The organism is Psychrobacter coccoides, assembly GCF_017498085.1.
GTDB lineage: Bacteria > Pseudomonadota > Gammaproteobacteria > Pseudomonadales > Moraxellaceae > Psychrobacter > Psychrobacter coccoides.
In genome coordinates, this window is record NZ_JAGBKM010000003.1 from 139375 (window position 1) to 197045 (window position 57671).

A 57671-nucleotide genomic window follows, 5' to 3' on the forward strand; every position below is an offset into this window, starting at 1 on the left:
TTATAGCATTTATCTATTTATTCTAATTTTATCCAACCAACCACATGCTAGTGAGCCGCATTATAACTGCTGGTTTTTATAGCATGTTTTTTTATTGTTAAATGTAAATTTTCATAAAGGGTCATATTATGCAAATTAAAGCGTCTACACCTTCGTCAGTACTGTTGGTTTGTCTGGGCAATATTTGTAGATCACCCACAGCAGAAGAGATATTTCGTCAGCAAGCGGCTGTCGCAGGGCTGTCAATAAAGATAGACTCAGCCGGTACCAGCGATTGGCATATCGGTAAAGCTCCTGACCCTCGCTCGCAGCGCCATGCCAAAAGTCAGGGCTATAACCTGAGCAAGCTAGTGGCGCGGCAAGTCAGTGCAGAAGATTTTTATAATTTTGATCTCATCTTAGCCATGGATGCGCAAAACCTAGCTGATTTGCAAGCGATCAAAGACAGCCTACCAAATACGGACAATAAGCTGGCTAGACTGGCATTGTTTAGCGAAGAAGATCCTAATTATAGTGGCGATGATGTTCCTGATCCCTATCAAGGCGATAATGACGACTTTGAAGAAGTGATCGAACGTATCGAATCGAGTGTCCAAGGTTGGATTGAGAGCTGGAATGCCATGTAGTCGTGTCAATCGCTGCCTCTTATACTCAGGCTTTACTTTATTATGCACATAAGCCTAGCGGTTTTATCTGATTTTATGTTGTGTATAGCCTATAATAATGAGCGTGTTAGAACTTAATCTCCCATCATGGCTCTAACCACGCTCAACTATTTGCCACATAGACCTTCTTTATGACTACAAATCTGTGCTTTGACAACGATACTCGCTATCAATCTTTGGCTGACCTTTCTCACGCAAATACTATGGCGCTCTCTTGTGTCGCTGATACGGTAGTGACGCTCACCGATGAGTCTCAGCTAGACGACTTTATGGCCAATACTGCTGACAGTCAGCCGCTGTTTGTATTATCTGGTGGTAGTAATGTTTTACTTCCCGAGCAGCTACAGGCCACAGTACTACGGCCACAGATGCGTGGTATCACTATAACCGCTCAAACTGAAGACTATGTAGACATCGAAGTCATGGCAGGTGAAAACTGGCATGACTTAGTCACACATACTGTCAATAAAGGCTGGTATGGGCTCGAGAATTTGGCGCTAATTCCAGGTCTGACAGGGGCAGCTCCGGTACAAAATATCGGAGCCTATGGTGTCCAACTAGAGGACTCTATGCGCTATGTGCGTGCGTATCATCTCCCGAGCAAAACCTGGCACCAACTAACGACCATAGACTGTCAGTTTGGCTATCGAGACAGCCTCTTTAAACGGACGCCTAATACTTGGCTCATCAGCCGTGTTGGTTTTAGATTGCATACCAATCAAACACACATATCTGCTGATTATGGTGATGTACAGGCCGTCGCTCAATCCTATGCAGAGCAGCATGGACATACCCAGCCAACACCAATCGATGTAATGAACGCCATCATTGATATCCGTAAACAAAAACTACCAGACCCAAAGCAACTGCCAAACTGTGGCAGTTTTTTTCAAAACCCCATCATTACTCACGATCAGTTTTCATTATTACAAGCGACTTATCCTCATATTGTTGGCTATCCGATGCCTGATTCAATGGTCAAAGTCGCTGCGGGTTGGCTGATAGAACACGCTGGATTAAAGGGTGGCGGCATAGAGCCGATTATTACCCACAAAAAGCAAGCGTTGGTACTAACCAACCACGCCCCTTATCAAGCGACTCAAACCGATGTCATCACGGCCCAAAACCATATCGCCAAGTGCATTTATGATACCTTCGCCATTACCCTGTACCGTGAGCCTGTTTGGGTAAATACTGACGGTACGGTTGGATACGAGTATGCGGCCTAAACGACCGTGGGCCAAACGGCTGTGGCGTCATTACTTACGCTCAGCTGAGCGCTTGATCAAATTGGTTCGTATTATCAATCTGACCTTTTTATTGGGCTCAACGATGGTCATTTTAACCATCGTCAGTTTGTTTACACCACTGTTTTCTCAGGTGGTGGTTTATATGTTTCAGCACCTACCGCTACCTCAGACATCACAGACAGCGACAAGCTCTCCGCCGACTGCCTATGTGGTCCTAGGCGGTGGCCTTACCAACGACAACAACAACCAAATCATTCTTAATGGCTATAGTCTAAACCGTGTGCGTACTGCTGCGACAGCCTATCACGACCAGCCACTGCCTATCGTACTCAGTGGCGCTGAAGCGCCTTGGATGGATCAGTGGCTGATTGAGCATGGTATCGAAGAGTCAATCAGTGAAAACGCCAGTATGAACACCTGTGAAAACGCACGCTTTATTACCAAGCGCATCGCCTTACAGCATGTCTACTTGATAACGGACAGTTACCATATGGCACGATCACGCAGACAACTGGCCTTAAACGGTATCAACACCACCCCACTGGCGGCCCCCTTACCAGTCAAACGTGACTGGATGGAACCGGCGCAAAACCTGAGCCACTCTAGGCGTGCTGTTTATGAAATAGCCGCTTATCTGCGTGATGTTTTACGTCCACAATCAGATTGTCGCCGTGCTGAAGATGTCACCATTGAACAACTATCGACACCCAGAGGTCAGGCAGTAAAAACGTTTGATTAAATGAAAACAGCCACTCAAAGTAACCATTTACTTGCAAAACCTATGACATCAAACGATGTATAATATAGGTAATTGCTATTTAAGAGGTGTATCATGCTCAGTATTTTTTTATTAATTCCTTTGAGTCTGATGCTGTTTGTGGTGGCTATTTGGGCGGTGCGTTATGCCGTAAAATCCAACCAGTTTGAAGACTTAGACAATGCGTCACAGCGCATCATATTGGATGATCGTCAGGAGCGGCGCCAAGTATTACAGGCTCATGAGTCACGCAAGGCTCCTGAACCCTCTGAGACTTTAGCCACTACCGACCATGAAGAGGTCAGCCCAGACACTAGCGTCAACGCCTCGGACGCTGACAATCACAAAACCTGACGATCACAACACATCATCACATCATAAGTTTGTATGTCGTATATATTTTAGGAGACACTCTCTATGACCACAGCGCTATTGGTTGCGGCATTTTTAATGGGATTTTTGGGTTCGCCGCATTGCTTAGGCATGTGCGGTGGCTTAGTTGCGGCATTTAGCTTATCTATGCAAGATGTCAGTCCTGCCAAACGCAGGCGTTTAATCGCTACTTATCACTTTGGCCGCTTAGTCAGCTATTCTGTCTTAGGTTTAATTGCCGGGGTGATTGGCACCACTGTTTTAGAGCCATTGATGAAAGGAAACAGCACACCACGTATCTTGCTTGGTCTGGTGCTGGTCTTTGTCGGCGTGACCATGCTAGGTATGCCGTTTTTAAATAAACTTGAACGTGTGGGCATGCGGTTTTGGCAGTATCTTAGCCCCATTCGCCAAAAAGTATTCCCGCTCAATACTTATCCACGCGCATTGGCTGCCGGACTGTTATGGGGCTACTTACCATGTGGACTGGTGTATGGTGCGCTACTGATTGCGGTGGTAGCACACAACCCTCTAGGCGGTGCTGCCTTGATGTTTGTTTTTGGCTTAGGAACGGTACCCATGCTGGTGGCTACGCATGAGACAGTAGGCTGGCTACGTGAAAAAATTGGACGTTTTCGCTTACGTCAGTTAAATGGCGTGCTGATGGTACTCTCAGGCATGGCAGTGATTTTTGTGCCTATGATTATGATGGCCATGCATGGCGGTCACGGTGATCATGATGCACATGGCGATCATACACAGATGAGTCACAGCAGTCCTTCTGTTATGGTATCTGACGCAGGCAACTTAAGTCATCACGGCACAAGCCCAATGACTGATGCTCCACACGACAGCCTGCATAGTACCGACGAGCACTCAGAAACTATGGCGCATGCTCAATAATGTGCTCTGTGCTACTGGCATGAGTTTTACGCTGTCTTTGTCAGTGAAGTACAGCGCACAAAAAATTAGTACCAGTAGCAGCACGACCATATAAAGATATTGATTTTAGTGCTCGCTGCCTGAACACAGTCAATGACAATTGATGTCTTGAAGGCTTTGTTATACTTGCTCTTGTTTATTCTTGCCACTGCTGAAGAGCAAACTTAGTATCTAAATGCTTTTCCAGCGCTGGCAGATTAAAGGCATCATCTTCACTAACGAAGCTGATACTGACCCCAGTTTGCCCTGCTCGCCCAGTACGACCGATACGATGCACATAGTCATCAGGTTGATCCGGCAAGGTATAATTGACCACATGACTGATATCATCAACATGGATCCCGCGTCCTGCCACATCGGTCGCTACTAAAATAGAAGCGTGACCGTCTTTGAATTTTTGTAAGTACTTCTCACGCTTTTGCTGAATTACATCACCTGATAGCATGACAACTTTGTGCTGTTGACGCAGCTTGTGATATAGGCGCTTGACTTGATCCTTACGGTTGGCAAATACAATGACTTTATCCACCTCTGCATCGGCCAAAATACCTTGTAGCGCCTCTAGTTTTTGCTCCTCTGTCAACAAGTAAAAATGCTGATCCACCAGCTCACTGGTCTTGTGCTCAGGTTCAATCTCGACAAACTGCGGCTCGTGTAACCAGCGGTAGGCAAGGTTCATCACATCTTGATTGAAGGTCGCTGAGAACAACAGACTTTGACGATCAGTGTTTGGCGGCATACGACCCACCAATCGTTTGATATCAGGGATAAACCCCATATCAAGCATACGGTCTGCTTCATCCAGCACCAATACCTCTACACGATCTAGATAGACCATACCTTTGTGCATCAGGTCAATCAATCGACCAGGCGTGGCAATCAAAATATCGACATAATCACGCTCAAGCTCATGCTGCTGCGTTTCGTAGTTGGTACCACCCATGATACAAACACTATGCAATGACGTGTATTTGGTCAATGCGACACAATCATCAAATATCTGCTGTGCAAGCTCACGTGTTGGCGCCATGACGACTGCTCGTGGCTCCCCCAAAAAACGTAACTCATCAGCGGCAAAAGGACGCTTTAACAGGGCTTCCATGATAGTAAGCAAAAACGTGGCTGTTTTACCCGTCCCTGTTTGTGCCTGTCCAATGGCATCTTGGTTGGCTAGTGTGTGGGGTAGTATTTGTGCTTGAATAGCGGTCAGTTCCGTAAACCCCAAATCACTGACTGCTTTTAGGGTTGGTTCTGAAAGTGGTAAATCAGTAAATGTATTAAAATTACTCAAAAAGTCATCCTTTTATTTTTAAATCAAATTAGCCATAACGTGCCAATTAAACAGCCTGTGTCCGATGCTGCAGTACAGACTCGTACACACGAAAAAGCCAAGCCTTATGCCTGATCTGTACCAACATATTGCAACACGCTCAATAGTGGTAAGCTCTGACTGGCTTGACTCAGTAGTATATCAGTAGTGGTCATGACGTTGTCGTTAAACAACGTCATGATCATGCTGGTTATTCGTCTATTTTTCTAACTTCTTCAGCCTGTAGGCCTTTTTGACCTTCAACCACACTAAACTCCACTTTCTCACCATCTTTTAAAGAACGATAGCCATCGCCTTGAATAGCGCGAAAATGGACAAAAATATCTTCGCCGCTATCACGTTGAATAAAGCCAAAGCCTTTTGAGTCATTAAACCACTTAACGATACCTTGTTCACGAGCTGACATAATTGTGTTTCCTAAAAAGTGCGATTAGACCCAAATTCCTTTGCAACATTGCATATAAACGGGTGCTAAAATCATAATATAAACGGGATGTTAAAATACCAAAAAAAGTATTTGTAACAAGCTTGCAATATTTATTGCATAAAAAATATCATACCACGGGTTTTTAGTAACACAAAGCCTTTTAACATGCTTAAGGCCGCTTAGGTGGTGTTTTTATGTAATTTTTTTATAACTTGGTGGTCAAGCTGCTATTATAAACTCGATTGTATCTTACTCTGGCTTTAACACATCTTTTTTACCAAATTTTTGTTTTTATCTACCAAAAGAGAAATTTATGAGTGTACTCTCTCCCCCATCAAACACCACAACATCAGATTTGGCTCACACAACAGCAACACCATCACTGACTCGCAAAGTCCTATTGGTCAATGGTGTCAACTTAAACCTACTCGGCAAGCGTGAGCCTGAAATTTATGGTCACACAACACTTGCAGATATCGAAGCCAAGCTCTCAGCTCATGCGGCCAAGCATGATGTCACGCTGATTTGTATTCAGTCAAATCACGAAGGGCAGCTGATTGACGACATTCAACATTATGGGCTATTGGCTGATGCTGCCATGCAGGTCGATGCGATTATTATCAACCCTGCTGCTTTTACTCACACCTCAGTGGCGCTACGTGACGCCTTATTGGCCACTCAAAAACCGTTTATCGAGGTACATTTATCCAATGTTCATAGTCGTGAACCGTTTCGTCATCACTCCTACTTAAGTGACATCGCTGTCGGTGTCATTTGTGGCTTAGGTCACCTAGGGTATCAAATGGCACTTGATTATTGGTTAACCAATACATATAACACTCCTATAGAGTCCTGCAAATAGTTGGACCTCTCACAATCTATATCTACTGGCTAAGTGAACGATACTTAGCTGGAATAAAGATCAATGAAAACAACCTTAATATACGGTGATATGAATGGCAAAATCGTCCGGAAAACGCTTTATGAAACTTGCTGGCATGACTGCAAGCATTGCAGGAAAAGCGGCTAAAAACTCATTTAAGCACCTGTCTAGTGACGAAGAAAAACGTCTGCAAGCTCGTTCTGAGATGATGCAAGATGTGGGCATTCAGATTGCTGAAACATTAGGTGAGATGAAAGGCGCAGTCATGAAAGTGGGGCAAATTGCGTCACAGTACAAAGATGTCTTTCCGCCGGAGGTCGCAGCTGCTCTAGAGAGGCTACAAAAAGACGCCCCGCCCATGCCGTATAGTCAAATCAAAGCGCAAGTTGAGCGTGAGCTAAAAGCGCCTATTTATGAGCTGTTTGCAGAGTTTGAGGAAGTGCCGTTTGCTGCCGCCTCTATAGGTCAAGTTCATAGAGCCACTCTACTTTCTGGACAAAAAGTCGTGGTCAAGGTGCAGTATCCTGGCGTTGATGAAAACTGCGACAGTGACCTGAAGCAAGTACGCATGGCCTTAAAGATTGCTGGCGTGCTCAATATGAGTCGTGAATTGCAAGATCAGCTATTTAATGAGATACGCCAAAGCTTATATGATGAGCTTGACTACGTTAAAGAAGCGCATAACCTACTGGTATTTGGTGCCTTCCACGCCGATGATGAAGGTATTATTATCCCTAAAGTCATCGGCAGCCACTCCTCCAAGCGCATTTTAACTCTGACTGAAGAAATCGGAGAAACGCTAGCGACGGCCGCCACATGGGACAATGAGATCAAGCAAAAAATAGCCAAGCGCCTGTTTCATTTTAGTGCCGGTCAACTGTTTGGCCTGTACCGTATGCACTGTGACCCGCATCCTGGCAACTTTGCTTTTCGTGCTGATGGCAGTGTCGTTGCCTATGATTTTGGCGGTATTCGAAGTTACAGCGACAATGAAGTGCAGCTGTTTCGCAGATTTGCCAAACATGCGGTAAAAGGCGATACCACAGCGCTTGAACAGGATTTAATCGCCTTGGGTATCCGCCGTGACGACGACAAGGACATTCCAGGTGAGTTTTATGAGCAGTGGCTGGCGATTGGTCTCAAGCCCTTATCTATACCGCCCTACCATGAAGGCGTTTTTGACTTTGGCAATAGCCAAGTCCATCACGAAGCCATCACCCAGATGCGCACGTCATTAAAATACTTTGGTCAATTTCAACCTTCTGCAACCACCATGATGCTGGATCGTACGGTATCAGGACAATACTGGAACTTGGTCAATTTGGGCGTTGAGATAGACTTTTTGCCCTTAGTACAAGAGTATTTAGAACTCTAAAATAACTGTAAAGCCCAGTGAGCTATGTAGGGCGTGCCTTATCTGAATTATACGTGCAAAGCATGGCCACAGCGGTCACAAAACGTCGCTCCAACCGCATGGCCAAACTTGCCGCAGTTCGGACAAGTAATTGGATTGAGCTGTGGACGCATGTTACGTGCCAGCTCGGAGGTAAAAATCCCTGTCGGTACAGCAATGATCGAATAACCGGTAATCATGACCATGGTTGCAATCGCCTGACCTAGCGGTGTCTTCGGTGACATATCACCATAACCAACCGTCGTCATCGTCACAACTGCCCAATAGATAGACAGCGGAATACTGGTAAAGCCATTTTCTGGCCCTTCCACCACATAAACAACAGAACCAAATATCGTCACCAACAATACCAATGATAAGAAAAACACGGTGATTTTTTGTTGGCTGGTTCTTAGGGCCGATGCCAAAAATCCTGCTTGCTGCATATACGCCTTGAGCTTGAGCACTCGGAAGACACGCAAAATACGCAAAATACGTATCACCAGCAGATACTGCACGCCCACAAACATCAAGCTCAGGTAACTTGGCAACACTGAGAGCAAATCAACAATACCAAAAAAGCTAAACACGTAACGCAAACGATTGGGCGCTGAAAACAACCGCAAAAGATATTCGATGGTAAATAAAATGGTAAAAAACCATTCTGCATAAAAAAATATCGTACCGTACTGCAGACGCATGTATAACACACTATCAAGCATTACGACGGCCACGCTGGTCAAAATAGCGATGAGCAGTACGATATCAAACAGCTTACCCAATCGAGTGTCTGTGCCTTCAATAATAATATGAATGCGGTTACGTAAATGAGTAATGGCTTCAGCGGTTGGTTGCTTCATAGATGCAGTAGGCTCATAAAATCAATGGTTGCATAGCGTCGAATGGCTTGACGTGATATGGATAAGCGCAGGTTAGTAATCATACGCAGAAGTGGTTTATAATATCTGTCACTTGAGAGGCTCATCATGACACATAATTTGTCACAGTGTAGCAAAAAACGGCTCCTAGCGACATACTATTCATCAGCTTGGGCGGGTGGTTATGCTATCTAAGGGCCGTAGCTGATGAGACTTCCACTGATGATTAATACTTATCTGATGAGTGTTCGCTGCATTTATTTAGAGACGCAGGATAGCACTTGGTTATTCTGATAATATACGATTCTGACAACATATAATCACTATCAAGATGTGCGACTGATATTCAGTCTATATTTATTAATAGATAAAATTTAAGGACATAACAACATGGCAGGTCATTCAAAATGGTCAAATATCAAACATCGTAAAGCCCGTCAAGATGCGGTACGCGGCAAAATATTTACCAAAGTGATTCGTGAGATTGTCTCAGCGGCCAAGCAAGGCGATCCTGATCCTGATAAAAACCCTCGCTTGCGTGCTGCTATCGAAAAGGGCTTGTCTGTTAACATGACGAAAGACACCATCAACCGGGCTGTCGAACGTGGTGCAGGTGGTGGCGACAACGATAACATGGACGAGATTAACTACGAAGGCTACGGCGTCGGCGGCGTGGCCGTCTTGGTCGAGACCATGACAGACAATGTCAATCGGACGGTCAGTGAGGTGCGCCATGCCTTTACCAAGCATGATGGCAATCTTGGCACATCAGGGTCAGTCGCTTATCTGTTTACCAAACGTGGAGAGATCGTCTTTGATGACATCAGCCTAGAAGATGAGGTCATGCTTGCTGCCTTAGATGCAGGCGCTACCGATATCGAAAATGATGGCGAGAGCTTGATTGTGGTTACTGAGGTCGATAACTTTGGACAAGTTAAAGATGCGTTAAACGCCGCAGGACTAGAGTCTGACAATGCTGAGGTGACGATGTCACCCTCGACACAGGCTGAAATCGATAATGTTGATGACGCCGAAAAGGTCATGAAAATGATTGATATGTTAGAGGATTTAGACGATGTACAAAACGTCTATAGCAACGTCAGCTTTACCGATGAGGTGATGGCAGCGCTTGAAGCCTAGCTCAGATGCAGTACAGCCTAATAACAAATAATAAAAAAGCCAAACGTCTTGTATAGCGTTTGGCTTTTATTATGGCTGTCCATCTAATTATTCAACAAGAGTATGCATACTCATTGCCGTTAAAGCCGGCACGTCTCCTTTTCTAATGCTAATAAATACTGCTTTTTATCTATCCCGCCTGTATAACCACCAAGTCTGCCATCACTAGCGATGACACGGTGACACGGAATAACAATACTAAAAGGGTTTTTTCCATTGGCATTGGCCACGGCTCGATAGGCCGTTGGCTGACCGATATTAGCCGCCAGCTGCGCATAACTTATGGTTTCCCCATAGGGTATTTCTTGCAAAGCTGCCCATACTCTTTGTTGAAACTCAGTACCTAGTGACAACTCTAGCGGCAGAACAAAAGATTTTCGCTGACCCTCCGCATACTCTTTAAATTGTTGAATCGTATTTAAAAGCAGCGCTTGCGTTGGATCATTTATACTTAGGCTATTTTTATCCATGAACTCAAAGTCTTCGTCACTGACTGCATAATGTCTTTTGAGCAGATTTAGAGACTTTGACTCTTGCCATGTCTGTGCAGCCGCTAGCCAGTCAATACTAACCAGTCTTGGGCTGGCCTCTATCATATGACTCACCATTAATAAACTTGCCTTAGGCGCTGCTGAATCTGTGATATCAGACAGGGCCATCTTGGTAATCATCATAGTAGAGGCTCCTTAGCTTGCAACTGTCTCAAGCTTGGTCATTCTTTTTCTTCAGTCTCAAACAACGCTGCGACAAACTGCTTGGGACTAAAGGCACGTAAATCATCAATCGACTCACCAACCCCAATATAACGAATCGGCACATCAGTGGTCTCAGCAATATTAAACACCACCCCGCCTTTGGCAGTACCGTCAAGCTTGGTGATCGTAATCCCAGTGAGTGGCACTGCTTGGTTGAATATCTCGACTTGGTTAATGGCGTTTTGTCCTGTACCGGCATCTAGGACAATCATACCTTCGTGCGGCGCAGTAGGGTCTGATTTACGCATCACTCGTACCACTTTTTCAAGCTCAGCCATCAGATAGGTTTTGTTTTGTAGCCGTCCTGCGGTGTCTGCTATAAGCACATCAATGTTTTTTGCCTTTGCAGATTGCATCGCATCAAAGATGACCGAAGCACTATCTGAGCCATGACCTTGTGCTACAACAGGAATATCGTTGCGCTCGCCCCAGATTTGCAGCTGCTCAGTTGCCGCTGCTCGGAACGTATCACCGGCCGCCAGCATGACCGACTTACCCTCACCTTGTAGGCGTTTCGCAAGTTTACCAATAGTGGTGGTCTTACCGACACCATTCACACCCACCACTAAAATGACAAAAGGCTTCTTGCTGGTATCAATAATAAGTGGTGCAACTTTAGGCGTCAAAATATCCACCAGCTCACCTTGTAGTGCTTTATAAAGCGCATGAGCATAAATCAAGTCGCCACGAGCGGTTTGCTCAGTCAAGCTTTTGATGATGCGATTGGTCGCATTGACACCGATATCAGCGACCAACAGTTGGTCTTCAACCTCCTCTAGCAGCTCATCATCGATCTCTTTACCACCGATAAGAATGTTTACCATACCTTCAGCTAGGTTTTTACGTGACTTGCTCAGCCCCGACTTCATGCGATTAAACCAACTGCCACGCTCTCGCCCTTTAGCATCATCTACATGCGGTGGCTTCGCTTCTGCGGTTTCAGTCTGTGCATCTAAAGGCTTTGTTGTGGTGTGCTCATCAGCATGCTCTTGCAAAGGCATCGTGGGCGCTACGGATTGATAAGTATCCGCTTTTGTTTGCTCTTTTGGTGGTACGGTAGACGCCGGGCGGTCAGACGACTGATCAACAATAGGAACAGAGTGCGTAGGCAAACTTGGCAGAGTAATGTCATCGTCATCTAGATCATCAAGGTCACCGTCTAAGTTGATGACCACACGGTTACTATTATTTGGATTATTCATAAGCTTGCCCTAATATTATCGGTATCAATCATTAGCGCTGTTTGGGTGAGTATTAACAGCATCACTATTGTAAAAGAAGGTTTTTGTGATAGTTTAGCATAATTCAAGGTGGGCTCAGCGACCTCAGGAGAACTAACAGCTGATACATGCCAAATTGACAGACAAAGCGCTGTTTAGGCGGCAGGCATGAGCATTTAAAAGGAGTCAGTCATGTTATCTTTCATGTCATACTTACTAAACATCGCTATTTTTAACCGTCGGCAACGCTCTAACTCCAACTTTAACTACAAAAAAACAGGCCTCGGATTTGTGTTATTGCTGCTGTCTTTTTCGCTTGTAAGCTGTGCAACGCTACAAGCGCTTGAGCCGACAGCAGTGTTAATCTCCGATATAAAAGGCGTACTATAAAGTAGTTACTAACAAACGTTCTAATGATTGTGCTGCTGACTGTGGATATAAAACACTCACGCCAGTCTCACTTTTAAACCATCTTTACTGAATGAACAGGAATAGATATGTCATCAACAACCCCTACTGCTAAGCGCCATAAGAAACCTACAAATATGACTTCTTACGCTAAGCCCATCACTCAGGTTGCTATTGCTATGGTTTTGGCCGTGCCCATATTATCCAGTGTGGGATGTAGCACCACACAAGAGCTTAAGCCTACAGCTAGTGTTATCGTTGGTGGTCACAAATCTATATAGCGTACGCAATGATTTTAGAGTCTATAGAACATTCGACAGAATTTAGCCATATTTCATATTCATTTTATAAGTAGGACCTATCATGTCCCTGTCTTCTCCCCCAGTCACTTACTCATTACGCATTGCTAGTGCTTTGGTCGTTGCTGCCACCCTTGCTGCGTGTCAAACCAGCAACTTACACTCAGTAACGCCGCCATCGGACGTGCCACAAGCTACTACCGACACCCATAGCCTATCAATAAAAGGCTCAGAAGATAAGTCTTCAATGCTCGCTATGGACATGTCAGGTCGACATGAGTATCAGTTAAAAAACGGTCTTAAAGTGATTATCAAAGAAGACCACCGGGCTCCCGTAGTGATGACACAAATCTGGTATCGTGTTGGCTCTGCTGATGAGCCGCTAGATAAAGGGGGTATCTCGCACTTGCTTGAGCATATGATGTTCAAAGGCACGGCTAACGTGTCCAGTGATGACTATGAGCGCTTGATTGCCAAGTTTGGCGGAGTCAACAACGCCTTTACCAGTTATGATTATACTGGCTACTACGAGCTGTTTCCGGCCAACCGAATGGCGCTGGCATTAGAGCTGGAAGCGGACCGCATGATCAACCTACGTTTTGATGAGGCAGCCTTTGCCAAAGAGCGACAAGTGGTGATGGAAGAGCGGCGTCAGCGCACCGATGACAACCCTTTGGCCAAAGCTTATGAGTCGTTTCGCTTATTAGCATTGCCTGATAGCCCTAAAGGTGAGTCAGTCATCGGACCCATGAATGAGCTCGAATCTATTACACTGGCCGACTTAAAAAAATGGTACAAAACATGGTACGCCCCTAATAATGCCACGCTAGTGATTGTGGGCGATGTCGAGCCCAAACAAGCGTTATCACAAGTTGAACGCTACTTTGGTGACCTTCAGCCCAGCACAACGCTTCCTGAGCGTCCTAGCGTCGACCAGCGAGGCTTTCGTGGCTATAAAGAAGTAGACTCTGAGCAGGCAGTACAAGTCCCTGTGCTGCTTATGGGCTATAATGTTCCGAGCTTATCGACAGTAGCAGAAGACCAGCAACAGCAAGCTTATGCGCTGTCACTCGCCCAAGACGTACTCGATGGTGGACTGTCCGCCCGTCTTGAGAGTCGACTGATTCGTGAACAAGGCATACTTACGACAGTGGGCACTGCTTATAACTTACTCGACCGCGGCGATGGACTGTTTCTTATCCAAGCCACACCTCGGGAAGGGGTTAGCCTGACTCAAGCACAGCAAGCCATCATGGCCGAAATCAGTAAACTTGCGACCGATCCGATCGATGCAGATGAGATTAGCCGTGCAAAAACCAATACGGTCACGGGTTTGATCTACGCTCAAGACAGCATGCAAGGACAAGCACAGATGATCGGTTCACTACAAACCATCGGGCTCGATGACAGATTGCTCGCCAGCTTGCCGGCCAAACTCGATAGCGTCAGTGTCGCTGATATTCAAGCCGTCAGCAAAACATATCTGGTACCAGACAATCTAACCGTGATGCATATCGTACCACCTGCAGCACAAGATGATGCCAAGTCTAGTACCAAGATAAGCGACAGCAAGTAATGTCATTTAAAACATTATATAAAGAAGAAAAACATGATGAACAAAGCTTTTATGTCTCAACGTAAAAAAAACCCATTATCGACCGCCCTAACTCGACAGATACACCGCAAGTACCTATCCATATCGTATCTGGGCGCAAGTATGATCTTAGGAGCAGTGCTGTCTGGGCCAACTTATATAAATGCAGCTTATGCAGCAGATATCGAAGACAGCTATCGCGACTCTGCGGCGAGCGTCGACGCCACGGCACCTATTGCCGCCTTATCTAAGCTGTCGAGTCTGGATGAAGTCAAGCCTTTAGAGTTGACCGTACCTAATATTGAGCACTTCACCACCTCTGCTGGCGTACCAGTCTCTTTTGTACAGGCGACCACATTGCCGATTGTAGACATTGATCTGCGTTTTAATGCAGGCAGTGCTCGTGATGAGCAAATACGCAGCAATGGGTTTGGTATCGCTAGCATGACCGCTACGATGCTCACTCAAGGCACTCACCATCTGGATGAAAATGAGTTTACTCGGGCGGTTGAGACCCTAGGTATTGATTTGGGCAGTCGTGCTTATAAAGATATGTTTATCGTCTCGCTGCGCAGCTTATCCGATGATGCGCACCTATTGCCTGCCACTGATTTAATGACGCAAATGCTGACTCAAGCCACCTTTGATCAGCGGATCTTAGAGCGTAATAAAGCACGATTACTTGTCGGCTTACAGCAACAAAAACAAGACCCAGGCAGTCTGGCCAGCCTTGCTTTTCATGATGCGCTTTATGGCACCCACCCCTATGCTCACCCTTCATCGGGTACCCTTGAAACCGTGCCAAGCATTGATAGAAAAGATCTCACCGAGTTTCAAAGCCGCTACCTTGTCGCTGCCAATGCCTCTTTAGCCATGACGGGCAACTTGACATTAGAACAGGCTAAAACCCTCGCTGAAACCATTACCAAAAAACTACCGACAGGTAAAGCAGCTACCGCCTTACCTGAGCCAAAACCTCTCACCCAAACGCAGCACATTCATATCAAATTTCCCAGCACCCAAACCACAGTACTGATGGGCCAGTTGGGCAACAAACGTGCTACTGACCCCTATGCCCAAAAAAAACAAACCAGTTTTGCTATTGGCAATGACGTATTGGCAGGGGGTAATTTTAACGCCCGTTTAATGACCGAAATACGCCAGAACCAAGGATATACTTATGGTATTTCAGGTGCTATGAGCCCTATGCTCGCTCGTGGCCCGTATCAGATAGGCTTCTCTACCCGCAATGATAAAGCCAGACAGGCGATTGATGCCAGCTTGGAGGTCATCAAGGATACCTTAAACAATGGAATTACCAGCGAAGAGATGCGCCTGACCACGGATAATATGAAAAACAGCTTTCCAATGAGCTTTGCTAGTAATGCAGGTATCAATGGCTTATTGGGTATGATGAATTTTTATCAGCTGCCAGACAGTTACCTGACAGACTACGTCAAGCGCATCGATAACGTTACATTAGCAGAGGTCAATCAGACCATGCGTGAGACGCTGCATCCTGATACGTTTTTGATTGTCACTGTAGGTGCAGAAGACCCTTGGCAGAAGGATGAAGGTAAAAAATAGACGCCAAACCTTGACTTGATGTAGCGCCTGCGAGCCTGTCGGCTATTATTGATGATAAAGGTTATTTATTGGTGACCTCTATCACTACATCGTAACTCAGGTTTTTAGGTTTATAGGTAGCACCGTCATAAGCCAAACGAATGACATGTTTATCGTAAGAAGACAGCACTTCATAATCACCATTAGCAAAATCATGAAAGATTGGGACCGTCAACAGCGCCTCTATTTGCCTATGATTGACATCAACAGAGAGGTGCTGACCACGACGTAGGTATAAATAATAATCGCAGTAATCATTCACCAGCACCTCATTGGGGCGTTCAATCACTCGGCCACCTATGTCCTCTTGGACTAATTTGGGACAAACATCCGTACGCTCAGCTGCTAAGCGGGCGTAGGAATTTTTGATATTGTCTGCAATCTCAGCAGCAGCTTGTGGCTGTTGCTTGATGGCGCTATTATCAGTACTCACCAACTCGCTACTCGGTCCATTTGGGCTACAAGCGTTGGCTGTAAACATCACAGCTACAGCCGTAAAAACCAATGCCAGCTGGGTGTTACTGATGTATTTTATTGGCTTCAAATGACGTAAAGCAGCTATTAAAAAACCCGTTTTTTTCATAAATTTCGCTTATATGACATACTTATCGCAACACTCAAAACGTACTATAGAAACGTTCATTTATATATAGATATTAAAACACACCTGACCAGCGTTTTATTGGCTGTTAATGACCTATACGTCTACTTCTCACCCGCTGATGTCACTACTGATGTATCATAAACACGCAATAAAAATATTCGTGTACGATAAAGCCGATGAGATGACTCATTCATTTAGTAGCTTAGCCACTAAATAGCGTGACAGATCAAAGCTAATAACGACAAGACGAGCTGCTTGTGGCATGATTGAAACCCCATTTCCGATAGCCTTGGGTGTCTAAATGTACAGCACCAGTTGAGTATAACCCCAGTCCTAAACGATGAGATTGACCCTGATATTGCCAAAACTGGCATAAATCATCTTGCATCTTACTCAATAACCAAAAATTATCCTGATACTCTGGCACCCAAATATCTATAGCACTGGCTGTCATATGCTTACTACTACTTGCACCACCAGCGCAGCGATTAAGTCCTGGACTGCGATAAACAGAGCGAATCTCGGTCGTCGGCGGCAAGACCCCTTGGTTTTTTAAGGCGCTATAAAGACGCAAAGTGGGCACGATATTTGACCATAACTCTTGCGGTGGTAGCTGGTAAGGTTCATAGCCACATTTATCCCAACTACGGGCAGTTGTTAATAGCTGCTCAAGCGGTGGCACATTCTGCGCCCCAAGTTGTGAGCTTAGATAACGCTTATAGTTTGCCACTTCCTGCGCTCGAAAGCGGCTACTATTTAGCCAGCTATTAAAATCTGTCGTCTGCAAGCTTTTAGGATGCACGCTGCCATAGTGATTATTGGTTGTGCTATAAGTGCTGCTGTTTTTTGCATCTGCCCTATTCACATACACCCGTTTATTTTCTTCTATCGACAACTTGGCATCAAACTCATACTCACGCTGTTTTTGTTTGATTAATCCCTGCATACTATCGCCAGCGGATAGCGACTGATTGAGATGATTAGCTTGCTTAGTGGTACTGGAGTCGTTGCTAGTCGCTGTGGTCCCTTGACGTACTTGAATACGGCGCTCACTACTGTCTTGTAAAATAGCGGCTTGAGCGACCACACTGCTGCTGCAGACCGCAAGCGCAATCATGGAGTTTTTGATAGACATAATAGGAAACCTGAGCCCAAAGTATCGGGGCGTTTTTGCGTCAAAGATATGAGAGTTTGCGTTTATATTGATACGCTTATGAGTGTGTCTGCCGATACCCGTCATAGAGTCAGCTGTCATCAAGCCATTACCAATAAAAACATTTATCGATACTATCAAATTTTTCGCAAGCAAGCTAAACTATCGCCTTATATAGTAGGCAATAGAAATTTAATTAACATTTATCATTACTATTTTTATAATTACGTTACTTTTCACTTTTTGGTTACTTTTTTGCAGCGTCATTTAAGTGTTAATGACTTTTTCAAACCCCTGTCTGCTAGCTAAAGCACGCTATTATAGTTAGGCTCTGTTGCTAGGGCGTGTCTTCAATTCAAATGATGATATCTAAATGGGCTAAAAATGGCTAAATTTTGTCATACTGCGTCAAATAACTGGTTAATATCCCGATATTATCTTCGTTATTTTCCTTGTCTGACAGCAATTTATCTCATTTTTATGACCATTTTTAAAATGAAGACACGCCCTAGTCTTATTATGCTTTATAGCCACTTATAACTGTCTGAATCTATGTCTCTTAATCCACAGTATCGCTTTTCACGTCAAAGCCATCATTTCGGTCAAATAAATGAGCGGAGTCTTTGGCAGCGCATTCATATAGACCCTTGGTTGACCATATTACTTCTCACCATTTGTAGCATTGGCCTGACCATACTGTATAGTGCCTCATCACAAGATAAAGCCATGGTCATTCGCCAAATGGTGAGCTATGGTGTCGGCTTCACCGTCATGTTTATTATGGCTCAGATACCGCCAAGTCTTTATCGCACCTTCACACCGATTTTTTATATCTTAGGTATAGTATTACTGATATTGGTGGAGTTTATCGGTGAGGTACGTATGGGCGCCAAGCGTTGGATTGATATTCCAGGATTTGGCAGCGTACAGCCATCAGAGTTTATGAAGCTTGGCATGCCTATGATGTGTGCTTGGTTTTTGTCTAAACGAGAACTGCCCCCATCATTTTTGAGTGTCATGATGACACTGGTCCTCATTATCGTCCCTGTACTGCTTGTAGCGATAGAGCCAGACCTTGGCACTTCGTTACTGGTCGCTGCAAGCGGCATCTTTGTGTTGTTTTTGGCAGGATTGCCTTGGTGGATGATATCTGGTGCAATTACTTTAGCCATTCCTATGGTTATTTTTGCCTGGCAGTTTTTATTGCACGATTATCAACGAACTCGGGTATTGACGTTATTTAATCCAGAAGGTGATGCTCAAGGCGCTGGGTGGAATATCATCCAATCCAAAACAGCGATTGGGGCAGGCGGACTTTCTGGTAAAGGATACTTAGAAGGCACCCAGTCACACCTGCATTTTTTGCCTGAAGGACATACCGACTTTATCATAGCCGCCTTTTCAGAAGAGTTCGGTCTGTTTGGTGTCATACTATTGATGTTTATCTATGCTTGTCTATTGATTCGTGCCCTCTATATTGCGTTTGTGCATCCGGACACTTACAGTCGGCTTCTCGCAGGAGCCATTGGCATGTCGTTCTTTGTTTATATTTTTGTCAATGTGGGTATGGTTGGTGGGCTGCTACCCGTGGTTGGCGTTCCACTGCCATTTATTAGCTACGGCGGTACAGCAATTGTGACTTTAATGGCTGGGTTTGGTTTACTGATGTCTATCCATACTCATAAACAACTGTAAATATACGATCGACTTTGAGTTTTTAATTACTAAAAGTATTAAACAGTTATTAATAAAAATAAATTATGAAAAATTTAATACCTATAAAAAATATTATGATTAGAAAAACTCATTAATTACTTAATAAGCTAAATACTCCGATAAGGTAGCGCTCCTAAATCTATAATATTATTGCTAAATATGTTTATACTCTACTCTTAGAGCTCTAATTTTATCTGATAATAGGCAGTACCTATACAATGTTTTTAGCACTTGTCATTTACAAAAAAGTACGCTACTCTCTTTTTACTGCGTATTGATACATAAACTATACATAGCTGCTAATAAAATTAGCAATGAATCATAATGTGGTCGGAGCTGCTCCGTATAGTGAGCTTTTATATTTTCATAAGCACTACTTAATTAACGCTTGGCTAACAAAGATACATCTAAAGCCAATGAAAATGTCATCATCAATAATTTTTGTATTTCGTACAACAATAAAACAAACTTACTCATACCTTAAAACCTATCTATAAAGTGATTGGGCTTTTAAATCAGTAACCAAACGACTTTATAGTTTACTTGTCATTAAAAGTTAGGTTCTAAGGTATAAGTTATAGAGGTATTTATGAATAAGCGTCTATCTGGTTTACTCACAATGTCAGTATGCTTGTTTGCTGGCTCTGCAATGACCTCTCAAGCCAGTGCAATTGAATCAAAGATTTCCTCAGCAAGTTTAGATGATGCCTCTCATATCGATCGTGTACTTGGTGAGCTTACTCGCCAACATGATAATGCCTCAAGTTTAGTCAAGTCTGCCCGTCAACCGACTTCGTTGGCGCTGAGCAGCTCTTTACTGGCTAGTGATACTAGCGAGGTTTCAAACGATGAAGATGTATTAGAGCGCTTGACTGCCGTAGCATCCAACTCTGTCAGCAAGTTTAAGCAGACAGGCTTAGCTTCTTGGTACGGTCGTAAGTTCCATGGCCGCAAAACTGCCAGCGGTGAGACCTTTGATATGAACGCTCTGACCGCAGCCCATCGCTCACTGCCGCTGAATTGCTACGTGAAAGTGACAAACAAAACCAACGGAAAAAGTGTCGTGGTAAAGGTTAATGATCGTGGTCCCTTTACTGGTAATCGTGTGCTTGATCTGTCTTATGGGGCGGCTAAACGCTTGGGCATTACCAATAAAGGCGTCGGTAACGTTTCAATTGAGCGTGTTGATGGGCCTTAATCTTTAACTGTATTTCACAGCCTTCACTGATAGACGTATGGCTTTTACATCTCTGATATTTAGCTTATCATCACAGCTCAAACGCTCTTTCTATCGCATCATCCAACCGCTCTACAGCCAGTACCGTTATTCCTCTAAACTGCGGTGAGTTAGTGGCAGGCGCATTGGCTTTAGGAATAATAGCGTGGGTAAACCCATGCTTCATTGCTTCTTTTAAGCGCTCCTGACCATTAGGAACAGGGCGTATCTCCCCTGATAACCCCACTTCACCAAAGACGGCCAACGATGAGGGCAAAGCCCTTTCTTTGATGCTAGATGCACACGCCAATAGCACGGCTAAATCCGAGCCTGTCTCTATCACCTTGACACCACCAACCACGTTTACATACACATCTTGCCCACTGGTATGGATACCGCCATGACGATGCATGACTGCAAGCAGCATCGAGAGACGCTGAAAATCCAGACCTAATGCCATACGCCTTGGCTGTCCTTGTGAGTCATCAACCAGTGCCTGAACTTCAACCAGTAGAGGTCTGGTGCCTTCACGGCTTACCATCACCACAGATCCGGCCACCGGTTTTTCATAACGACTCAAAAATATCGCTGATGGGTTTGCGACCTCTTTGAGCCCCATATCTGTCATACCAAAAATACCAAGCTCATTCACTGCACCAAAGCGGTTTTTGACCGCTCGAATCATTCGAAAACGCGCATCAGACTGCCCTTCAAAATACAGTACCGTGTCCACCATATGCTCAAGCACTCGAGGTCCTGCCAGCGTCCCTTCTTTGGTGACGTGACCGACCAAAAACAGCGCTGTACCGGTTTGTTTGGCATACCTTGTCAATATCGCCGCCGACTCTCGAATCTGACTGACACCACCTGGGGCTGAATTAATGGCGTCCGTATAAATGGTCTGGATAGAGTCAATGATAGCGACTGCTGGCTGCTCTTGGGTGAGCGCCGCACAAATCGTCTCGACATTGGTCTCAGCCAATACTCGCAATCGATCCGCTGGCAAGTCTAAACGCTGTGCACGCATGGCGACCTGCGCCAGTGACTCCTCACCCGTGACATATAGCGCACTACCTGCTAGCGAATCTGCGCGCGCCATGTTGGTTGCTGTTTGTAGCAAGATTGTCGATTTACCGATACCTGGATCGCCGCCTATCAGCACCACCGACCCTGCGACCAAGCCGCCACCCAATACTCGATCAAACTCACTGATACCAGTTGGTAGCCGTGTATCCAAAGTCACACTCACTGCATTGAGCGGCATAACAGCACTATGTGTACCTGAGTAATTACCTGCTGAAGCAGCTCCACTTGCATGACGTGATGGTGTCCGATGACTTACTGGCTTAGACGACGGTTTATTGTGATGCGGCATACTGACATTTGGTGCTTCAACCAAGCTGTTCCACTCATTACAATCTGAGCACTGGCCTGACCATTTACCAAAATGCGCACCGCAGTTTTGACAGACATAGCTGGTTTTATTTTTTGCCATTATCTAAACCTTATACCTGAAAGTCTTTACCGAGATAGACCGACTTCACTAAGTTGTTATTCAAGATATCTTGTGGCGTACCTTCAGCGATAATAGCGCCCTCTGACACAATATACGCTTTTTCACAAATCGCTAATGTGTCACGGACATTATGATCAGTAATGAGGACACCGATGCCACGTTTTTTTAGCGTTAAGATCACTTCTTTAATGTCACCTACAGAGATAGGATCGACACCTGCAAAGGGCTCATCCAACAATATAAACTTGGGATCGGCAGCCAATGCACGAGCAATCTCGCAGCGGCGACGCTCACCTCCAGAGACACTCATTCCCAACGACTGACGGACGTGATCTAAATTGAACTCAGCGATTAGCTTTTCTAGCTCTTGCTGCTGCTCACGTCTTGTTAACTCCTTACGGGTTTGCAATATGGCTAAGATATTATCTTCTATCGACAGCTTGCGAAAGATAGAGGCCTCTTGTGGTAGATAGCCGATACCGGCCCGAGCACGCTCATGCATGGCATATTTGGACAAATCCATCTTACCCAACGTCACCCGGCCTTTATCCATATTGACCAAACCAACAACCATGTAAAAGCTGGTCGTCTTACCCGCCCCATTAGGTCCTAACAGTCCAACGACTTGACCTTGTTCCACAGAAAAAGACACGTCCTTGACCACCCAGCGTTTGCCATAACGCTTGCCTAGATTTTGCATGGTCAGCCGTATATTTGTTGGTGAGACCTTCTCAGCGATATTAGCTGCTGCTTGATTATTAGAATCACTCTTAGAACTGCTGTGCACATCTTGATTATCACTCATGCTCTACTCATACTCATACAACATTTAAACGCTTAACGAAGCCTTATTGATTAGCGTATACTGCTTTGGTTGGTACTATTATTAGGCGGTAGTATCAACTCAACACGCTGACTGCCTCCAGCAGTTGCCTCTACGTCACCAGCTTTTAGACTATAACGAATGACATTACCTGCAAAGCTCGCCCCATTTTGATCAAGCTTGGCATTACCGGTTAGGGTAATGATGCCTGTCACCGCATTATAGTCTATCTTATTGGCTTGACCCTTAGCCAAGCCCTTTTCTTTAGTCACTATCTGCTGCATGGTCGCTGGGCGCCCAGTTGCCACTGCAGAGTTGATACTGCGCTGCTGAGATAAGTTGACTGTAATATCATCAGCGGTAAGCCTAAGTGTGCCTTGAGTGATAATGACATTGCCAGAGTAGCTTGTGACACCTGTACGCTCACTATAAGTCGCTTTGTCAGCCAACAGCTTGATAGGCTGATTGGCATCAGATGGTAACGCATGACTATATACAGGTAGCGCCAATAGCATGATGGTCGGCAGGACATGCAGACAACGAAAGTTATGATTCAAGCGTTTATTAAAAAACTTTTTAGATTTCATAGGCGGCTCTTTATATAATAAGATGACAGTGAGTGCTAGGAGGTATGATCATGTGATCAAAGAAAAACAAAGTCGATACACTTGTATTGATATGCTACTGGTGTCAACTTTTCTCGCATGCTATGCCTACATCACTTTATGCTGGCAAATCTAATACCAAGCGCTCTGTGGCGCTTTTAAAGTCTGTTGACATAGACTGTTCTTTCTAGCCGTGATTAAAACAAGGCTTTATCTTGACGCTCAGCTGGCGTAAATGTGACAGCAACTTCACCAAACTCATAATCTCCAGTCTCAAGATTGGCGGTCATGGTTGCGGCTTGAAAACGATTCATACCTTGTTCAACCTGAACGGGTTCCTCGCTATAAACTTGCCGTGATTTCGTATTTCCCTTGAGCGCTTGCCCTGTGACCTTAATGGGTTCACTGTCTGACGTATCGTCAGTCTTATTTTCGCTCACTAAACTAAAGCCATCAAACAGCTGCAAGTCGCCCGTTTGTTGATTCATAGTAGCACTACCCGCTTCAATGACATAGCGCTGCTCATCAGAAGGCTCCCAGTTCATGGTGATACCGGACATTTCATCTAAATTGGTTGCAGGATTGTGCGTTAAGGAGTCGGCATTTAGCTCATATTCAGTTTCACCTTTTTCATTGGTCTGTATCGCCTGAATATCAGTCGCTTCATAATCAACTTCAGAGGTTTGTATGTTTACAGGTGGTGTTATGTCGCCTTGCTTGCGAAAGAACCAGCCTGCTATCACGGCAATGATGACTGCAATAATGATTAAAACACGAGTGTTCACGATGGCTCATCCTGAGTGTTAACATCATCAAGTGTATGGTGCGCAATAAAGTCTTGATAATGACCATGGCCTTTTAAAATAAGATCACAGACCTCTCGGACAGCGCCTGTACCACCCGATTTGGTTGTTACCATATCGCTACGCTTAATCACCTCAGCATGGGCATTGGGCACGGTAGCAGCGAATCCAACCGTTTGCATCGCCTTAATATCAGGTAAATCATCGCCCATATAAGCACAGTCAGCAGCGGTTATATCCAGCTCTGGATCCAATGTCGATAGCAACTCATTGAGAGCAGTCAGCTTATCATCACGCCCTTGAACCACATAGTTCACACCCATCTCGGCAGCACGCTTATCTACCATGGCACTGCGACGCCCAGTAATGATCGCTGTCAAGACTCCATAACGAGTTAAAGACTTAACGCCTACGCCATCTTGTACCGAAAACGCCTTAGTTTCTATACCATTGGCGTCATAAATAATCTGGCCGTTTGACAAAATACCATCGACATCCATAACCAGTAGCTTTACTTGTCCCGCTTTTTTTATTAAGTCTTGCATCATAGTCTCTCATCAAGTCGTTTAAGCATAGTTTGTATAGCATTAAGGAGTTACTTCACGCCAGCTTGTAATAAGTCATGAACGGTAATAATCGCCTCTAAGCGCCCCTGTTCATCCATAATCAATAACTGGCTAATGGCATTTTCATTCATCACACTAAGTGCATCTGATGCTCGCATCGTTTTACTGACCTGGCGCGGATTGGTCGTCATCACTGCATTCATTGGGGTTGCCAAATCAAGTCCTTTCTCAAGTCCACGACGTAAGTCACCATCTGTAAATACACCCACGACTTTTTGTTCATCATCTGTCACTACAGTCATACCCAGACGTCCAGCTGACATCGTAAACAGCGCCTCCTGTAGCGGAGCTTGCTGATTGATCAGGGGTAAGTCTTCAGCATTAGTGTGCATCAAATCCTCTACCCTGGTCAGGAGCTGACGGCCAAGTGCCCCAGCAGGATGAGACAAGGCAAAATCTTCTGACGTGAAGTTGCGAGCATGTACTAACGCAACAGCAAGAGCATCTCCCAGTGCTAAAGTGGCCGTAGTACTAGAAGTTGGCGCGAGGTTAAGTGGGCAGGCTTCCTGTGACTTGCCAAGTGTCAATGTGATATCAGCCGCTTGTGGTAACATACCACGCTTATCACGGCTGATGCTAATTAATGGAATATTCAGTCGTTTGACCACTGGCAATAACATCTTAATTTCATCGGACTCGCCAGAATTAGAGATAGCAAGCAGCACATCTCCTTTTACCAACATGCCTAGGTCGCCATGACCGGCCTCACCAGGGTGCATAAAAAAAGCTGGCGTGCCCGTAGAGGCAAAGGTAGCGGCTATTTTACGGCCGATTAATCCAGACTTACCCATACCCGTCACCACGACCCGACCCTCACACGCCAAAATAATGTCACAAGCCTGTGCAAACCTATCATCAATTTGTTCTGTCAACAAAGCTAAAGCCGACTTTTCAGTATTGATCGCTTCTATAGCAGCATTTATAAACTGCTCATGAGTGAGGTTTTTTGCACGGTTATCCATTATTAAGCCCAACATCTGTAATTAATCAAGGTGCTATTTTACTATATAAAGCGCAACATTAATAATATAAGCCAAAACAATATGACTGATCTAAGCGCCCTACTTTATAAATACTTTTGCATATAAAAAAGACCCACTTAGTAGCAGGTCTGTCTTATGCATAAATACAGTCTATGGCAGTAGCGTCTGTCGATGTTTACTTATTGTCGTCAAAGTTATCGCTTGGCTTGTCTTCAAAACCTGTACCCTCTGCTGGGCTCTCAAAACCACGGTCTTGACCAAAGCCACCACGCTCAAAACCTCGGTCTGTCGTTGGACCTAAGCCGCCACGCTCAAAACCTCGATCTTGACCTTGACCAAAGCCGCTGCGGCTAAATCCACGACTGGAGGCAAAACCACGCTCTTCAAAACCACCTGCGCTGCCGCCTCGCTCAAAACCAGATGACGTGCCGCCGCCTTGATACCCTGAAACGCCTTGCGTTTGCATCCCGCCTCCGGTACTCGCTGTACCACTACTGCGCGGATTGCGTGCCGGCACCACTGTGGAGATGGCGTGCTTATAGACCATTTGGCTGACTGTGTTCTTTAATAACACCACATACTGATCAAATGACTCAATTTGACCTTGTAATTTTATTCCATTGACCAAAAAAATTGATACAGGAATACGATCTTTACGTAGCGAGTTTAAAAACGGATCTTGTAGGGTTTGTCCTTTTGACATAAAAACTCTCCTAAATAATATATATAATTATTGTTAAGTACTTATTTAATTATAATGGTTAATAGCAGATACAATAGTAAGTTGTTATGGTTAAAACGTATCTAAATAAGCACTTATATGTTCTCAAGTCATTATACTTTATCGTAAATGATATCTTATTGTAACCAATTAAATGGGTCACTATATTTGTAATAATGTAATTAGGGTAGCAAACAAGCTGCTGCCATATAGAATTATAGCAGCTCACTCAGCTGAGCTTTGAAACTTATTGTCATTTGCCTCTTATCACTTGTCTGTCACTTGCTGATTGTAACACCTAGTATCAGCTCTTACTATCATTGACCCGATATCTCTCACCTCGTCCTAGCGTAGATAGTGTCCCACTTCTGTCATTGTGGTGAATGAGTGAGTAATGATTTGATTAGAGTCATGATCAAGCGCTGTCTTGTTTAGAGCGTCTTGGCTCGACAACTGAGCAAGCTTACGTAGCCACGTATACTGACGCTTCGCCAATTGTCTGGTAGCGTATAGTGCCTTATTTTGCATTTGCTGACAAGCAAACCCCTCGGTCTGTTTGCCGTCTACAGATGTCTGACCTTGTGCTGTCTTGGTACTCACGCCCGCATTTAAATCAGTAAAAGCATCATAGAACCGTGCTTTATCCAAGTGCGGTTGCGCAAATACTGGATGATTGATATGTACCAAGTATTCTAAAACTTGCCGATAGCCGACACAGCGCATAGACGGTAAGTCAGGGGTCAGTGGATAGCGTTCTAACAAACCAATCACCTCAGCGACCAACCCTTCATTCCACATGATATCCAATCGCCGCTCGATACGCTCGTGTAGCCACGCTCGATCAGGCATTACTGCCAATGCATGCCATTGCTGATTGGGATGATGTGCCAATGCCTGCTTGGGCTGACGCTGCCACTCACTGATAGGGATCGTTGTCTGCAGATAGACTTCTACCGCTCGGGTGATACGCTGCGTATCTGTCGGCTTGAGCCGTTGGTGGCTTATCGGATCAACCTGCCTTAAATAGTCATGCAAGGCACTGATGCCCTCGTCTTGCTGCCACTGCGCCACATGCTCACGAATACCTTCATCACTGTCAGGCACACGAGACAATCCGTCAAGTAACGCCATGTAATACATCATGGTACCGCCTACCAACAAAGGTATCTTGCCGCTTTTATGACAGCGCTCAATCAAGCGAGCAACATCACGGACGAATTCAGCGACACTATAGCTTTGCACCGGATCGATGATATCAACCAAATGATGAGGGTAACGTGCCAGCTCATCAGCGGTAGGCTTCGCTGTGCCGATGTTCATATCTCGATATATCAATGCTGAATCTACCGATATGAGCTCATAGCGTCCTGTGTCATACAGCTCATAAGCCAACGCAGTCTTACCACTTGCGGTTGGCGCCATCAAACACACTACACTGTTGTCCGCTAAATGAGGGTTTGAGCCAGAAGAAGAGTGATCGGACACATGTTGCATAGCCTTGCCTTTTTTAGTCATAACGCCATTAGCAGTTATCGTTCATTAGAGTCTATCAGTTCTGTCGCAGAGGTCAGCATCAAATATACCAACCGCTTGTGATCTATCGCTGTAATCGCATTGCCAATCAATAACGACTCAACATCTGCGACAAAAGCACTCAAGTCTTGCGCAGACATGGGCGCACTTAAAGTCGTCAACTGCTGATTGCATATTGCACTGCTTAATGTTGTCTGTTTTTTGTATATCGTATGACTAAAGACAGATGACTTAAACAACAAGCTCAGCTTTGACTGCCAAGCTGCTGCGCTAATCAGTAGGCACTGCCCTTGCACATCAAACAACAACCAAGGTAGCGAGGTGTCAATATCGTCTGCCCTACCAGTCCTTGTCATCGCTAGCCCCTCTAAACCACTATTCAAATCACTGATGACATCTAAGCAAACCGGTAAAGTTTTGCTATCTACAAGCGTATGCTTATCACTCTCAACGTAATGATTGAGAGCTGTCTGTGAATGTCCATCAGCTCCATTTAAGGTATGCTCAGCATAAGTGTCTTTTTGAGGTGCCGATGCTTGTTTGCTTGCTGCAGACTGATAAGCGCTTTTAGGCGCTTCGACTTGGTTGCTTTGAATGGTGTTAGGCGTAGATGCTTCTTTAGATAAAGGGGTGGTAAAAGACACGTGTAGAGCGCTACTATCATCCAGCGCCGTTTTATTGGAAGTACTGACAGCCGATGCCTTTGTGGTTTCTGTGGTTTTAAGCTTTGTCTGAATAGCATGGCTCAAATGCGCCATAATGTTGTTTAACGAGCTGATTTTAATGCGCTGCTTGGATGGATGTACGTTAAGATTAAGCCACTGAGCAGGCAGGTCAAAATACAAGGCGTAGCCCATATTCATAAGATCAGCACTTTGCGTCAGTTGTCGTAGCTGATTGCTAATGATTGGCTCTTTAACCAAACGCCCATTCACATAGAGCAGCTTGGGTAAGACCTCTTGTGGCGACTCACCCCTCCGTATCGGCCATACCCAGCCATCAACACCTGCCTGCTTACTAATGCCTTTATGATCTATATCACCAGTGAGTGGCTGTGTCAGACTGGATAAGTCAACCGTTATCTGTAGCGCATTATCTCTCAGTAGCAAGCCTGTCGCTTGCTCAAGGCGTGACAAGGGCAAACAGTTCATATGATTATAACTGCTATCATAGCCCCCTTCAGCGATGTTTGTAGATAAGGATAGCCGCTTCTTGTTATCATGAAACAACGTGATGGCCACATCGGCTCTGGCCAGCGCCACTTCTCGAGCGACCGTTTCAATATGACTGAACTCAGTTGCAATAGATTTTAAGTTACCTCGGCGTGCTGGAACGTTGAAATACAAATCTTTGACAGTGACCGTCGTGCCACGATGATGGACCACAGGCGTTAGTTTTGGCACATCATCTAGTACGCCGGCAACCTGCAACTGACGTCCAACACCACTATCATTATGACTACTGATCAAGGTTAAGCGTGAGACCGCCGCCGTTGCTGCCAGTGCCTCTCCTCGAAAACCTAACGTCCTAATACCTTGTAAATTAGCCACATCCGCCACCTTACTGGTTGCATGGCGGGTAATGGCCATCACCATGTCATCAGGATGGATGCCTGCACCATTATCTATCACCTCAATCATCGCCATACCACCTTGAGTAATGTACACCTCAATGCTGGTAGCCCCAGCGTCAATCGCATTTTCAAGCAGCTCTTTGACGACGGCAGCTGGACGTGTCACAACCTCGCCAGCGGCTAACTGATTGATCAGCAGCGGTGATAGTTTTTTGATACGAGTATTAGAAGTATTGTCTGGCATGAATAGGGATCATATATTCTAAAAACGGTAGCACTGAAGTTCAACGGCTGTTAAGCGTACAGCGAGACCTAAATGTGTATTGCTGATAAGTCTATCTGTTGCACCTGACCTGCTCTTGACAGTCGCAGCTCCACGCTACGCAACTCACCATCACTATCGTCTTGAGTGATATCGACAAACAATACCGGCGGTGGCAAATAGCTGTCAGCACGACTGGCCCACTCTATAATGACCAAGGCATTTGGCTCATCAAGGTACTCATCAAAACCGATAAAAGACAGCTCTTCTGGGTCTTGCAGCCGATATAAGTCAGCATGATAGACTGGCTTAACCTGAACCGCGTTTTTCTCAGTGCTCTTCTGTTTAATGCGATATGGCTCGACTAAGGTATAGGTGGGGCTTTTTACAGCGCCAGTATGTCCTAACGCTTGTAACCAATAGCGAGTCAAAGTGGTTTTTCCTGCACCCAAATCACCAGACAACCACACGCTACCAGTGAGCGGTAACTCAGCCAACTGCTCAGCCAGACGCTTGGTGTCTGCCTCTGTATCTAAAGTCAGCTTTCGTACCTGAGCATGGTTGATGTGAGCATGGTTGATGTGAGCATGACTATCTAAAGAAGTATCATTACGCATCAGGCTGCACCTGCATGGTCACAGTTGGATTGACGAAACGCTCACCACGTACCAGCTTATCGTATAGTTCAGGATCGTGCCACTCAGCACAAACTTGTTCACTAAACTCAAACTCGTCTAAAACAAGCTTACCCATTTGCTCATTTGTCACATCATCAGCAAAACATTGAGCATATCCCGTCGCCGTCTCATGGGCAATGACCGAATAAACCGCCACATCAGCCTCACCATTTTGCATTTGAGTCTGCCGCAAAATCTGTTGCGCCCAAAAGAATATCACTCGAGAGAACTGTTCTGCTGAAGGAGAGACAGGTAGACTAATCCATCGTGCGCTAAACTTTTTACAGGCTGCAATATACTCGGGATCGTCTTTATTCCAAAAGCAAATGGCATGATCAAAGCTATCAATGATATCTTTAATCGAAGATTTTAGCAGACCAAAGTCATAGACCATTTGGCCATGATCCAAGTGATGAGCTTCTAAAATCAGCTCAATCTGATAACTGTGTCCATGAATAGAATGCTTGCAACGCTGGGAGCTACAGTTCCGCACGATATGAGCATTTTCAAATTTGAATAGTTTACGAATACGCATAATAGTTTGACCAAACGACAAGTAAAGCTCTGCTAAACATTAATCAGTAACAGCTTGCCATATATATAAATTGAGTTGTCGTACATTATAGCAAATCAATATGTATCCGTAAGTAAGCACTTATTACAAGGCTTCAATACAACCATTTACTGAACAAACCATACAGCACTTTAGAATCACGTGTCGCACTATGACAATAATCCACACCTGCAGCTTTTAAACCAGGCTCAAAATCATCAAGATAAAACGCTTTTTCTGGTGGATACCAATAAATCATTAATGGACGATATGTCGTTTCACGTTCACGAATACGCTTAGCCAACCATCTTATTTCCTTTGGTGCTATTTCTTCGGCAAACATCACCATGGTGGCTTGCTCGTCGGTCAAATGCTCTAGGATTAGCTGAGTATGCTGATAACAGACAACTGTGGCACCAAATCGCTGCAGCATATCTACAAAAAAACCCGAGTCTTCATGGTGATAGTATATGACAGTGACACCCTGCAATAAGTCTTGTTTTTGCGTTTGATATCTTTTACGTAATGGTATGGTCACTGTAAACTGACTACCAACACCCAAATCGCTGTTTACTTCAATAGAAGCGCCAACCAGTTGAGCGATCTGCTTAACAACTGACAGCCCTATCCCTACGCCCTCATGCTCACGTGTTTGGGAAGAGTCAATCTGAAAAAACGGCATAAAAATGTCTTCGATATACATCTCATCGATACCAATCCCTGTATCTATGATATCTATCTGCCAACGTAGGCTTTCATTAAGATGCGTCAGCTGCGATTCAATGATGACTTCGCCGGCCGAAGTAAACTTTATCGCATTGTGAAGGATGGTGCTCAAAATCTGCTTAATCTTGGTTGCATCCCCTTCAAGCGTATACCCCGTATGATGAACACGGCTCACTAAATCTAAGCCTTTTTCTTTAGCGGTAGGCTCAAACTCTAATAGTAAGTCCGCTATCATTTGTAACGGATTAAACTCACCGATGCTGACGGCGATTTGACCTTTTTCTATCTTGTTAAGCTGGATAATCTGATCAATGGTCAACTCCAGTTGTTGACTGCCTTTACGAATGATGGCCAAGGTATCTTTTTGTTCTTCGTTAAAGTAATGGCTATCCATAAGCTGCAAGCCGCCTGAGATGGCGTTGAGAGAGGTTTTTAACTCATGGGTGATCATACTCTGAAAATTAGAGCGCTGCATATCGAGAGATAAGTCTTTATTATGTAGCTGTTGTTCAAAATCAGAAAGCGCTTGATAGTCTTGCTGTGCAGCCTGCAATCTATCATAAAGCACCACTAAGGTTCTTTTAATCTTTAACAACTCTTGAAAGTAAAATTTTTGCTGCATAACAGGCAGATACTCAAGTTCTGCATCGTCAATGACCGTATCACACACCTTTACAATCTCAGCGAGATCTTTGCTCGGTCGATTCAATCTACGCAACAAAAACCAACCGATTAAAATAGGAACACTGATTGTCGCAATCCACGACAACAAATTGACATATATCCACTGCCAGCGTAGGGCTTGGATGTCTAAGGTGATATTGATATAGCCAACCAAGGTATTCCGGTCAGTAGACTGAGATGGTGATGGTAGCGCTATAGGCTCTATCTCGTTAGCAGGAGCAGTCGTATTTAGCTGCTGTACAGAGCCAGCACGCTGAATACTACTGCCACTAAGATAACGACTGGTCACTGGATAATTAAAACTGATGGTATCTTTAAATATCGCATTGTACCAATCGTTATAGTGACGATGTATCTCAGCGTTGTTGTTCTCTGGGATCGGCTGATCAGTAGAATAAAATAAGATACTATCTAAGGCGATATCGTCGTCTAGCAATAGGCTGACTTGCCTTGCGACTAAATTAGCACCATCGGGTGTTGACGCACTTTTAGCCAGCATTTCTCCAAGCTGGTCAATATGCAGGACTTTTTGACGATAGTGATATAGAAATGTGTAAAAAAAAGACAGTAGAAACCCTGCTAAAGCCGCAAAAAAAATGGCTTGAATAACAGTACGCCTAATGAGATTGGGTATGGTTTTAACAGGTTTTTTTTTCATGCAACTTACTCACTCATGCAACTTACCCAAAGTGGCTGCAGATGGCTCAAAACAGCTCATGCTTGACCTATAGTACAGGAAAGTCATCAAGTTTGTAGTCATCAAGTTTGTAGCCATCAAGTTTGCAAACAATGCTAAGATTAAGAAAAAAGCAGCGCTCATCTTAACCTTAACTGTTCTATCTTTTGTAAGTAAGCAGTCGAAACTAGGGTATGTTTAACATACAAACAAGTGCTTAGGAGCCTTTCTTCTTACTTCTTCTATCAGACTTAGCGTATTTTTGTTTACGATTACGCTGACGTTGTAGCAATTGCTGGGCTTTGGCCTTAGTTGGCGTATCGCTTTTTTTGGCGTAAGGGTTTTCATTGAGCTTAAAGACCACATTAAGTGGTGTGCCTTCAAGTTTGAACACTTGTCGGAATTGATTTTCAAGATAACGCTGATAGCTCTTAGGTAGTGAGCCAGTTTGATTACCGTGAATAACGATAACGGGTGGATTATGACCACCGATATGGGCATAACGCAGCTTAATACGGCGACCACCAACCGTTGGTGGCGGATTTGCTGTGACCGCATCTTGTAGTATTTGTGTTAGACGATTGGTTGATACTTCAAACATAGAGGATTGATAAGCTCGTAAGATAGACGGATATAGATTACCAACACCAGTACCATGAAGCGCTGAGATGAGATGCACCTTCACATAAGGTATAAAGCTAAAACGACGCTCCATCTCAATTTTAATATAATCTTTTTGTTCTTGACTGAGACCATCCCATTTGTTGATAGCAATAACTAACGCACGACCCGCATCAAGAGCATAGCCAATCATATGCAAGTCTTGATCGACGATACCTTCTTGAGCATCTATGACAATGATGGTCACATTTGAGTCTTCAATGGCCTGCAAAGTCTTGATAACAGAGAACTTCTCTACTTTTTCATCGATGCGACCACGGCGACGCACCCCTGCAGTATCAATTAAAACATAGTTTTTTCCATCACGCTTATAGGGGATATAAATACTATCACGTGTGGTGCCAGGCATATCAAATACCACCACTCGCTCTTCACCCAGTAGACGGTTCACCAAAGTGGACTTGCCAACGTTTGGACGACCGATAACAGCCAACTTCAAGCCATCGGGTTCATGGACGGGCTGCTGTTCTGGCATATCTGCAGTGATGGCTTCTAATAAGTTACCCACCCCTCGGCCATGACTTGCTGCCATGGGATATGGCTCACCCAATCCCAGCGCATAAAATTCAGCAGGAGCTGAGTCATGAACGCCATCGATTTTATTTGCTACAACATAGACCGGCTTGCCTAAAGTGTGTAAAAACTTACCAATCTCAGCATCTGCACCAATCATACCAGCCCGAGCATCAACGACAAAGACAACGATGTCCGCTTCATGAATCGCGGTGTGCGACTGCTCGGACATATAATCATCAATGTCGCCTCTACCGTCGTCTGCTTCACCGATGCCGCCAGTGTCAACGACGATAAATGACTTACCTTCATATTCTGCATCACCATACTGACGATCTCGAGTCAGACCTGATAAATCGGCAACAAGCGCCTGCCGACTTTTGGTAAATTGGTTAAACAAGGTGGATTTACCTACGTTTGGACGGCCAATCAGGGCGACCACAGGCTTGATACTCATGCGTTACTCTCAGTTTCGGATACAGTAATGACCTCAAAAATCAGCACATTACTACAAAATTATATGATTAATACCTAAATGTTTAATACATCAATATATAATAAACAATAATATTAAGGGTCTACACTCATTTTGAAAGTAAAATTAAAATGAGGCAGTGCACAGATAAAAGATATGTACTTAATAAATCAATACGCACATTTAGGGGCGCTCAGATTACGTGAAGTATGAGGATTATACAAGATATTAAACGCTGACTAAGCAGCGTTTAAATATATTACCGATTATATCTATCATAACCGGACAAAAGCGGTTTCGATAAGTTTGGTGATAGCAGCATTAGTATCGGGTGACTATAGACTCGATAATGGCTTCTAGCGCACTAACTGCCAAATAGCCACTTGTCCTGAATTACTTTGCGTCATCAAGCGGTTGTCTTGTACTTGTAAGCTGCTGAGCGCTCCTTTGGTTTCAACTCGACTGACAATATCACCAGTAGTAGGGTCAAACAAGTGCACCACTCCTTCAAGATCACCCACCGCAATATAATCTCCAATCATCACAGGGTTGGTTAGATTGCGATAAGCCAGTGCCTCACTTTCCCATATCATCTGACCATTATTGCGCTCATAAGCCACTACTTTACCATCTAAACTGGTCGCAACCACTTGCTGAGCGTTGACAGCTAAAGACTTAAGACTAGCAAGCTCATTGACAAACAATACTTGTCGTGTCGTCAAGTCGATACCGATTAACTGACCACTATAGCTGATCGCAAACAGTTGATTATTGTCTACGATTGGCATGCCATCGACATCACTCATGCGCTCAACTTCGCTACTACCTGTACCAACACCGACACGTCTTGACCATAATGGCAAGCCGCTATCTGTAGTAATGGCGTGCAAACGACCATCTGCAGTAGCCAGCAGTGCTGTTTTATCATCTAATAAGGTAGGAGCCGCTGTGCCACGAACACTAATCGCTGGCACTTGTGTGGCAAACTGCCAAACTGATTGGCCATTTTGCAAAGACAACCCATGCAAAAAGCCATCATTAGCAGATAAAATAACTCGGTTATTACTAATCAATGCAGGCGTGAGTACTGATCCTGACAGTTGTCTTTGCCAGCGTTTAGCACCAGTGGCACTGTCGAATGCCATCACCAAGCCGCTGCGGGTACTGACAATCGCTGTCTGGCTAAACGCATCTAGTGTCACACCACCTGTGATTTGATCATCAAGATTGATCGACCATAAGCGCTGTCCTGCAAGATCAAAGCCGGTTAAATCCCCACCCCGTGAGGCAGTAACGATCTGCTCATTACCATAACCGACCTGTAGATCAAGTGGGTCTTTTTTACTGGCTTTTTTGTTTCCGACATCCACATTAAATACAGGCTGTAAGACACTAATAGGTTGTGCAATTTGTACCAAATCTACCGGCTCATTGACGACGGGTTTGATACCACGATTACATCCCACCACAGCGGTACTCACTAGTGCTAACACCGCCACATGCATGACAGTTTTTTTAATGGTATTGCCTGTTGTTATCTTACTGAAGCGAATAGGTCGGGTCATTATATGCTCTCACTACGATTAAATTAACTGTCAATAAAATAACAGATATCATCATTATAAACTACGGCTTATTGTACCGATGTTTTACTGCGCTGCTGAGTCAGAATCGTTATTATTGTTAACACTGGCTGCATTACTATCACTTTCAATTGCTAATGGCTCAGCCATAGTATTTATTTGGGTGCTGTTGGCTTGAATCAGACTGGCGGGCTCCTCAATAGGTTCTGGTACAATGCCCAAGCTCTCAAGCTTCAACGCCAGCACTGCACGGGTTTCTTGACGGTCACGTAATAACTCCCAAGCATTTTCATAAGCATTGATAGCAGCGTCTTTGTCATCTTGAGCCAAATAAATATCACCCAATAACTCCTGCTGACTGGCTTCAAATGACACTGGTATATCATTAGTGGCTGTAGAGAGTGCCGCATCAGTATCACCCGCTGATAACAGTGTTTGCGCATAGCGTAATTGAGTAATGGCCTTCAAACCTGCATCGCCCAAATCTATGGATAGTGCTTGTTTTAAAGTCTCAGTAGCGCCAGCGAAGTCATCACTATCGACTTGCTGACGGGCTTTAATCATTAGCGCCTGCCAAGCATAAACTGAGTCACCATGGGTATTGACTAAAGCCTCAATATCTTTATTGAGCTGCTCACGGCTGGCAGCCAGCTCCGTCAGCGCCTCTGCTTCTAAGTCTGGGTTTTGTGCCGCCAGATTCAACTGCTCATTCAATCTTTGAATATCGGCATAGTGATCGGCAGCCACCGTGTCTACCCGTGCATGATTTTCTTGCCAATAGGTCCAGCCAAAATAGCCTGCTAATGCCAGTAAAATAGCAGTGATAATATAGCTGCCATACTGCTTGAGCGCTTGCATCGAATTGTCTGCATTTGGCGACTGCGTATTCTGAACCATAGTTACTTACCTGATAAAATCTAGTTAAAAACTAAGGCGTACTCTCAATCTAAATCAATAATACGCTACTTGAGGGCACGCTCTACATACATCTGATAACATCTTGCGCCATGATTAAGAGCGCGTAAAGTTCTCTGTCGCATCCAGCCAGTCTTGGGCCACAGTGGTCTGCTCGCCTGTCTGCATGTCTTTAATGCTGACGGTATTGTCATCGATCTCTTGCTGAGCGATGATGACCGTCAAGGCTGCTCCTGACTTATCGGCTTTTTTCATTTGTGACTTCAAGCTGGTCGCACTCGCCATTTTAACTCGTAAGTCTGGACGGCTGTAGCGCAACTTTTGGGCGTAACTAAACCCTGCCGTAAACACTTCAGGATGCGCTACGACAAAAATATCACAGGCTGTGCTCTCTGCCATTGGAGCAACTGCTTCAATCAATAATAAGAGACGCTCCAACCCCATCGCAAACCCCACACCAGGTTCAGATTTCACAGGCTTACTATCGTCTTTATTCTCCCGTGTACCAACAGATTTTAGCTGACCTATCAGGCCATCATAACGCCCGCCAGCACAGACCGTTGCTTGAGTACCAAGCTTATCAGTTACCCACTCAAAGACTGTTTTATTATAATAATCCAAACCTCGCACCAAGTGCGGATTGATGTCATAATCGATGCCAAGCGCTGTTAGATAAGCTTGAACTTGCTCAAAATGCGCAACGCTCTCACTGCCTAAAAAGTCAGCCAGTTTTGGCGCATCAGCGAGTAACGCCTGTGTATTGGCATCTTTACTATCAAGAATACGTAACGGGTTGGTGGTCAGACGACGCTTGCTGTCTTCATCTAGCTGGTCTTGCTTATCTGTTAGATAATCCACCAGCGCATTACGATAGGCTTGACGCTCATCAAGCTCACCCAGGCTATTTAACTGTAAGTGCATCTCATCTTTTAGACCCAGCTCCTGCCACATCAAATGTGTCATGGCAATCAATTCGGCATCCGCATCTGGTAAGGCACTACCAAAACTCTCCACTCCTATTTGGTGAAATTGACGATAACGGCCTTTTTGTGGACGCTCATAGCGAAACATAGGGCCCATGTACCAAAGCTTTGGGGTGTCACCGCGCAGTAGGTTGTGCTCAATCACCGCCCGTACCGCCCCAGCCGTTCCTTCAGGGCGTAGCGTTAAAGGCGTTGGTGGATCTGATTTGTCAGCGAAGCTATACATCTCTTTTTCGACAATATCAGTTGCGCCACCAATGGCCCGTGCAAACAAGTCCGTCTGCTCAACGATGGGTAAGCGAATTTGCTCATACCCATATCTACCCAATACATCTGCCAATACTGCTTCTAGCTTGAGCCATTTAGCGGACTGTTCTGGCAAGATATCATTAAACCCTTTAATAGCCTTGATCATGATGCAATCGTATCCTCAAAATTTATAACGCTTATTTCTATTGTTTTATTAGGGCGGTATAGCGTTTTGCTTATCATACACAAACCCTATATTTTTTTGTATCTACTTTACTCTGATAATTTCGTTGGCACGCAGCTTTTCTAAATCAGCAGCATGCGCCCGCACCATGCTTTCTATCTCATCGACTAAGGTATTGGTATCGATGAGATGGCTTTTTTCGCCCATACGGTAGACCAAGGACTTGGGTGCCGCCCCCACAATACCAATATCCGCTTCTTTTGCTTCGCCGGGGCCGTTTACTTTACAACCTATGACTGACAGATCCATTGGTTGACGAATATCTTCTAAACGTGCTTCAAGCTCAGTCATGACTTTAATCACATCAAACTCTTGACGTGAGCAGCTCGGACAAGCAATAAAGTTGACACCATTAGAGCGAATATTTAGTGATTTTAAAATATCAAACCCTATCTTAATCTCCTCTTCAGGCTCTGACGCCAAAGAGATACGTATGGTATCACCGATACCATCTAGCAATAAACCGCCCAGTGCAATGGCTGATTTCACAGCGCCTGTGCGGTAGACACCCGCCTCTGTCACACCCAGATGCAGTGGATTATCTATCTGTGCAGACAATAAACGATAGGCATCTAAAGTCAAAAACACGTTACTGGCTTTGACGGATACTTTGTATTGATCGAAATTCAGACGCTCTAAGATATCAATGTGGCGCAGCGCTGACTCTAGCATCGCCTCGCCCGTTGGCTCCGTATATTTACGCTGAATGTCTTTTTCTAGCGAGCCGGCATTGACCCCGATGCGAATTGGAATATTATGATGCTTAGCACAAGCGACCACTTCACGCACCTTTGCATCGCTGCCGATATTGCCCGGATTAATACGCAAACAATCAGCGCCTGCCTCTGCTACGGCTAATGCTATCTTATGATCAAAGTGTACATCAGCGACTAAAGGGATATTGACCTGCCTACGAATTTCGCCAAATGCTTTGACCGTATCCATAGTAGGTGTCGATACTCGCATCAAGTCAGCGCCCGCCTCGACGCAGCGTTCAATCTGAGCGACCGTAGCAGCCACATCACAAGTATCGGTGTTGGTCATACTTTGTACACTGATCGGTGCATCGCCGCCAATTGCGACATCACCGACATATATTTTTTTGGTAGAACGGCGGTTAATAGGCGATGGCATTGACATATAAAAATCCTTTGAAAAACAAGTAAGAGGAATATATAAGCAGTGGGTAACTGATAGAGCATCTGACTTTGAACCTTTAAGGCGCAAAGCTAAGATGGGTTAGAGCACTTAAGGGGTCAGTGCAAAACGGGCTTGATTATCAGTCGCATATTGCTCTAGTGCCACAGACTCTTGGTTTAGCGACAAACTAACATTGTCTACATTCGCAATCTGAATATTAAAGGGAGGTGTCCCAAACAGCTGATAGTCTCCCGCAGCTTGATTGCCAGACATCAAACTGGCGCCTGATGCATCGGTAATATTAACCTCAGTATTTGCAGTGACAGTGACTGCTAATGCCGAACTGCTCATCACAGCAGAGTTGTCTAAGTTCAGCGCCGAACCAGAAGCGCCGACATTATCAATAGCGCTGGTATCGATAGCTGCGCCTTGTGCTTGCTCTGAGGCTGAAAGCGTATCGACGACAGGTGTGGTTTCTTCTGACTCTTTACTGGCATTAGTTACCATACGAAACAAGAATACTGCCAAGATAATCAGACCAATAACGGCCAATATCAGCAAGGGGTTAAACCGTATTTTGCTGCGACTATCGTCACGCTGGAGAGTGCCCATCGGGCGTAGGGGTGAATCAATATTGGTGGTGGACTGTGCTTTTAGCTCATTAGGATATGCAGCATCAAAGCTGTCAGCTATTTTGGCTGGGTCCAAATCCAGATACTTAGCATAATTGATAGCAAAACCCCGTGCAAACGCAGCTTGCGGCAATTCTGAAAAGTCTTCATCTTCTAGCGCCTGTAGATGACGCTTTAAAATAAACAGCTCGCTTGAGGCATCCTCTAAGCTTAGCTGCTTGGTTTTTCGGGCTTGCTGCAACATGGCACCAAATGATCCCTGAGCGTTGGGTTGATTGTTAGATGATGGGGTGGTCATTTCCATGATGCCTCTGGATTGTTAAGCCAAGTCTTAAGTTGTTTTGCTTCATCACTTAGTGGATAAGCAGATAACAGCTGCTGCGCCAATTGTTGGCGGGTTGTTATGTCGTTTTGAGCAGCAGCAAGCTTAATACCCTGCAAGAGCAATCTTGGACTTATACCCTGTCCTTGAACCAGTATTAAGGTCTCATCATAGAGTCTTTGTGCTTGCTGTATACGTTGCTGCTCGAGAAGTAAGTCGACCAATTCAATATGAGCAATCAAACTATTACGATTGCCTTCTAGCGCTCGTAAAAAAGCTTTGGCAGCGGCTGGATGATTATTGAGCTGTAGATAAGTACGGCCTAAGTTTTCAAGCGCACCAATACGCCCCTCATAACCCAAGGCTGATCCTGCAATCTCAAACTGCTCTACTGCCTCACTATAACGCTTCATTTGTGATAAATAAACGCCGTAGTTATTACGTGCTTGTTCAAAGTCTTTATCCAACGCAATCGCTTTTTTGAAATACTGATCTGCTTTTGCAAGATTGATACGACTGCCTTCCTGCTGTAATAGGATGCCCATCATATCATAGGCGGGCGCATATCTGCTATCAGCAGCGAAGGCTTTTTCGAGTTGGCGCTGAGCTGTATCTAGCTCGTTTTTTCGAATATACTGCGCTGCAAGCGACGTACGCACACGAGCTATTTCTTTTTTGTTCAGATTGCGGTTAGTGCTTGGCTGGGTAGAGGTTTGATAGTCCATCCCAGTAAGCTCGTTAGTTGGCGTGCTTTGGCATCCAGCCAGCGCCAAGGCCATAAGCGCACTTGTTATCGTTAAGCGCCTAGGCATCAAGCACTTAGGAAGTAAACATTTAGGCTTACGCCAATCATTGTTAATGTTCATCATAGCCGCCTTCATAAAACTGCAATATAAAAGAGTCATCAGTTTAATAGATTTAGACACCTTAAGTACAATTTAGTTTACTTGGCTGCATTTTTTCATTGTTGCAAAGTATAAATCACAGCTGTATTTTTTGATACAAGCCATAATAAAAGAGATATCAAACCTCTACATCGCTATTCATATTACGATCTTTGATGCTCTGTTGCCACGCTGCCGAACGTCTGGTTCGATCCGCTACCTGTCCGACCAACTGCCCACAGGCGGCATCAATATCATCACCACGCGTTTGACGAATGGTACACACAAAACCCGCTTCACTCAGAATATTACTAAAAGCATGAATGCGGTTATTGCTTGATTTGTCATACGGCGCATGCGGAAATGGATTAAATGGGATTAAGTTAATTTTGCTTGGTAGACCATCGAGCAGTGCCACCATTTGCTTGGCATGCTCATCACTATCATTAACCCCATCTAGCATGACATACTCAATCGTCACGTGCTTTTTGTGACGCGGATTGACATCATAGACATAGTTTTTTGCTGCTGCAATCAGCTCATCCAACGGATATTTTTTATTAATGGGTACCAGCTCATCACGCAGCTCGTCATTGGGTGCGTGCAGTGAGATGGCTAAGGCCACATCGATATCTTGCGCCAATTGATACATCTTTGGCACCACACCTGAGGTTGAGAGCGTCACTCGGCGTTTAGACAAGCCATAAGCATGATCGCTAAGCATAAGCTCCATCGAACCAACTACTGGCTTATAGTTTAATAAAGGTTCACCCATACCCATCATGACCACGTTGGTCACTTTATTTTCCCATAAGCTATGATCGACACTTTCTAAATTGTCGTTGTCATCGCTCATATAAGACGCATTGGCGACCCACAGCTGACCAATAATTTCAGCGGCGGAGAGGTCTCGCTCAAAACCTTGTTTGCCAGTACTACAAAAACTACAGTCTAGCGCACAGCCGACTTGCGAAGAGATACATAACGTCTTTCGTCCATCTGCCTTACTATCATCTGCAGGGATCAGCACCGTCTCAACCAACGACCCACCAGTGACTTCAAACACCCATTTACGAGTGCCATCATCACTATACTGACGGTGAATGACTTTTGGCGGGGTCACACAAGCATTTGATGACAGTTTATCCCGCAACGACTTACTCAGATTGGTCATCTGCTCAAAGTCAGTCACACCATGTTGATATATCCATTTGATAACTTGAGTGGCACGAAACGGCTTTTCACCAATACTTTTAAAGTATTCAGCAAGTTGCGCTTGCGTCATGCCTAGTAGATTGGTCTTAGCCTGTGTCTCATCTACCAGCTTAATGCTTTTAGCGGTCTTTGCAGGTACGTGTTGAATGGGGGTTTGAATAGTGGACATAATAGATAACCTTTTTGCATGAGCGTATTTATATAAGCCTTGCAACTATTTATAGGAGTTTGACCATACTGTGGTGCATGAGCAATCCGTTATGAGCGCAGATTTTATCAGTTTTAACGTTGTATTGATTTAGGGCGTTTTGAACATTCATAAGCAGGCACTGCTGATAGAAGTATGCTGATAAGGGATTGATAATGCTCAGTAATTATAGATAATGAGGGAAACAATGACAGTTTTCAATAAAGAATACGATTATTATAATATCGTCGATACACTCTAAAGCTGTCATAGCGACTGGGACGCTTGCTTTAAAATACAGTTGCGTAGCCTCTGAGTACACAGCACGCAAGGAAAATGTATACCAGTAGCGTGTTTAAACCCATAGCAGTTTTACATTCAGCTGACTATAGCTAAAACGGCTTATACCATGAGATATAAGCCGTCTCGCAACACTAATGATTGACAATCATCTTTAATCATAACAGATGATATCAATAATCACTGCTATTAGCGTGTACGGGCACACACTTCATCTTCATTGAAGAAGTAGCTGATTTCACGGCTGGCTGATTCGGCTGAATCTGAACCATGAACGGCGTTTTCATCGATGCTGCTCGCAAAGTCAGCACGGATAGTACCTTCAGCGGCGTCGGCTGGGTTGGTTGCGCCCATGATTTCACGATGCTTAGCGATAGCGTTTTCGCCTTCAAGTACAGACACCACAACCGGGCCTGAAGTCATGAATGACACTAGGTCATTATAGAATGGACGCTCTTTGTGCTCAGCGTAAAAACCGCCTGCTTTTTCGTCATCAAGATGCAGCATTTTTGCCGCAACGATTTTTAGACCAGCGTCTTCAAAACGGCTGTAAATGGCGCCAATGTTGTTGCCCGCTACAGCGTCAGGTTTGATGATAGATAAAGTACGTTCGTTAGCCATGAAAAGCTCCTATTAATTAGGGGTTAGTAAGACAAGTAAAGGGTTTTTATCTTTAGCCATTACACCAAGTCAGCGTATTTATGCATCCTCATTATCGACACATCGCTCTTAGCATAAGATTGTTGCCTATTATAATGATTGACGCTATAAATGATAGGGTTAATTTAAGATCATCGTTGATATAAACGTAAACCCAACACTTACTTTTCTATATAGTGAACCTGCTAAAGTTAAGGCTTTTAAAATACTGATAGTCCAAAAAAACAAACTCCGACGCTTAAGTTAAGCATCGAAGTCTGTTTACTTACTGATGTCGTTTTATTGTTTACGCATCATACGGATCGCGCAGTACGATCGTTTCTTCACGGTCAGGACCAGTCGAGATGATATCGATAGGACAGTCGATCAGCGCCTCAATACGTTTGATATATTTTTTGGCATTTTCGGGCAAGTCATCATAGTTGGTGATACCAACCGTCGACTCGCTCCAACCTTCTAACGTCTCATATTTAGGTGTCACTGATTCATAAAACTCAGCATCATGCGCACCTGCACACTCGGTCTCTGGTAGCTCATAACCGACACCGATAAGCAGCTCATCAAGACCGTCTAGAACATCAAGCTTGGTCAAGCAAATGCCTGATAAGGAGTTCAGTACCACAGCACGGCGTAATGCTTCAGCATCAAACCAACCACAGCGGCGAGCACGACCAGTCGTCGCACCAAACTCATGACCAACTCTCGCCAAATGAGCGCCAACATCGTCAAACAGCTCTGTTGGGAATGGACCGCTGCCGACACGTGTGGTATAGGCTTTGGTGATACCGAGCACGTAGTCTAAATACAATGGGCCGATACCGGTACCAGTAGACACGCCACCTGCGGTAACACTTGAGCTGGTCACAAACGGATAAGTACCATGGTCAATATCAAGTAACGTCCCTTGTGCGCCTTCAAACATCAAGTTTTTGCCTTCAAGGCGCATTTGATTGAGCTCCTCAGTCACATCTGTCACCAGACCTGTCAGCTCTTCTTTCCACTCTTGGCACAGTTTGAGGGTCTCATCAAAATCGATGGCGTCGACTTTATAGTACTGAGTCAATTGAAAGTTATGATACTCGATTAGGTTACGAAGCTTTTCTTCTAAATCATCACGGAACAAGTCAGCAAGCTTGATAGCACGGCGAGCCACTTTGTCTTCATAAGCAGGACCAATGCCGCGGCCTGTCGTACCGATTTTACCCGTACCACGTTTGGCTTCACGCGCTTGGTCAAGTGCCACATGATAAGGCATGATCAGAGGACAGTTTGGCGAGATACGTAAGCGCTCACGTACTGGCACATTGTTACCTTCTAGCGCTTTCATCTCTTTTAGCAGTGCGTCTGGGGCCAGCACCACACCGTTACCAATGAAGCAAGTAACACCGGCACGTAGGATACCCGATGGAATCAGATGCAATACCGTGGTTTCGCCATCGACAACCAATGTATGGCCTGCATTGTGACCGCCTTGGAAACGTGCAACGGCTGAAGCCTTTTCGGTGAGCAAATCGACAATCTTGCCCTTACCTTCATCGCCCCATTGGCTTCCTAAAACTACGACATTCTTACCCATGATTAATCCTTACAATAATGTATTGAAGTACTCAGTCTGACACGACAAAACGACGACACGCTCAGCGTGAGAAGCCCTACCCAGACACTTATTAAATAATATCCGTTAAGAGACACTCGCCTGCATTGTTAATGTAGTCGTCATGTGATGGCTTGACTATAAAATAACGCCTTAGAAAACATTCACACTGAGTATGGCGCTATAAATTAGTGATATTAATGTTAAGTACAAAGCAGCAAAGCTATACGGTTTGTAGTTGCCATTGACCATCAAGGACACTCAAACGGTGCGTTAAACCGGCTGGGCAATCCTGCTGATTCAAAGGCATAACGACCCGATAGCCTTGTTGGCGTAAAGTCTGTACTTGCTCATATAATGCGGTTGTCTTTGCTGCATCTGCATGACTCATGTCTGCATGATTCACGACCACGATTTTGGGTGCATCAAGTTGGGTGTGAGCCAGCAAACGGCTGACGTCTAGACTAAAGCCTGTGGCATCTCGTGGCTGTTCATTATGGCTCTGCATACCATCAAAACGGCCGCCCCGTACCAAAGGCTGAGTCTCACTATTGATATAACCGTTAAATATGATCCCTGTATGATAGTGATAGCCTGAAAGCTCAGTGATATCGATACTTACCTCACACTGCCAGCGCTGCTGCAGGTGCGTTTTTAAGCGCTGTAGCTCGTCGACAGCGGTAGCTATGGCGCTATCTTGTTGCGCAGTGGCAGACAGCTTGGCCAGTAGCAGCGACATATCATGCCCAAAACGTGCCAATGCATAAAAGTCATCACCCATCGGCAAGGCTTCACAAACCCGTTTTAGCTCTGGTAAGTTTTTGTTGGCATACAGATGCATCAGCTGCTTAGTGTCTGTATCTGGCAGCTTGGCCAGGGTGGCCAAACGTTTAAATATAGCGACATGGCCTAAGTCGATATGCAGTGCAGCACTCATGTTTAGATCGTTTATCATCGTAAACAACACATCGATCAGCTCGATATCTGCACTTAATGAAGCGCAGCCAAATATCTCTGCGCCCAGCTGTAGCGGTGTTCGAGAGCCAAACAGCCCTGATGGTAAGGTGTGAATCACATCGCCAGCATAGCAGTAACGAGCGATACCTTCGCCGCCCCAGTGCGCATCGATACGTAATATCTGTGGCGTGATATCAGCACGCACGCCCATGAGTCGACCCGTCAGTTGGTCAATAATTTTAAAGGTCTGGCGTTTAAGATCTTCTGATGCTTGGCTCAATAAAGACTCGGTATACTCAATCATTGGCGGGCATACCAACTGATAACCATGAGTAATGAGCTGCTGAGTCAACTTGTGCCGTAGCACTTCTTGCTTTTGTGCATCCTCAAACAACACATCGACCACCCCATCAGGCAAGAGCCAACTGTTGGCAACTTCGGCGCTGAAGTTACTTAGATGAAAATTACTGAGATGCGGCCCACCACTAATTGCTGTGCCATTTTCGGCAGGCTGAATTGCGGTATTATTAGAGCGTACTACGTCGGGAACAGCTGAATCAGAACTTGCAGACACAATAAATCCTTGTTTGGCGTATCGCTTACCAAAAAACGCGGCATTATAAGGTTATGTTGATGATCACATCAGTAATAAACGGTTTGCATTTTTTAAACGCAACATCATCAACCCAATTATGATAAACAAACTAGGTGATACCAAAAAATAAGAATTGAGAGTATATATCTGGAATGATAAAACGATTATACCAATGCGATAAATGATCAAGGCACTTTAGGTTTTAGTTTAGCATAGCAGCCTAGTTTCGCCTAGTCACAATTGCACCCAATATCTCACCTGTTTTTAACTTATTAGCGATAGGCCGTCCGACATAAAGTCGACACATGCATATTATTAGGGCGATTTAACTATATGTCTATTTATGCCTATTGAAAAACATCCTAGAGCGTCTTAAACACGAGTATCGCAACTTTTGGGTTACAATACCCTCTAGATCCCGTGTTACACTACTCCTCGAGTATGCATCCGCTTTCAGCCACAGCAGGGCTTTATTGGCCCTGTTTAGATTGTCGTTTACTGGCTCAATGCGTAAATTCACTGTCATGTTTACAAGAAGCTAGCTTCTATCAAACCCTTACGGACAACCTCTGTCAGTATCACAGTCGAATCTTTGCCACGTTCTAAAGATATACACTGATTCACCTTTATAACATCACTTATCTCGGAGGCGCTATGTCATCTGATTATCATCCTAATCCCGCCATCAATCAAACCAACGTCTTAGGCACTGCGCTGGCCAGCTGTTGCTTTGACCCTATTACCGGCTACTATCGCAATGGGTTTTGCCATACTGGCAACCATGACGTTGGCCAACACACCGTCTGTGCAAAAATGAGCAGCGAATTCTTAAACTTTTCGGCCGTTCGTGGCAACGATCTTATTACGCCATTGCCTGAATATAACTTCCCTGGTCTTAAGCCGGGTGACTTTTGGTGTATCTGTGCGCTGCGTTGGGTCGAAGCTTTAGACTTTGATATTGCGCCACAAATCAAATTGGAAGCCTGTCACGAAAGCTTGTTAAGCTTAGTAGATATCGATACTCTAAAACGCTATGCCATATAACGCCTAAATCTTAAATACCTCTAAATTTATATTGATAATGATTATCGTTTGTAATATCATTTGCAACTATTCTTGCGCAGATATTACTCAAACACTTATCGATTGCCAGTATGGTTACTTTTCATTATCTATTGAGGTTTTTATGCATTTATCCCGTTTAGGCCAAGCTTTAGCACTTTCGATTACTGCCCTCTTGCTCAGCGCCTGCGGTGATAATGATAACGGTGACATTGAGATAAGCGATGTCACCCCGCCTCTTTTGATTACTGACCACCATTTTGAGGATGGTTACTCAAGTGTGGCAGCGGTGTTTATAGCTGGGCAAGTCAAAGACACTGGAGGAATACAATCACTAACCTATCAGCTCAATGATGAACCAGAGAAATCACTTACCCTTGATCAAGAAGGCTTCTTTAGTGAGAGTATTTTATTGGCTCTAGGCACCAATCAACTGACTTTGACGGCAACTGACAGGTCTGATAACACGACCCAGTCAACTAAGACGATCTATGTGGGTGACAAGGTTGCAGCAGGTGGCTCGCATACAGGAGCTATCAAAGACGGACAATTATATGGCTGGGGACGCAATAATTATGGTCAGACTGGCCTCAATATGACCACAAAACTGACAGATGTCAGTGTGCACCCAGCAACACCTGCATTGATGAGCCGAGCCCCAAACAATCTTGCTAGCATTAGCTTCAACCAAAATCACTCATTAGCTATTGACCAAAAGGGGCAAGTATATAGTTGGGGCGAAGATAAATATGGCCAGTTAGGGCGTGGTGATACAGGTCGTCATGACTGTGTTCGTTCAGATGACTGCCGACTTGATATAGGCGCTATAGCCGACATCAACAATGCCGTCATGACCGCAGCTGGCTATAAGCACAACCTAGTCTTAACTAAAGACGGCTCAGTTTGGGCGTTTGGTGCCAATGGTCAAGGACAGCTTGGTAATGGCTTGACGACTGAGAGCAGCACCCCAGTTCAAGTTGACTTTTCTACTCTAGATGCCGGTCACATTGTCCAAGTTGTGGCCAGCGCAAACAGCTCTTACGCCCTTGATGATAAAGGTCAAGTTTGGGGCTGGGGTAGCGATGCTTATGCCAATCTTGGCAAAGGTCAAGAATGCACCAGCAACCACAATTGTCTCAATGTACACACCAAACCTATACGCATTCCAGTGATTCAGGCAGATGATGTCGCAGAGGGTCACACTGAAGTCGTCATCCAGTTAGCCGCTGGCCGTGATCATGTTTTGGCATTAACCAATAACAACTCAGTTTATGGCTGGGGTCTCAATGCCAGTAGCCAAGTTGGCTATAACGGCGAAAACTTCTCTGATACTGAACAGGCTTGGGACCGTATCGTCACGACCCCGACCAAACTTCCTTGGTTTGTGGACAAGGAGGTGCGCCGTATCTATGCCAATGGTAATGCCAGCTACGCCTTACTGAATAATGGCAAGGTCTATCCATGGGGTATGTTTGGTGAGACCAACAGTGCCGGTAAGACCATTTATAATGATTTAGATGAGCCGACTGACAAGCTAACCAGCTTGACGGCTGTCGACAATATGGCGATGGGAGCGATGCATCTTATTGCTCACGAAAAACCAGACACTCAAAACCCTGATGGTAATTTATTCACTTGGGGTTGGAGCTTTGAGGGTTCATTAGGTAGTGCAGACGCCGCCCATATCTGGATGTACAACACCCCTATCCCTATTAGCCTGCCAAACTGACACCAGCGTCATAGCAATATACTGGCCAAGCCAAATCTTATAAAACGCCATAATAAGCGATAAAAGGGCACATATACTATGTCGTCCCTTTATCCGTTAGACAGCTTATTATCAGCATTGTATCCAATTATGACACTTTTTTAGGTAATACCATGCCTTTATTGCATCACCTCACAACACCTGAGCGATTCTCTAAACAAGCATCAGCTGTATCTTTGCCCATTATTATGCGTACGACTCTGTTAACGCTCAGCATAGCACTGACTGCTTGTGGTGGTTCAGACGACAGTACTTCGACCTCCCCTAACTTACCAGTCTTACCTGATGATAATAGTAACCAAGAGACGCATACACACTGGCTACCAGCTGGCGGCGCAGCCACCATCAACTCTGATGTGGCACGTCCGTTTTTGCAAATCATCCCTAAGCTACCGAGTCACCTTTTGGGTGGTGTTTCAACTGGACGCGAGCTATTTATTACTCAATGGACACCAGCAAACGAAGGACGTGCACTCTTCGATGGTGTCGGCCCCTTATTTAATGCTAATGCCTGTACCCAATGTCATAGCGATGCTGGGCGCAAAGCCACATATCTCCCCAATGGCGAGTTGAGCGATGCTATTTTATTTCGATTAGGTGATAAGCAAGGTATCGCCCATCATTACTATGGCGAACAACTGCAGCATCAAAGCATTGACCCAAGTATTGCTCCTGAGGGTAAGATGCAATATACGCATACTACAGCCACTCCAGATACACCCGCTGGTACCAAGTTTATGTTCACCCCTGCTGACAGCAATCAACCTTTGGGAAGCAACGCCATTAGTGGGCGCATCTCTCCACAGCTTGTCGGTATGGGCCTACTCGACCTAATATCTGATGCTGATATTATTGCCGCAGCCGATCCTGACGATCATAACCAAGATGGTATCCGTGGTCGTGTACACTGGGTCTATGAGGGCAATCAACAGCAAGTGGGGCGCTTTGGTTGGAAAGCCATTAATTCAAGCCTACGTACACAAAACGCCAATGCCATGTCGCAAGATATGGGACTGACCACATCCGTATTTATAGAGCCTAACTGCACTGTCAATCAACCTATTTGCTGGACAGCAGAAAACGGAGGCAGTCCTGAAGTATCAGACAGCAGTTTGGATGCCGTGGTTGACTTTATGACCGCATTGGCTGTACCTGAAAGACGAATAGACGACTTACAGGCTTTTAATCAAGGGGCTAACTTATTTGCTGAAGTCGGGTGTGCGAGCTGTCATACGCCTAAACAAAAAACGGGAGAGAGCATTCGATTTCCACTTTTATCACAGCAAACGATTTATCCTTATACTGACCTGCTTTTACATGACATGGGTCTAGGGCTCGATGATGGGGTCAAAGAAAAGAACGCTGAAAGCTATGAATGGCGCACCCCACCACTTTGGGGTATCGGCATCGTTGCCCGTGATCCAGAGGCACGCTTCTTACATGATGGGCGGGCTCGCAGTATTACAGAAGCCATATTGTGGCATGGGGGCGAAGCTGAAGCAGTCAAAACACGCTTTACACAGTTGACTGATGCAGAAAAAGAAAACTTACTCAGGTTTTTGCATAGTATTTAGCGAGATACGCCGTAAGTCGTTGTGACTGACCGACATCTTCTTTATTAAGAGCATTATTGAGGGTAGTAAGTTATTGAGGGTAGTAAAAAAGGGGCTAACACTTGAACGGTTAGCCCCTTTTTTATTGATTATCAGTTATGCTTGCTTTAACGTTTTTATACCAAACCTGCAGATTTCTCAGCAGCATCAACCGTTTGACGAATCAAAGTGTTGATAGTCATCGGCCCTACGCCGCCAGGTACTGGCGTATAAGCACTGGCCAAGTTTTCTACACCACGTAATTCGATATCACCAACACCGCCATCATCTGTTGGATGAAAACCTGCATCAATCACCACCGCACCTTCTTTGATCCATTCAGCTTTGATAAGCTCTGGCACCCCTACTGCCCCAACGACGATATCTGCACGCTTGATGTGTGCTGCTAAGTCTTGGGTTTTTGAATGACACATGGTCACAGTGCAATTGGCATTGAGTAGCATCATCGCCATCGGCTTACCCAAAATGGGACTACGCCCTACGACCACAGCTTGTTTGCCAGCCAGCTCAATATCGTAATGATCTAATAAGTGCATGATGCCTTGCGGTGTACATGAGCCATAAGCGGATTCTTGCATACTCATGCGCCCAAAGCCCAAACAAGTCACGCCGTCCACATCTTTAGCTAGATCAATCTGCTCAAAACAAGCACGCTCATCGATGTGATCGGGCACGGGATGTTGGAGCAAGATACCATGTACATCAGGATTGTTATTTAGCTCATCAATCTTAGCCATCAACTGCGCTGTGGTAGTAGCACTCGGCATCTCTACTCGAATAGAGTCCATACCGACCCGCTTACAGGCATTGCCTTTCATGCGTACATAAGTGGCAGAGGCAGGGTCATCACCGACCAATATAGTCGCTAAGCTTGGCGTGCGTCCTGTTTTTTCTTTGATGGCGTCCACGCGTGTGCGTAGTAACTGTTCTATTTGTTTAGCAAGTGCTTTGCCGTCCAAAATGGTAGCAGACTCTTGGGCAGTCGACATAGTAACTCCAATAGAGAATCATGATAAATCACGTTAAATTAAGCTTGCCTATTGTACCTGTCTCATCAACAAAAACCTAGCCTTTGCTGTCACTTAAGCCTCGACCTGCTTTTATAACTTAATCTGTTTTTATAAAGAGTAAGTAGAGCGCATCCAAGTCTCGAAAAGCAGGACACGCTCTAGCAACACTCTTACTCTTATCAGTGGCTTATTTAGACAAGGTATTTAAGTTAAGGTATGTGGGTTAACGTCCTAGTACAGCACGGGGGTCTATAGGGTTGCCATTTAGTCGCACTTGGAACTCTAAAGCAACTTGATTGGTTTGGCCGCTGCTGCCCATATTAGCAATGCGTTGACCCCGCTGTACAGAGTCGCCCTCTTTTACCAGTAGCTGGCTGTTGTGAGCGTAAGCTGTGATATAGCTGTCACTATGACGAATCATAATAAGATTGCCATATTCGGGTAGACCATCCCCTGAGTATAGTACCGTACCACTTTGGCTGGCGAGTACAGGATCGCCCATCTTGCCTGCAAACCACATACCCATATTGCCAGACGCGGCATCGAAGTTACGAATCACTTGGTTGCGACTGGGATACTCGTATCCTGACGTTGCATTGGCTGTGGCTTGATAAGCAGGTGTGGGGTTAGCCGGCGGTGTGTATTGGGGCTGCGGGGTCGTTGGCGTTGTATTGACATTGTAGGTGTTGTTATGAGCAGGACGGGCAGGCGCTCGCTGATCACCGTGCCACAGCTTGAGCCATTGGCCAGTATAGATCGTATACTTACTATCGAGATTGTTTAGTGCACCAATCTGCCGATAATTTAAGCGATAACGTGCTGCGATTTGACTGACTGTATCACCCCGCTTTACCAGATGATAGTTAGGCACGCCTTGGCTGTTTGTAATAATGGTAGGCCTTGAGTGCGTGGCACTTTGATAAGTCGGCTTAGTTGCACAGCCTGTCATGACAAGCGCAAGAGTGCCAATCACCGCTGCTGTAGCAAGCTGTGTTTTAGAAGTAAGCTTTTTCATACAAGGTTTTCCTATCTTTTATATTAGGGCATTCTCTATGTTAAGGCGTTGTTGTAGAGGTATACAGTCGCTATTATAGCCATAATTTACGGACATTTATAATAAAAGCAACATTTTGCAACGCCTGTAGACTACAAGGTTGTATTCAAGAAAGTATTGAGGGTTGTGGTCGGTGTATGGCTCAGTCTGATAGGAGATAAGCTAATATATCCTGCAGTAACTGCCTGATAGTCAGTATATACCACAGTATGACCAGCAGCATCGTCACAGTCTGTAGCGGATTCTGGTGTTAGGGGTTGAAACGGCTCAGTTTCACTGCTTAGTGGCTGACGCTTACGTAGACTCAACCAGTACGCCTCTCGGCCACGTGGGTCGACAATATGATGTACTGGCTGCTCTATCTGCCGATACCCTATACTTGTAACTTTGCGACCTTTGATATCTTTGGCACATGTTATGGGCGGTATATTAACATTCAATACATGCTCAGGCAGCTGACCGATGACGTCCAAGATAGAGGTTTCAGTCAGCAGCTTGACGATCTCTGCTGCCGCTAGATCATAACGACTTCTTTGTTGCTCATCGTCACTCATAGTACCGCCCACCAATGAGGTGGCAATTGCTGGCACTCCAAAGACCTGAGCGGTTAATGCGGCACCAAAGGTTCCTGAATAATGCACATTTTGACCTAAATTATCTCCTGCATTGATGCCAGTAATCACACAATCAAAGCGAGTCTCACAGTACAGCTGATTTAGAGCCAAATAAACACAATCAGCGGGTGAGCCATTTACTGATATAAAGCCCGATGCCAGCTTTTGCGCATACAACGGCTGAGAGATATGTAGAGAGCTGGCACTACCGCTATGCTCTGCATTGGGTGCAACCACCACCACCTCGCCGATTTTGGATAATGCTCGATATAGTGCTAACAGGCCTGGCGCATACACCCCATCATCATTACTAATTAAAAACTTCATATCAGCTCAATGTATTCCTATCTTCAGGTGTGTGGCACATTCATAATGTCACTACCGTAACGGGTTATGAAAAAATATCAAACCCGTATTATCAGACGTCATTATAATATAAAATGGCCTAACTTCAGACCCTGTGACTGCAAGTGCTATCATAAACGCCGGCAGTTGGCGGCTGAGTATAGCGCAATAGTGCACATTCATAAACCAAGTGTGAGCAGCTACTTAAGTATCAACCTGCACTATAAACGCCTACAATAAACACTATAGCGTCACCCTATTTGTTGCTTCTTTGGATACAATAGGCAACAATGCACAACGTAGCGATTAAAGTGAGGTAACTTACTCTCAGATGCTACCGATATGTTGCTACAAAACGTTCTAGGGTCACAAGACATCTACACATAAACCAATATTTTATGTGACTTTTGTTTTTATTCCAATTACCATAAGACCATCAAATAACGCAAAGTGAGTGTGATACTGAATGAAGACTCAATCGATATTATCTACAGTTCCTATGACCACAAAAACAATGATAACAATTGCTTCAAAAATTGGCATTGCTGGGCTGATAACATCCACTGCTATACTGTCACAGTCAGCAACTGCTGCTAATAACGTTTCAACCATACCACTAGACATGTCTGGCATGAATATTACCAAACACGAAATTGCTGTGATGCAAGTGCTTTCTGAAATCTGCCCCCCTATGCTCAATGGCAATCAAAAACAGCGATTCTACAAGTCGTATAATCATCAGCTAAAAGAGTTGATGCCTACTCTAGAAGATCCTAAAGCTGCGATTCAATACTTATCGACGCAGCAAGACTATCGCCAAATTCTTCAAAGTATGCGCAGCTGGACGTTGAGCTTTTCTAAACAAGACAACAAAGCGCTGTGTGTAGACTTGGCAAATGCAAGCTACTAATGACAACCGCATTGCAGTGTTTATAAACATGGGTACAGATGAGGCAGCTAAAAACACAGAGAGCTGCAAAAACAAACCGCTTCTGTGACTCACTTTTAACGATTGATTTGTTATATCAATCCAAATCAAAGCTTGCTTTGCTCTGACCGCATAACTCAGGGCAAAGCAAGCTTTTTATTCATTGCGGTATACAATTAATTGGGCCAAAAGCGATTATGGCTATTGCTGCAGGCTGGCTTTTAGACTATTCTTGCTAGCCTTATCAAGGTCTTATTTTATGTTATTTATATATTTCTCCTTGACCGGTATTTTGCTAAGATAAGGCGTTAATTTTATGCCTATTTTGTATACTTTAGCGGCTGTTAAAACGCTATCGCTATGAGAATAGGCGCATTGGGTTTCATGATGTGGTGTAACAGTTTATGACAGTAAAGCGTGTAAAAAACCAGCTCGTGCAGTTGGTGGTCGGTGTGAGTGTTTCTTTTGGTGCAGTGATGGCAAATGCAGCTATTCAGCCGCCTGAGATGGACAACACCGCCTATGTATTGATGGATTATAATACCGGTGAAATATTAGCTCAAAAGAATGCCAATCAACCCTTGCCGCCGGCGTCACTGACTAAAATGATGACCAGCTACATCATCGAACAGCGCCTAAGCTCTGGTGACTTGAGCGAAGACGAACAAGTGCTGATGAGTGAAAACGCTTGGTGCCGTGGTAGCAGTAGTCAATCTTGTATGTATGTACCCGTAAACCAAACAGCAAGTGTGATCGATATGCTGCGTGGCATCATCATTCAATCGGGCAACGACGCTTCAAAAGCCATGGCTGAGTATATCGCCGGTAGTGAGGCCTCATTTGCGATATTGATGAATGAGCAAGCTGAGAAGCTTGGCATGGACAATACGCACTTTGTCAATGCCACCGGTATGCCTGATGAGGGTCACGAAGCCTCTGCCTTGGACTTGGCAAAGCTGGCCCGTGCTATCATCAAAAACAGCGGCGATTACTATGATATTTATGCCGAAAAAGAGTTTACTTATAACGGTATTACGCAAGGCAATCGCAACGCCCTCCTGGCTACAGACTCTACCGTTGATGGTCTAAAAACCGGCCATACCAATGCTGCCGGTTACTGCTTGGTGGCATCAAGCGACCGTAATGATATGCGTCTAATATCTGTCATTATGGGCACCAAAAGTCCGCAAGCTCGGGCCGATCAATCTCGTGAGCTGCTCAACTGGGGTTTTGGGCACTTTACAACCGTCACCAAAGCGCCTGCTGGTCAGTTTGTGAGTAAGCTACCTGTATGGTTCGGTGAGGCAGATGAGATTGAGCTGGTCACCGGTGACACACTACAAGTTTTGACCAGCAAAACCCAAAAAAACAAAATCACTACTGTTGTCGATATTCCTGAAAGTATAGAAGCACCACTCAAAAAAGGTCAGCAAGTCGGTAAAATGATGGCTGTCATTGATGGTAAAGCGATAGCATCCGTACCTATCGTCGCAACCAATGATATCGAGCAGTCAGGCTTTATCAGTCGCATGTGGCAACATGTGGTACGTTGGGCACAGAACTTGTTTTAGTCTTGTGTTCATATAACCATTTAAAAGGCAGTAATTAAAAAAGCGCTTTATCATAAGCGCTTTTTTTGAGTTTAATATCGTTTACTGCTCATTATTTATCACCAGCAATAATCGAGAGTGACCATGAAACACCTTACAATAACAAGCAT

General features: G+C 44.7%; 53 protein-coding genes. 19 read left to right on the forward strand and 34 right to left on the reverse strand.

Translation table 11 applies throughout. The features are described 5' to 3' along the window. Positions 1–128 precede the first annotated feature (128 nt). The 5 genes from J3492_RS03025 (at position 129) to J3492_RS03045 (ending at position 3947) form a co-directional block, all read left to right on the forward strand. Positions 129–626 (forward strand): low molecular weight protein-tyrosine-phosphatase, encoded by a 498-nt coding sequence (locus J3492_RS03025; protein ID WP_207989725.1) that lies wholly within the window; start codon positions 129–131, stop codon positions 624–626. Positions 627–796: 170 nt separating this feature from the next. Then, positions 797–1894 carry a UDP-N-acetylmuramate dehydrogenase gene (gene murB, locus J3492_RS03030; protein WP_207989727.1) on the forward strand — a complete coding sequence of 366 codons (1098 nt, stop codon included), beginning with the start codon at positions 797–799 and terminating at the stop codon, positions 1892–1894. Then, the gene (locus J3492_RS03035) at positions 1884–2654 is read left to right on the forward strand and encodes a YdcF family protein (protein ID WP_207989729.1); all 771 of its coding nucleotides are present in this window, start codon (positions 1884–1886) and stop codon (positions 2652–2654) included. The genes murB and J3492_RS03035 overlap by 11 nt, the downstream gene beginning before the upstream one ends. Before the next feature lie 93 nt (positions 2655–2747). Further along, a complete protein-coding gene (gene ccoS / locus J3492_RS03040) occupies positions 2748–3026 on the forward strand; it encodes a cbb3-type cytochrome oxidase assembly protein CcoS (RefSeq protein WP_207989731.1) in 279 nt (92 codons plus the stop codon). 63 nt (positions 3027–3089) lie between these two features. Then, complete coding sequence (locus J3492_RS03045) at positions 3090–3947, forward strand: sulfite exporter TauE/SafE family protein (protein ID WP_207989734.1); 858 nt, start codon at positions 3090–3092, stop codon at positions 3945–3947. A 175-nt stretch (positions 3948–4122) separates the two neighbouring features. Here J3492_RS03045 and J3492_RS03050 read toward each other — a convergent pair whose 3' ends face one another. Together J3492_RS03050 and J3492_RS03055 are read right to left on the reverse strand one after the other, a co-directional pair. Next, a complete protein-coding gene (locus J3492_RS03050; RefSeq protein WP_207989736.1) occupies positions 4123–5277 on the reverse strand; it encodes a DEAD/DEAH box helicase in 1155 nt (384 codons plus the stop codon). A gap of 229 nt (positions 5278–5506) precedes the next feature. Beyond that, complete coding sequence (locus J3492_RS03055) at positions 5507–5722, reverse strand: cold-shock protein (RefSeq protein WP_207989738.1); 216 nt, start codon at positions 5720–5722, stop codon at positions 5507–5509. A 334-nt stretch (positions 5723–6056) separates the two neighbouring features. Here J3492_RS03055 and aroQ point away from each other — a divergent pair, with 334 nt between their 5' ends. Both aroQ and J3492_RS03065 read left to right on the forward strand, forming a co-directional pair. Beyond that, positions 6057–6605 (forward strand): type II 3-dehydroquinate dehydratase, encoded by a 549-nt coding sequence (aroQ, locus tag J3492_RS03060; RefSeq protein WP_207989740.1) that lies wholly within the window; start codon positions 6057–6059, stop codon positions 6603–6605. Positions 6606–6699: 94 nt separating this feature from the next. After that, complete coding sequence (locus J3492_RS03065) at positions 6700–8001, forward strand: ABC1 kinase family protein (RefSeq protein WP_207989742.1); 1302 nt, start codon at positions 6700–6702, stop codon at positions 7999–8001. Positions 8002–8048: 47 nt separating this feature from the next. On the opposite strand, the gene J3492_RS03070 is transcribed toward J3492_RS03065, so the two are convergent. Next, positions 8049–8879 carry an ion transporter gene (locus J3492_RS03070; protein WP_207989744.1) on the reverse strand — a complete coding sequence of 277 codons (831 nt, stop codon included), beginning with the start codon at positions 8877–8879 and terminating at the stop codon, positions 8049–8051. A 408-nt stretch (positions 8880–9287) separates the two neighbouring features. Between J3492_RS03070 and J3492_RS03075 the strand changes: the two genes are divergently transcribed. After that, on the forward strand, positions 9288–10037 hold the full coding sequence (locus tag J3492_RS03075) for a YebC/PmpR family DNA-binding transcriptional regulator (protein WP_207989747.1): 750 nt from the start codon (positions 9288–9290) through the stop codon (positions 10035–10037). 119 nt (positions 10038–10156) lie between these two features. Here J3492_RS03075 and J3492_RS03080 read toward each other — a convergent pair whose 3' ends face one another. Further along, positions 10157–10747, reverse strand: coding sequence for a methylated-DNA--[protein]-cysteine S-methyltransferase (locus J3492_RS03080; RefSeq protein WP_424108377.1), 591 nt, complete (start codon positions 10745–10747; stop codon positions 10157–10159). A 41-nt stretch (positions 10748–10788) separates the two neighbouring features. Then, positions 10789–12033: a signal recognition particle-docking protein FtsY gene (gene ftsY / locus J3492_RS03085; RefSeq protein WP_243453067.1), complete on the reverse strand. Its 1245-nt coding sequence runs from the start codon at positions 12031–12033 to the stop codon at positions 10789–10791. A 210-nt stretch (positions 12034–12243) separates the two neighbouring features. On the opposite strand from ftsY, the gene J3492_RS03090 reads away from it, so the two are divergent. The 4 genes from J3492_RS03090 (at position 12244) to J3492_RS03105 (ending at position 15939) form a co-directional block, all read left to right on the forward strand. Continuing rightward, complete coding sequence (locus J3492_RS03090; RefSeq protein ID WP_207989749.1) at positions 12244–12441, forward strand: hypothetical protein; 198 nt, start codon at positions 12244–12246, stop codon at positions 12439–12441. Between the two features lie 107 nt (positions 12442–12548). Then, complete coding sequence (locus tag J3492_RS03095; protein WP_207989751.1) at positions 12549–12740, forward strand: hypothetical protein; 192 nt, start codon at positions 12549–12551, stop codon at positions 12738–12740. Between the two features lie 82 nt (positions 12741–12822). Further along, positions 12823–14334 carry a M16 family metallopeptidase gene (locus tag J3492_RS03100; RefSeq protein ID WP_207989753.1) on the forward strand — a complete coding sequence of 504 codons (1512 nt, stop codon included), beginning with the start codon at positions 12823–12825 and terminating at the stop codon, positions 14332–14334. Between the two features lie 51 nt (positions 14335–14385). Then, a complete protein-coding gene (locus J3492_RS03105) occupies positions 14386–15939 on the forward strand; it encodes a M16 family metallopeptidase (RefSeq protein ID WP_243453068.1) in 1554 nt (517 codons plus the stop codon). A gap of 61 nt (positions 15940–16000) precedes the next feature. Here J3492_RS03105 and J3492_RS03110 read toward each other — a convergent pair whose 3' ends face one another. Then, the gene (locus tag J3492_RS03110) at positions 16001–16561 is read right to left on the reverse strand and encodes a hypothetical protein (protein ID WP_207989755.1); all 561 of its coding nucleotides are present in this window, start codon (positions 16559–16561) and stop codon (positions 16001–16003) included. Between the two features lie 253 nt (positions 16562–16814). Further along, positions 16815–17717 (reverse strand): D-Ala-D-Ala carboxypeptidase family metallohydrolase, encoded by a 903-nt coding sequence (locus J3492_RS03115; protein WP_207989757.1) that lies wholly within the window; start codon positions 17715–17717, stop codon positions 16815–16817. Positions 17718–18287: 570 nt separating this feature from the next. On the opposite strand from J3492_RS03115, the gene rodA reads away from it, so the two are divergent. Then, positions 18288–19430 (forward strand): rod shape-determining protein RodA, encoded by a 1143-nt coding sequence (gene rodA, locus J3492_RS03120; RefSeq protein WP_207989759.1) that lies wholly within the window; start codon positions 18288–18290, stop codon positions 19428–19430. Positions 19431–20040: 610 nt separating this feature from the next. Further along, entirely contained in the window at positions 20041–20649 is a 609-nt protein-coding gene (locus tag J3492_RS03125; RefSeq protein ID WP_207989761.1) for a septal ring lytic transglycosylase RlpA family protein, read from the forward strand. Between the two features lie 70 nt (positions 20650–20719). On the opposite strand, the gene radA is transcribed toward J3492_RS03125, so the two are convergent. The 23 genes from radA to J3492_RS03240 all read right to left on the reverse strand — a co-directional run bounded on the left by radA (position 20720) and on the right by J3492_RS03240 (position 47536). Further along, the gene (gene radA / locus J3492_RS03130) at positions 20720–22162 is read right to left on the reverse strand and encodes a DNA repair protein RadA (RefSeq protein ID WP_207989763.1); all 1443 of its coding nucleotides are present in this window, start codon (positions 22160–22162) and stop codon (positions 20720–20722) included. Positions 22163–22172: 10 nt separating this feature from the next. Further along, positions 22173–22883: an LPS export ABC transporter ATP-binding protein gene (gene lptB, locus J3492_RS03135; RefSeq protein ID WP_207989877.1), complete on the reverse strand. Its 711-nt coding sequence runs from the start codon at positions 22881–22883 to the stop codon at positions 22173–22175. Between the two features lie 155 nt (positions 22884–23038). Continuing rightward, positions 23039–23521: a lipopolysaccharide transport periplasmic protein LptA gene (gene lptA / locus J3492_RS03140; RefSeq protein WP_243453075.1), complete on the reverse strand. Its 483-nt coding sequence runs from the start codon at positions 23519–23521 to the stop codon at positions 23039–23041. Between the two features lie 287 nt (positions 23522–23808). Then, positions 23809–24396: an LPS export ABC transporter periplasmic protein LptC gene (lptC, locus tag J3492_RS03145; protein WP_207989771.1), complete on the reverse strand. Its 588-nt coding sequence runs from the start codon at positions 24394–24396 to the stop codon at positions 23809–23811. Beyond that, positions 24393–24959, reverse strand: coding sequence for a KdsC family phosphatase (locus J3492_RS03150; protein WP_207989879.1), 567 nt, complete (start codon positions 24957–24959; stop codon positions 24393–24395). The genes lptC and J3492_RS03150 overlap by 4 nt, the downstream gene beginning before the upstream one ends. 50 nt (positions 24960–25009) lie before the next feature. Next, positions 25010–26002: a KpsF/GutQ family sugar-phosphate isomerase gene (locus J3492_RS03155; protein ID WP_207989773.1), complete on the reverse strand. Its 993-nt coding sequence runs from the start codon at positions 26000–26002 to the stop codon at positions 25010–25012. Between the two features lie 196 nt (positions 26003–26198). Continuing rightward, entirely contained in the window at positions 26199–26726 is a 528-nt protein-coding gene (hfq, locus tag J3492_RS03160) for an RNA chaperone Hfq (RefSeq protein WP_207989777.1), read from the reverse strand. A gap of 363 nt (positions 26727–27089) precedes the next feature. Beyond that, entirely contained in the window at positions 27090–28259 is a 1170-nt protein-coding gene (gene miaA / locus J3492_RS03165; RefSeq protein WP_207989780.1) for a tRNA (adenosine(37)-N6)-dimethylallyltransferase MiaA, read from the reverse strand. A gap of 14 nt (positions 28260–28273) precedes the next feature. Then, entirely contained in the window at positions 28274–30094 is a 1821-nt protein-coding gene (gene mutL, locus J3492_RS03170) for a DNA mismatch repair endonuclease MutL (protein WP_207989788.1), read from the reverse strand. A gap of 68 nt (positions 30095–30162) precedes the next feature. Then, positions 30163–30729 (reverse strand): tRNA (adenosine(37)-N6)-threonylcarbamoyltransferase complex ATPase subunit type 1 TsaE, encoded by a 567-nt coding sequence (tsaE, locus tag J3492_RS03175; protein ID WP_207989794.1) that lies wholly within the window; start codon positions 30727–30729, stop codon positions 30163–30165. Beyond that, positions 30722–31324: a 6-pyruvoyl trahydropterin synthase family protein gene (locus J3492_RS03180; protein WP_207989796.1), complete on the reverse strand. Its 603-nt coding sequence runs from the start codon at positions 31322–31324 to the stop codon at positions 30722–30724. The genes tsaE and J3492_RS03180 overlap by 8 nt, the downstream gene beginning before the upstream one ends. 133 nt (positions 31325–31457) lie before the next feature. Beyond that, positions 31458–33410, reverse strand: a complete 1953-nt coding sequence (locus J3492_RS03185) for a sensor histidine kinase (protein WP_207989798.1) — start codon at positions 33408–33410, stop codon at positions 31458–31460. Between the two features lie 235 nt (positions 33411–33645). Then, on the reverse strand, positions 33646–35079 hold the full coding sequence (gene der / locus J3492_RS03190) for a ribosome biogenesis GTPase Der (protein ID WP_207989800.1): 1434 nt from the start codon (positions 35077–35079) through the stop codon (positions 33646–33648). A 374-nt stretch (positions 35080–35453) separates the two neighbouring features. Next, complete coding sequence (gene bamB / locus J3492_RS03195; RefSeq protein ID WP_207989802.1) at positions 35454–36662, reverse strand: outer membrane protein assembly factor BamB; 1209 nt, start codon at positions 36660–36662, stop codon at positions 35454–35456. A gap of 84 nt (positions 36663–36746) precedes the next feature. Next, positions 36747–37577 (reverse strand): YfgM family protein, encoded by an 831-nt coding sequence (locus tag J3492_RS03200; protein WP_207989804.1) that lies wholly within the window; start codon positions 37575–37577, stop codon positions 36747–36749. A 114-nt stretch (positions 37578–37691) separates the two neighbouring features. Further along, positions 37692–38993 (reverse strand): histidine--tRNA ligase, encoded by a 1302-nt coding sequence (gene hisS, locus J3492_RS03205; RefSeq protein ID WP_207989806.1) that lies wholly within the window; start codon positions 38991–38993, stop codon positions 37692–37694. A 102-nt stretch (positions 38994–39095) separates the two neighbouring features. Further along, positions 39096–40211: a flavodoxin-dependent (E)-4-hydroxy-3-methylbut-2-enyl-diphosphate synthase gene (gene ispG, locus J3492_RS03210; RefSeq protein WP_207989809.1), complete on the reverse strand. Its 1116-nt coding sequence runs from the start codon at positions 40209–40211 to the stop codon at positions 39096–39098. A gap of 108 nt (positions 40212–40319) precedes the next feature. Then, a complete protein-coding gene (locus tag J3492_RS03215; protein ID WP_207989812.1) occupies positions 40320–41141 on the reverse strand; it encodes a helix-turn-helix domain-containing protein in 822 nt (273 codons plus the stop codon). After that, positions 41138–42031: a type IV pilus biogenesis/stability protein PilW gene (gene pilW / locus J3492_RS03220; protein ID WP_243453070.1), complete on the reverse strand. Its 894-nt coding sequence runs from the start codon at positions 42029–42031 to the stop codon at positions 41138–41140. The genes J3492_RS03215 and pilW overlap by 4 nt, the downstream gene beginning before the upstream one ends. Positions 42032–42188: 157 nt before the next feature. Beyond that, positions 42189–43433: a dual-specificity RNA methyltransferase RlmN gene (gene rlmN, locus J3492_RS03225; RefSeq protein WP_207989814.1), complete on the reverse strand. Its 1245-nt coding sequence runs from the start codon at positions 43431–43433 to the stop codon at positions 42189–42191. Positions 43434–43940: 507 nt separating this feature from the next. After that, positions 43941–44372, reverse strand: coding sequence for a nucleoside-diphosphate kinase (gene ndk / locus J3492_RS03230; protein ID WP_207989817.1), 432 nt, complete (start codon positions 44370–44372; stop codon positions 43941–43943). 325 nt (positions 44373–44697) lie between these two features. After that, positions 44698–45987, reverse strand: coding sequence for an adenylosuccinate synthase (locus J3492_RS03235; protein WP_207989819.1), 1290 nt, complete (start codon positions 45985–45987; stop codon positions 44698–44700). A 241-nt stretch (positions 45988–46228) separates the two neighbouring features. Then, positions 46229–47536: an ATP phosphoribosyltransferase regulatory subunit gene (locus J3492_RS03240; RefSeq protein WP_207989821.1), complete on the reverse strand. Its 1308-nt coding sequence runs from the start codon at positions 47534–47536 to the stop codon at positions 46229–46231. A gap of 675 nt (positions 47537–48211) precedes the next feature. On the opposite strand from J3492_RS03240, the gene J3492_RS03245 reads away from it, so the two are divergent. The 3 genes from J3492_RS03245 (at position 48212) to J3492_RS03255 (ending at position 51961) form a co-directional block, all read left to right on the forward strand. Next, positions 48212–48601 (forward strand): DUF2237 family protein, encoded by a 390-nt coding sequence (locus tag J3492_RS03245; protein ID WP_207989823.1) that lies wholly within the window; start codon positions 48212–48214, stop codon positions 48599–48601. 142 nt (positions 48602–48743) lie between these two features. Next, on the forward strand, positions 48744–50348 hold the full coding sequence (locus tag J3492_RS03250) for an RCC1 domain-containing protein (RefSeq protein WP_207989826.1): 1605 nt from the start codon (positions 48744–48746) through the stop codon (positions 50346–50348). A 152-nt stretch (positions 50349–50500) separates the two neighbouring features. Continuing rightward, positions 50501–51961 carry a di-heme oxidoredictase family protein gene (locus J3492_RS03255; protein WP_207989828.1) on the forward strand — a complete coding sequence of 487 codons (1461 nt, stop codon included), beginning with the start codon at positions 50501–50503 and terminating at the stop codon, positions 51959–51961. A gap of 155 nt (positions 51962–52116) precedes the next feature. Here J3492_RS03255 and folD read toward each other — a convergent pair whose 3' ends face one another. The 4 genes from folD to J3492_RS13175 form a co-directional block, all read right to left on the reverse strand. Further along, positions 52117–52989: a bifunctional methylenetetrahydrofolate dehydrogenase/methenyltetrahydrofolate cyclohydrolase FolD gene (gene folD, locus J3492_RS03260; protein ID WP_207989830.1), complete on the reverse strand. Its 873-nt coding sequence runs from the start codon at positions 52987–52989 to the stop codon at positions 52117–52119. A 244-nt stretch (positions 52990–53233) separates the two neighbouring features. Next, entirely contained in the window at positions 53234–54025 is a 792-nt protein-coding gene (locus J3492_RS03265; protein ID WP_207989831.1) for a LysM peptidoglycan-binding domain-containing M23 family metallopeptidase, read from the reverse strand. 131 nt (positions 54026–54156) lie between these two features. Further along, positions 54157–55005 (reverse strand): 5'/3'-nucleotidase SurE, encoded by an 849-nt coding sequence (gene surE, locus J3492_RS03270; protein WP_207989839.1) that lies wholly within the window; start codon positions 55003–55005, stop codon positions 54157–54159. A gap of 492 nt (positions 55006–55497) precedes the next feature. Then, positions 55498–55656 carry a hypothetical protein gene (locus tag J3492_RS13175; protein WP_243453071.1) on the reverse strand — a complete coding sequence of 53 codons (159 nt, stop codon included), beginning with the start codon at positions 55654–55656 and terminating at the stop codon, positions 55498–55500. Between J3492_RS13175 and J3492_RS13180 the strand changes: the two genes are divergently transcribed. Both J3492_RS13180 and J3492_RS03280 read left to right on the forward strand, forming a co-directional pair. Then, complete coding sequence (locus J3492_RS13180) at positions 55655–55933, forward strand: MCR_0457 family protein (RefSeq protein ID WP_243453072.1); 279 nt, start codon at positions 55655–55657, stop codon at positions 55931–55933. The two genes, J3492_RS13175 and J3492_RS13180, sit on opposite strands and share 2 nt — an antisense overlap. Before the next feature lie 422 nt (positions 55934–56355). Continuing rightward, complete coding sequence (locus J3492_RS03280) at positions 56356–57522, forward strand: D-alanyl-D-alanine carboxypeptidase family protein (RefSeq protein WP_207989843.1); 1167 nt, start codon at positions 56356–56358, stop codon at positions 57520–57522. The last annotated feature ends 149 nt before the right edge of the window (positions 57523–57671 follow it).

Excerpts from the sequence above, each read along its gene's own strand:
- J3492_RS03115 (WP_207989757.1), bottom strand. The coding sequence starts at position 17,717 with ATGTCTATCAAAAACTCCATGATTGCGCTTGCGGTCTGCAGCAGCAGT.
- rlmN (WP_207989814.1), bottom strand. The coding sequence starts at position 43,433 with ATGTCCACTATTCAAACCCCCATTCAACACGTACCTGCAAAGACCGCT.
- J3492_RS03025 (WP_207989725.1), top strand. The coding sequence starts at position 129 with ATGCAAATTAAAGCGTCTACACCTTCGTCAGTACTGTTGGTTTGTCTG.
- J3492_RS03110 (WP_207989755.1), bottom strand. The coding sequence starts at position 16,561 with ATGAAAAAAACGGGTTTTTTAATAGCTGCTTTACGTCATTTGAAGCCA.
- J3492_RS03245 (WP_207989823.1), top strand. The coding sequence starts at position 48,212 with ATGTCATCTGATTATCATCCTAATCCCGCCATCAATCAAACCAACGTC.
- der (WP_207989800.1), bottom strand. The coding sequence starts at position 35,079 with ATGAGTATCAAGCCTGTGGTCGCCCTGATTGGCCGTCCAAACGTAGGT.
- tsaE (WP_207989794.1), bottom strand. The coding sequence starts at position 30,729 with ATGCGTAATGATACTTCTTTAGATAGTCATGCTCACATCAACCATGCT.
- J3492_RS03150 (WP_207989879.1), bottom strand. The coding sequence starts at position 24,959 with ATGCAAGACTTAATAAAAAAAGCGGGACAAGTAAAGCTACTGGTTATG.
- J3492_RS03095 (WP_207989751.1), top strand. The coding sequence starts at position 12,549 with ATGTCATCAACAACCCCTACTGCTAAGCGCCATAAGAAACCTACAAAT.
- aroQ (WP_207989740.1), top strand. The coding sequence starts at position 6,057 with ATGAGTGTACTCTCTCCCCCATCAAACACCACAACATCAGATTTGGCT.
- J3492_RS13180 (WP_243453072.1), top strand. The coding sequence starts at position 55,655 with ATGAATATTACCAAACACGAAATTGCTGTGATGCAAGTGCTTTCTGAA.
- J3492_RS03265 (WP_207989831.1), bottom strand. The coding sequence starts at position 54,025 with ATGAAAAAGCTTACTTCTAAAACACAGCTTGCTACAGCAGCGGTGATT.
- J3492_RS03045 (WP_207989734.1), top strand. The coding sequence starts at position 3,090 with ATGACCACAGCGCTATTGGTTGCGGCATTTTTAATGGGATTTTTGGGT.
- J3492_RS03105 (WP_243453068.1), top strand. The coding sequence starts at position 14,386 with ATGTCTCAACGTAAAAAAAACCCATTATCGACCGCCCTAACTCGACAG.
- J3492_RS03250 (WP_207989826.1), top strand. The coding sequence starts at position 48,744 with ATGCATTTATCCCGTTTAGGCCAAGCTTTAGCACTTTCGATTACTGCC.
- J3492_RS03035 (WP_207989729.1), top strand. The coding sequence starts at position 1,884 with ATGCGGCCTAAACGACCGTGGGCCAAACGGCTGTGGCGTCATTACTTA.
- ispG (WP_207989809.1), bottom strand. The coding sequence starts at position 40,211 with ATGTCAATGCCATCGCCTATTAACCGCCGTTCTACCAAAAAAATATAT.
- hfq (WP_207989777.1), bottom strand. The coding sequence starts at position 26,726 with ATGTCAAAAGGACAAACCCTACAAGATCCGTTTTTAAACTCGCTACGT.
- J3492_RS03255 (WP_207989828.1), top strand. The coding sequence starts at position 50,501 with ATGCCTTTATTGCATCACCTCACAACACCTGAGCGATTCTCTAAACAA.
- J3492_RS03280 (WP_207989843.1), top strand. The coding sequence starts at position 56,356 with ATGACAGTAAAGCGTGTAAAAAACCAGCTCGTGCAGTTGGTGGTCGGT.
- J3492_RS03215 (WP_207989812.1), bottom strand. The coding sequence starts at position 41,141 with ATGACCACCCCATCATCTAACAATCAACCCAACGCTCAGGGATCATTT.
- lptA (WP_243453075.1), bottom strand. The coding sequence starts at position 23,521 with ATGCTATTGGCGCTACCTGTATATAGTCATGCGTTACCATCTGATGCC.
- pilW (WP_243453070.1), bottom strand. The coding sequence starts at position 42,031 with ATGAACATTAACAATGATTGGCGTAAGCCTAAATGTTTACTTCCTAAG.
- bamB (WP_207989802.1), bottom strand. The coding sequence starts at position 36,662 with ATGACCCGACCTATTCGCTTCAGTAAGATAACAACAGGCAATACCATT.
- miaA (WP_207989780.1), bottom strand. The coding sequence starts at position 28,259 with ATGACTAAAAAAGGCAAGGCTATGCAACATGTGTCCGATCACTCTTCT.
- lptB (WP_207989877.1), bottom strand. The coding sequence starts at position 22,883 with ATGCAAAATCTAGGCAAGCGTTATGGCAAACGCTGGGTGGTCAAGGAC.
- radA (WP_207989763.1), bottom strand. The coding sequence starts at position 22,162 with ATGGCAAAAAATAAAACCAGCTATGTCTGTCAAAACTGCGGTGCGCAT.
- J3492_RS03200 (WP_207989804.1), bottom strand. The coding sequence starts at position 37,577 with ATGGTTCAGAATACGCAGTCGCCAAATGCAGACAATTCGATGCAAGCG.
- folD (WP_207989830.1), bottom strand. The coding sequence starts at position 52,989 with ATGTCGACTGCCCAAGAGTCTGCTACCATTTTGGACGGCAAAGCACTT.
- J3492_RS03180 (WP_207989796.1), bottom strand. The coding sequence starts at position 31,324 with ATGCGTATTCGTAAACTATTCAAATTTGAAAATGCTCATATCGTGCGG.
- J3492_RS03125 (WP_207989761.1), top strand. The coding sequence starts at position 20,041 with ATGAATAAGCGTCTATCTGGTTTACTCACAATGTCAGTATGCTTGTTT.
- J3492_RS13175 (WP_243453071.1), bottom strand. The coding sequence starts at position 55,656 with ATGCCAGACATGTCTAGTGGTATGGTTGAAACGTTATTAGCAGCAGTT.
- J3492_RS03075 (WP_207989747.1), top strand. The coding sequence starts at position 9,288 with ATGGCAGGTCATTCAAAATGGTCAAATATCAAACATCGTAAAGCCCGT.
- J3492_RS03235 (WP_207989819.1), bottom strand. The coding sequence starts at position 45,987 with ATGGGTAAGAATGTCGTAGTTTTAGGAAGCCAATGGGGCGATGAAGGT.
- J3492_RS03065 (WP_207989742.1), top strand. The coding sequence starts at position 6,700 with ATGGCAAAATCGTCCGGAAAACGCTTTATGAAACTTGCTGGCATGACT.
- hisS (WP_207989806.1), bottom strand. The coding sequence starts at position 38,993 with ATGATCAAGGCTATTAAAGGGTTTAATGATATCTTGCCAGAACAGTCC.
- rodA (WP_207989759.1), top strand. The coding sequence starts at position 18,288 with ATGTCTCTTAATCCACAGTATCGCTTTTCACGTCAAAGCCATCATTTC.
- ccoS (WP_207989731.1), top strand. The coding sequence starts at position 2,748 with ATGCTCAGTATTTTTTTATTAATTCCTTTGAGTCTGATGCTGTTTGTG.
- mutL (WP_207989788.1), bottom strand. The coding sequence starts at position 30,094 with ATGCCAGACAATACTTCTAATACTCGTATCAAAAAACTATCACCGCTG.
- J3492_RS03155 (WP_207989773.1), bottom strand. The coding sequence starts at position 26,002 with ATGGATAACCGTGCAAAAAACCTCACTCATGAGCAGTTTATAAATGCT.
- murB (WP_207989727.1), top strand. The coding sequence starts at position 797 with ATGACTACAAATCTGTGCTTTGACAACGATACTCGCTATCAATCTTTG.
- J3492_RS03080 (WP_424108377.1), bottom strand. The coding sequence starts at position 10,747 with ATGATTACCAAGATGGCCCTGTCTGATATCACAGATTCAGCAGCGCCT.
- J3492_RS03070 (WP_207989744.1), bottom strand. The coding sequence starts at position 8,879 with ATGAAGCAACCAACCGCTGAAGCCATTACTCATTTACGTAACCGCATT.
- ndk (WP_207989817.1), bottom strand. The coding sequence starts at position 44,372 with ATGGCTAACGAACGTACTTTATCTATCATCAAACCTGACGCTGTAGCG.
- ftsY (WP_243453067.1), bottom strand. The coding sequence starts at position 12,033 with ATGAATAATCCAAATAATAGTAACCGTGTGGTCATCAACTTAGACGGT.
- J3492_RS03055 (WP_207989738.1), bottom strand. The coding sequence starts at position 5,722 with ATGTCAGCTCGTGAACAAGGTATCGTTAAGTGGTTTAATGACTCAAAA.
- J3492_RS03100 (WP_207989753.1), top strand. The coding sequence starts at position 12,823 with ATGTCCCTGTCTTCTCCCCCAGTCACTTACTCATTACGCATTGCTAGT.
- J3492_RS03090 (WP_207989749.1), top strand. The coding sequence starts at position 12,244 with ATGTTATCTTTCATGTCATACTTACTAAACATCGCTATTTTTAACCGT.
- J3492_RS03185 (WP_207989798.1), bottom strand. The coding sequence starts at position 33,410 with ATGAAAAAAAAACCTGTTAAAACCATACCCAATCTCATTAGGCGTACT.
- surE (WP_207989839.1), bottom strand. The coding sequence starts at position 55,005 with ATGAAGTTTTTAATTAGTAATGATGATGGGGTGTATGCGCCAGGCCTG.